The sequence below is a fragment of the Cupriavidus sp. FW305-26 genome (genome assembly GCF_058787975.1).
Genome location: NZ_JBYTAH010000060.1, coordinates 1 through 49,825 on the forward strand (window position 1 = coordinate 1; position 49,825 = coordinate 49,825).

At 65.6% G+C, this 49,825-nt stretch carries 41 protein-coding genes; 14 read left to right on the forward strand and 27 right to left on the reverse strand.

The features are described from left to right. Window positions 1–531: 531 nt before the first annotated feature. Both AC3WQZ_RS26670 and AC3WQZ_RS26675 read right to left on the reverse strand, forming a co-directional pair. A complete protein-coding gene (locus AC3WQZ_RS26670) occupies window positions 532–1,671 on the reverse strand; it encodes an HPP family protein (protein ID WP_010813069.1) in 1,140 nt (379 codons plus the stop codon). A gap of 179 nt (window positions 1,672–1,850) precedes the next feature. Then, a complete protein-coding gene (locus AC3WQZ_RS26675) occupies window positions 1,851–2,270 on the reverse strand; it encodes an Lrp/AsnC family transcriptional regulator (RefSeq protein WP_010813068.1) in 420 nt (139 codons plus the stop codon). Window positions 2,271–2,433: 163 nt separating this feature from the next. Here AC3WQZ_RS26675 and AC3WQZ_RS26680 point away from each other — a divergent pair, with 163 nt between their 5' ends. After that, window positions 2,434–3,312 carry a dimethylarginine dimethylaminohydrolase family protein gene (locus AC3WQZ_RS26680; protein ID WP_011614653.1) on the forward strand — a complete coding sequence of 293 codons (879 nt, stop codon included), beginning with the start codon at window positions 2,434–2,436 and terminating at the stop codon, window positions 3,310–3,312. Window positions 3,313–3,347: 35 nt separating this feature from the next. Beyond that, window positions 3,348–4,433: an ornithine cyclodeaminase gene (gene ocd / locus AC3WQZ_RS26685; protein WP_492297940.1), complete on the forward strand. Its 1,086-nt coding sequence runs from the start codon at window positions 3,348–3,350 to the stop codon at window positions 4,431–4,433. A 46-nt stretch (window positions 4,434–4,479) separates the two neighbouring features. On the opposite strand, the gene AC3WQZ_RS26690 is transcribed toward ocd, so the two are convergent. From AC3WQZ_RS26690 to AC3WQZ_RS26720, 7 genes are all read right to left on the reverse strand, one after another. Continuing rightward, entirely contained in the window at window positions 4,480–5,076 is a 597-nt protein-coding gene (locus tag AC3WQZ_RS26690; protein WP_010813065.1) for a helix-turn-helix domain-containing protein, read from the reverse strand. A 480-nt stretch (window positions 5,077–5,556) separates the two neighbouring features. Further along, a complete protein-coding gene (locus tag AC3WQZ_RS26695) occupies window positions 5,557–6,876 on the reverse strand; it encodes a sigma-54-dependent transcriptional regulator (protein WP_010813064.1) in 1,320 nt (439 codons plus the stop codon). Continuing rightward, window positions 6,866–8,815, reverse strand: a complete 1,950-nt coding sequence (locus AC3WQZ_RS26700) for a sensor histidine kinase (RefSeq protein WP_011614654.1) — start codon at window positions 8,813–8,815, stop codon at window positions 6,866–6,868. The genes AC3WQZ_RS26695 and AC3WQZ_RS26700 overlap by 11 nt, the downstream gene beginning before the upstream one ends. 166 nt (window positions 8,816–8,981) lie before the next feature. Then, window positions 8,982–10,292 (reverse strand): dicarboxylate/amino acid:cation symporter, encoded by a 1,311-nt coding sequence (locus AC3WQZ_RS26705; protein WP_010813062.1) that lies wholly within the window; start codon window positions 10,290–10,292, stop codon window positions 8,982–8,984. A 606-nt stretch (window positions 10,293–10,898) separates the two neighbouring features. Continuing rightward, entirely contained in the window at window positions 10,899–12,197 is a 1,299-nt protein-coding gene (locus tag AC3WQZ_RS26710; protein ID WP_492301559.1) for an MFS transporter, read from the reverse strand. Between the two features lie 82 nt (window positions 12,198–12,279). Beyond that, entirely contained in the window at window positions 12,280–13,977 is a 1,698-nt protein-coding gene (hutU, locus tag AC3WQZ_RS26715) for a urocanate hydratase (RefSeq protein WP_010813060.1), read from the reverse strand. Between the two features lie 200 nt (window positions 13,978–14,177). Further along, window positions 14,178–17,576 (reverse strand): diguanylate cyclase, encoded by a 3,399-nt coding sequence (locus tag AC3WQZ_RS26720; protein ID WP_492301562.1) that lies wholly within the window; start codon window positions 17,574–17,576, stop codon window positions 14,178–14,180. A 967-nt stretch (window positions 17,577–18,543) separates the two neighbouring features. Between AC3WQZ_RS26720 and AC3WQZ_RS26725 the strand changes: the two genes are divergently transcribed. The 6 genes from AC3WQZ_RS26725 to AC3WQZ_RS26750 all read left to right on the forward strand — a co-directional run bounded on the left by AC3WQZ_RS26725 (window position 18,544) and on the right by AC3WQZ_RS26750 (window position 24,128). Then, on the forward strand, window positions 18,544–20,127 hold the full coding sequence (locus AC3WQZ_RS26725; protein ID WP_161940219.1) for a radical SAM/SPASM domain-containing protein: 1,584 nt from the start codon (window positions 18,544–18,546) through the stop codon (window positions 20,125–20,127). Next, complete coding sequence (locus tag AC3WQZ_RS26730) at window positions 20,127–21,431, forward strand: MFS transporter (protein WP_081050171.1); 1,305 nt, start codon at window positions 20,127–20,129, stop codon at window positions 21,429–21,431. Before AC3WQZ_RS26725 ends, AC3WQZ_RS26730 begins: the two co-directional genes overlap by 1 nt. Before the next feature lie 6 nt (window positions 21,432–21,437). Continuing rightward, window positions 21,438–21,995 carry a class I SAM-dependent methyltransferase gene (locus tag AC3WQZ_RS26735; RefSeq protein WP_010813057.1) on the forward strand — a complete coding sequence of 186 codons (558 nt, stop codon included), beginning with the start codon at window positions 21,438–21,440 and terminating at the stop codon, window positions 21,993–21,995. Next, window positions 21,947–22,588, forward strand: a complete 642-nt coding sequence (locus AC3WQZ_RS26740) for a GNAT family N-acetyltransferase (protein ID WP_234788129.1) — start codon at window positions 21,947–21,949, stop codon at window positions 22,586–22,588. Before AC3WQZ_RS26735 ends, AC3WQZ_RS26740 begins: the two co-directional genes overlap by 49 nt. Before the next feature lie 154 nt (window positions 22,589–22,742). Beyond that, entirely contained in the window at window positions 22,743–23,141 is a 399-nt protein-coding gene (locus AC3WQZ_RS26745; RefSeq protein WP_010813055.1) for a nuclear transport factor 2 family protein, read from the forward strand. Between the two features lie 99 nt (window positions 23,142–23,240). Next, window positions 23,241–24,128, forward strand: a complete 888-nt coding sequence (locus AC3WQZ_RS26750; RefSeq protein ID WP_492301565.1) for a c-type cytochrome — start codon at window positions 23,241–23,243, stop codon at window positions 24,126–24,128. Between the two features lie 9 nt (window positions 24,129–24,137). Here AC3WQZ_RS26750 and AC3WQZ_RS26755 read toward each other — a convergent pair whose 3' ends face one another. Beyond that, window positions 24,138–25,226 (reverse strand): acyltransferase family protein, encoded by a 1,089-nt coding sequence (locus tag AC3WQZ_RS26755; RefSeq protein ID WP_492301588.1) that lies wholly within the window; start codon window positions 25,224–25,226, stop codon window positions 24,138–24,140. Window positions 25,227–25,556: 330 nt separating this feature from the next. Between AC3WQZ_RS26755 and AC3WQZ_RS26760 the strand changes: the two genes are divergently transcribed. The 3 genes from AC3WQZ_RS26760 to AC3WQZ_RS26770 all read left to right on the forward strand — a co-directional run bounded on the left by AC3WQZ_RS26760 (window position 25,557) and on the right by AC3WQZ_RS26770 (window position 28,840). Next, the gene (locus AC3WQZ_RS26760) at window positions 25,557–26,021 is read left to right on the forward strand and encodes a (2Fe-2S)-binding protein (RefSeq protein WP_010813052.1); all 465 of its coding nucleotides are present in this window, start codon (window positions 25,557–25,559) and stop codon (window positions 26,019–26,021) included. 16 nt (window positions 26,022–26,037) lie between these two features. Then, window positions 26,038–28,296: a xanthine dehydrogenase family protein molybdopterin-binding subunit gene (locus AC3WQZ_RS26765; protein ID WP_011614660.1), complete on the forward strand. Its 2,259-nt coding sequence runs from the start codon at window positions 26,038–26,040 to the stop codon at window positions 28,294–28,296. Between the two features lie 256 nt (window positions 28,297–28,552). Then, window positions 28,553–28,840, forward strand: coding sequence for a hypothetical protein (locus tag AC3WQZ_RS26770; RefSeq protein ID WP_037023964.1), 288 nt, complete (start codon window positions 28,553–28,555; stop codon window positions 28,838–28,840). 19 nt (window positions 28,841–28,859) lie between these two features. Here the strand turns inward: AC3WQZ_RS26770 and AC3WQZ_RS26775 are convergent, their stop codons facing one another. Together AC3WQZ_RS26775 and AC3WQZ_RS26780 are read right to left on the reverse strand one after the other, a co-directional pair. Continuing rightward, entirely contained in the window at window positions 28,860–30,401 is a 1,542-nt protein-coding gene (locus tag AC3WQZ_RS26775) for an MltF family protein (protein WP_492301568.1), read from the reverse strand. A gap of 179 nt (window positions 30,402–30,580) precedes the next feature. Next, on the reverse strand, window positions 30,581–31,000 hold the full coding sequence (locus AC3WQZ_RS26780; RefSeq protein WP_492301570.1) for a hypothetical protein: 420 nt from the start codon (window positions 30,998–31,000) through the stop codon (window positions 30,581–30,583). 398 nt (window positions 31,001–31,398) lie between these two features. Here AC3WQZ_RS26780 and groES point away from each other — a divergent pair, with 398 nt between their 5' ends. The 3 genes from groES to AC3WQZ_RS26795 all read left to right on the forward strand — a co-directional run bounded on the left by groES (window position 31,399) and on the right by AC3WQZ_RS26795 (window position 34,720). After that, window positions 31,399–31,689 carry a co-chaperone GroES gene (gene groES / locus AC3WQZ_RS26785; RefSeq protein ID WP_010813047.1) on the forward strand — a complete coding sequence of 97 codons (291 nt, stop codon included), beginning with the start codon at window positions 31,399–31,401 and terminating at the stop codon, window positions 31,687–31,689. A gap of 46 nt (window positions 31,690–31,735) precedes the next feature. Then, the gene (groL, locus tag AC3WQZ_RS26790) at window positions 31,736–33,379 is read left to right on the forward strand and encodes a chaperonin GroEL (RefSeq protein WP_010813046.1); all 1,644 of its coding nucleotides are present in this window, start codon (window positions 31,736–31,738) and stop codon (window positions 33,377–33,379) included. Between the two features lie 381 nt (window positions 33,380–33,760). Continuing rightward, complete coding sequence (locus AC3WQZ_RS26795) at window positions 33,761–34,720, forward strand: fimbrial protein (protein WP_011614663.1); 960 nt, start codon at window positions 33,761–33,763, stop codon at window positions 34,718–34,720. Window positions 34,721–34,761: 41 nt separating this feature from the next. Here the strand turns inward: AC3WQZ_RS26795 and AC3WQZ_RS26800 are convergent, their stop codons facing one another. From AC3WQZ_RS26800 to AC3WQZ_RS26870, 15 genes are all read right to left on the reverse strand, one after another. Then, on the reverse strand, window positions 34,762–35,547 hold the full coding sequence (locus tag AC3WQZ_RS26800; protein ID WP_492301573.1) for a metallophosphoesterase: 786 nt from the start codon (window positions 35,545–35,547) through the stop codon (window positions 34,762–34,764). Window positions 35,548–35,757: 210 nt separating this feature from the next. After that, window positions 35,758–36,732, reverse strand: coding sequence for a type II secretion system F family protein (locus AC3WQZ_RS26805; RefSeq protein WP_492301574.1), 975 nt, complete (start codon window positions 36,730–36,732; stop codon window positions 35,758–35,760). Window positions 36,733–36,812: 80 nt separating this feature from the next. After that, window positions 36,813–37,790, reverse strand: coding sequence for a type II secretion system F family protein (locus AC3WQZ_RS26810; protein ID WP_492301577.1), 978 nt, complete (start codon window positions 37,788–37,790; stop codon window positions 36,813–36,815). Window positions 37,791–37,835: 45 nt separating this feature from the next. Next, the gene (locus AC3WQZ_RS26815; RefSeq protein ID WP_010813041.1) at window positions 37,836–39,206 is read right to left on the reverse strand and encodes a TadA family conjugal transfer-associated ATPase; all 1,371 of its coding nucleotides are present in this window, start codon (window positions 39,204–39,206) and stop codon (window positions 37,836–37,838) included. Window positions 39,207–39,267: 61 nt separating this feature from the next. After that, a complete protein-coding gene (locus AC3WQZ_RS26820) occupies window positions 39,268–40,461 on the reverse strand; it encodes a CpaE/TadZ family protein (protein WP_010813040.1) in 1,194 nt (397 codons plus the stop codon). A gap of 23 nt (window positions 40,462–40,484) precedes the next feature. Further along, window positions 40,485–40,943: a TadE/TadG family type IV pilus assembly protein gene (locus AC3WQZ_RS26825; RefSeq protein ID WP_010813039.1), complete on the reverse strand. Its 459-nt coding sequence runs from the start codon at window positions 40,941–40,943 to the stop codon at window positions 40,485–40,487. Beyond that, window positions 40,940–41,449, reverse strand: coding sequence for a TadE family protein (locus tag AC3WQZ_RS26830; protein ID WP_492301579.1), 510 nt, complete (start codon window positions 41,447–41,449; stop codon window positions 40,940–40,942). Before AC3WQZ_RS26830 ends, AC3WQZ_RS26825 begins: the two co-directional genes overlap by 4 nt. A 9-nt stretch (window positions 41,450–41,458) precedes the next feature. Next, window positions 41,459–42,715, reverse strand: coding sequence for a pilus assembly protein TadG-related protein (locus AC3WQZ_RS26835; protein ID WP_492301580.1), 1,257 nt, complete (start codon window positions 42,713–42,715; stop codon window positions 41,459–41,461). 24 nt (window positions 42,716–42,739) lie between these two features. After that, entirely contained in the window at window positions 42,740–43,081 is a 342-nt protein-coding gene (locus tag AC3WQZ_RS26840) for a hypothetical protein (protein ID WP_492301581.1), read from the reverse strand. 34 nt (window positions 43,082–43,115) lie between these two features. Continuing rightward, on the reverse strand, window positions 43,116–44,984 hold the full coding sequence (locus tag AC3WQZ_RS26845) for a type II and III secretion system protein family protein (RefSeq protein WP_492301584.1): 1,869 nt from the start codon (window positions 44,982–44,984) through the stop codon (window positions 43,116–43,118). Between the two features lie 63 nt (window positions 44,985–45,047). Then, window positions 45,048–45,890: a Flp pilus assembly protein CpaB gene (gene cpaB, locus AC3WQZ_RS26850; RefSeq protein WP_492301585.1), complete on the reverse strand. Its 843-nt coding sequence runs from the start codon at window positions 45,888–45,890 to the stop codon at window positions 45,048–45,050. A 44-nt stretch (window positions 45,891–45,934) separates the two neighbouring features. Further along, the gene (locus tag AC3WQZ_RS26855) at window positions 45,935–47,353 is read right to left on the reverse strand and encodes a DUF8689 domain-containing protein (protein WP_010813033.1); all 1,419 of its coding nucleotides are present in this window, start codon (window positions 47,351–47,353) and stop codon (window positions 45,935–45,937) included. 86 nt (window positions 47,354–47,439) lie between these two features. After that, entirely contained in the window at window positions 47,440–47,973 is a 534-nt protein-coding gene (locus AC3WQZ_RS26860) for an A24 family peptidase (protein ID WP_492301586.1), read from the reverse strand. A 55-nt stretch (window positions 47,974–48,028) separates the two neighbouring features. Next, complete coding sequence (locus tag AC3WQZ_RS26865; protein ID WP_010813031.1) at window positions 48,029–48,202, reverse strand: Flp family type IVb pilin; 174 nt, start codon at window positions 48,200–48,202, stop codon at window positions 48,029–48,031. A gap of 92 nt (window positions 48,203–48,294) precedes the next feature. Then, window positions 48,295–48,483: a Flp family type IVb pilin gene (locus AC3WQZ_RS26870; protein ID WP_010813030.1), complete on the reverse strand. Its 189-nt coding sequence runs from the start codon at window positions 48,481–48,483 to the stop codon at window positions 48,295–48,297. Window positions 48,484–49,825: the final 1,342 nt, after the last annotated feature.

Sequence of the window (49,825 nt, forward strand, 5' to 3'; positions counted from 1 at the left end):
TACGTTGGGGGGGGCGATGCGGAAGGGGGGCGGTGGGTTAGTCGTCACTATGGCGGTGGGCCGCTGCGTGCGGCGTGTTCCCCCTCGTGGGGGCACAGTGCCATAGGTTTGTGACGGTGGATAGCGGGTGGGTGTCTGGGCTTTTTGCTAGCGGTCGGTATGTGGCGCTTGGTCGGCGTGGCTGTTTCGCCGGCGTAGCTGGCGAGTCACTTTTTGTCCGAGCGACAAAAAGTAACCAAAAAACGCGTCGCCTGAGCGGCCGGCAATCAATTCCAGGGTGTTGGTGGTTCGCACGGTGGTGCTTGCCGTTCCGGCGTGGTTGCCCGTTCGACCCTGCTACGCCATGTGAGTCAGGGGCAGTGCCTGCGTTAACCCACTATTGAACGATCCCCATGCAGGGCGCAGGCCGCCTGCTGCGACCGGCATCGCGGGGACGCCTACGGCTGCTGCGCGGGCTCAAAGTGCATCGTCGGTTTTTTCTGCGCTTGCGCGGGGCGCAGCCAAAGGCGTTGATGCGATGTCCGGGTGCCCTCAATCCGGCACCGCCATCACCCCACTCTTGAGCAGTGCAGCCACCAGATCCGACTGCGTCACCATCCCCACCACGCGCCGGTGGTCGTCGATCACCGGCGCGTGGTGCAAGCCGCCGTCCGAGAATGCCTGGGCCAACTCCACCATCGGCTGCTCGGGTCGGGCGGTGACAACGGCGCGTGTCATCAGGTCCCGCACGGTACCAGCCAGCCGCCGCGCACCAGTATCACGCTGCGCCGCAAAAAAATCGCTCTGGGTGATGATGCCTACCAGCCGCCGGGTGGCGTCCACTACCGGCAGGGCCTTGATACGGTGCCGCGACAGCAGGTGCCCGGCCTCATGTGCAGGCTGGTCCGGGGTCACCATGACCACGTCGCGCGACATGATCTCGCCGCACAGCACGTTGCCGAAGTGGCGCCGGTAGGCGCGCAACTGCGCGGCCACCAGGATCTGTTCGAGGTCGTCTTCTTCGATATCCAGGAATTCGCCGCGCACCTTCAGCGCAGCATCGAGGTCGGCGCGGGTGACGCCAACGCGCTGGGATGGCGGCACGTCCTTGGTCCCGTGCTGCATGGCAGGCTCGGGCGGGCGGTGCGGGTAGCGCCGCCGCGACAGGTTGTTGAAGGCCAGCGCCATCATCAGCAGCAGCATCGAATTGAACAGCACGGGCACGGCAACGAAGCCGAAGCCCAGCGCACTGACCGCCGGCCCGCCGAATACGGCGGTGATGGCCACCGCGCCGCTGGGCGGGTGCACGCAGTGGAACTGGAACATCAGGGCGATGGAGACGGCCACTGCGACCGCTGCGGCCAGGCCAGGGTCCGGGATCCAGCGCGCGCACGCCACGCCGACCACCGCGGCAATCAGGTTGCCGCCAATCACTGACCAGGGCTGTGCCAGCGGCGATGATGGCACGGCGAACAGCAGCACCGCGCAGGCCCCCATCGGCGCGACAAACCAGGGGTTGAAGCCGCCCAAGGTCTGGTGGCTGATCCATTCAGTGCAGAGCAGGCCCAGCAGGGCGCCCAGGCAGCTTTTGAGGCGCTCCTTGCGGCTGGCGGCAACGGGTAGCGGAACGAATGTGCGCAGCCATGCACGGGCATTCTGCGCCAGGGCAGCGACAGCGGGGGCGGTTGGCATTCTTGTGACGGGGGGCGCTTTGGAATGGTGCGCGTAATATATCACGGGGTGATATATTTGGCCGCCTTTGGTGCAGCGCATCCCAATCGCGGGGCGTGATGCACCGCACAAGCGCATGGCGGCACTGGGCGTGGCGCGCCTGCCGGTGGTGGGAAGCGCCGGGACCTGGGCGGGTCCCTTTACTTGTAGGTCGACAGCAGGATGCTGGTCTCGGTGGCGCTGATGCCGTCGATCAGCCGGATCCGGTCCAGCGCGCGGTCGAACGCTTCCAGTGTGTCGGCGCGCAGCTCGGCAATGATGTCCCAGCGGCCGTTGGTGGTATGCAGCGCTTGCACATTGGGCTCGCCGCGCAGCGCCTGCAGCACGGTGCGGGCCTTGTTGCCTTCCACGGCAATCGTCATCCAGGCGCGGATGCGGTGCGCTTCGGCCTCGGGCCGCAGGCGCACCGTGTAGCCAACGATTACCCCTTCCTGTTCCAGTTTGTCGATACGGTTCTGCACGGTCGCGCGCGACACGCGCAGCGCCTGCGCCAGCGCCGTGACCGGCATGCGCGCGTTGTCGCGCAGGAGTGAAATCAACTGGTGGTCGGTGGCATCCATGGGGTGGGCAAACAGTCTTTTCAAAGCGCCAGCATAGGCTGGCATATTGATAAATGCCTCGCGCAAATTGCGCAATTTGCTGGCTATTAGTTAACACCAGCTTGCCCGAGAATTCAATCGACCGATTGATTTCCCGAAACCTGCCATCAAAAAAGGAGCCCCCGTGACCCACTCCCCCACGATCCTGCTGGTCGAGCCGACCTTCTACGACGTGTCGTACAGCATCAATCCGTGGATGGACCCGGCTGCCTGGGCACGCGACCCGCGCGGCATGCACCGCAGCGCGATGCAGTCGTTCGACGCGCTGCGCGAGGCGCTGGGCCGGGCCGGCTTTGCGGTCGAGGTGGCCCCCGGCGCGCCGGGGCTGCCCGACATGGTGTTCCCGGCCAACGCCGCGGTGGTGCTCGATGGCCGCGCGTTGCTGGCGCGCTTTCGCTACCCGCAACGCCGTGGTGAAGAAGCGCCGTTCGCCGACATCTTCGGCAAGCTGCGCGAACGCGGCCTGCTCGACGAAGTCGCGCTGCTGCCCGAGGGCTGCTTCCAGGAAGGCGCGGGCGACTGCATCTGGGATGCCGGCCGCGGCCACTTCTGGGCCGGGTTCGGTCCGCGCTCGTCGCATGAGGCAGCCGTGGCGGTGTCGAACTACTTCGGCAAGGACGTGGTGGCGCTGGAACTGGCCACCGAGCAGAGCTACCACCTGGACGTCTGCTTCTGCCCGCTTTCCGGGGGCGAGGTGCTGTACTACCCGCCGGCCTTCAGCGAAGCGGCGTTGCGCGAACTGCGCGCGCGCGTGCCGGCGCGGCTGCGCATCGAGGCCAGCGCCGACGACCTGCGCCACTTCAGCGTCAATGCCGTCAATCTCGACGACCAGGTGGTGATGACCCGCACCACGCCGCACCTGCGCACCGAGCTGGGCCGGCGCGGCTACCAGCTGCATGAGGTCGACCTGTCGCCCTTCATGCTGTCCGGCGGCGGCGCCTATTGCATGACGCTGCGCCTGGATCGCCGCAGCGGGCCGGGCATCGCCGCGGTGGCGGCCTGAGTGCAGGCATCGCACAGACAGCCAAGGAGACGGTCATGAAAAGCACCGCCCGATCCCTGTTCCTGGACGCCAGTGACGTGGCCCGGCTGGTGGCCACCATCGGCCCGCAGGCCGCCATCGTGGACCTGGCCGGGCAGGTCCGGCAGGCCTTTCTGCGCTGGCACGACTTCGACAAGTCCGCGCGGCTGGCGAGCCATTCCGCGCGTGGCGTGATCGAGCTGATGCCGGTCAGCGACGGCATCCAGTATGCGTTCAAGTATGTGAACGGCCATCCGCGCAATGCGCAGCATGGCATGCCGACGGTGATGGCCTGCGGCCTGCTGGCCGAGGTGGAAACCGGCTTCCCGCTGATGCTGGCCGACCTGACGCTGGCCACTGCGCTGCGCACCGCGGCCACCTCGGCGCTGGCGGCGCGCGCCATGGCGCGGCCCGGTGCGGCGACGATGGCGCTGATCGGCAACGGCGCGCAGGCCGAGTTCCAGGTGCTGGCCTTCCAGGCGATGCTGGGCGTGCGCGAGATCGCCGCCTATGACATCGATCCCGCCGCCACCACACGGCTGATGCGCAACCTTGGTGGCGTACCCGGACTTTCGATCCGGCGTGCCGAATCGATCGAGGCCGCGCTGGCCGGGGCGGACATTGTCTCCACGGTCACCGCCGACAAGACTCGCGCCACCATCCTCACGCCGGAAATGGTGCGGGCCGGCATGCACCTTAATGCGGTTGGCGGCGACTGCCCCGGCAAGACTGAACTGCACCCCGATATCCTGCGCCGCGCGCGCATCGTGGTGGAATACGAAGACCAGACGCGCATCGAAGGCGAGATCCAGCAGTTGCCGGCCGACGCGCCGGTGACCGAGCTGTGGCAGGTGCTGGCCGGCCACGCGCCCGGCCGCGCGGCGGCGGACGAGGTGACCGTGTTCGATTCGGTTGGGTTTGCGCTGGAAGACTACGCCGCGCTGCGCTGGCTCTACACCGCAGCGCAGGCGCACCGGGCGGGCAGGGCGGTTGAGCTGGTGGCGATGCCGCCGGATCCGCGCAACCTGTACGGCTGGATGATGGCGCAGGCCGACGGCGACGAAGCCGGGCTGGCAACGCCGCGGCAGGCGGCAGTGGCCTGAGGCTGCAAGCGATGCCGGGGCCGGCATGGCCCCGGCGCAGCCGTGCTCAGGCGGTGCGGCCCATCATCAGCTGGGCGCGCAGGAAGCCCTTGACCTCTTCCAGCGACGGCGTCTTCAGGAACACCATGATGCCCCAGTGCTGCAGGGCATCGGCCACGCCTTCATAGGCCTGGCGGTTGGTGATCACGGCGAAGATCACGTGCTGGCTGGCAAAGAAATTCTGTAGCTTCTCGATGGTGGCCGACTCGGCGTCGTTCAGTTCGTCGACGTAGTACAGCACCACGCGCGGATGCTCGCTGACCGAGGTGATGACGGTGTCCAGCACATCGTCGACCACCACGCTCTTGAGCGGCAGCCCCCACTTGGCAAGCTGGCCGTGGATGCGCTGCGCTTCCTGGTGGTTGGGGTGGAATACCACCAGGTCCAGGCCGTGCGGCGACGCCGATTCCGGCCCGATGCGCGTCGCCAGCAGGCGGTGCACGGTCTCCTTGTGGATGCGCCGATGGCCGCCGTTGGTCTTCCAGGCGCCAAGTTCGCCGCGCTCGACCATCTTCTGGACGGTGCCCAGAGAGACGTTAAGCAGTTTTGCCGCTGTACGCGTGCTGTAATAAGGCTTTTCAGCCAGTGCCGGATCCAGTTTCATCCCATCACCCGTGGTCCTGAAGGCAGTCGCGCCGGGACGGCGCCCGCGGCGCCAGGCACATGCGCCGCGCGGTTGTCACTGCCAATGGTTGACTGACCCTGTGTCCTGACCCGCTCCCCCGCCGGCCGGACGGCTTTCTTTATAAATTTGTTGTTTCTTTCATTTCCAGCCGATCAGCGACTTTCTGGACGTATTGAAGATCTCAGACTCGGATCTGCTGGAAGCCAATAATATGCCGCAAACGCCAATCCATCTGTAAGAAAAAACATAAATCCATCGCGTATTGGTTGTTTAACGCACATTGGTGCTTGCAGGCAGGCACGACAGTAACGCAGACATTGTCCTGCCCCGGTGGTTCCCCGGGGTTCGACGCAGCTCTGAAGCATCCGCTGAATACAGCGGGCGCTTCAGAGTTCTGTCGTGACATGACAGATTGCGCGGCATGGCCGGCGCGACTGTTCCCGATTCCCCGGCCACGCTTCAAAGCCCGTACTTGCGCACCTTGTCGAACAGCGTGGTCTTCGCCACGCCCAGGGCTTCGCTGGCGCGGCTCAGGTTGCCGTCGTGGCGGCGCATGGCATCGGCAATCAGTGCGCGCTCGAATTGCTCGACTGCCTGCGCCAGCGGCAGGGCTTCGGGAGCGGTGGTGCCGTGGCCGGGGTTGCAGCCCAGCCCCAGCACATGGCGCTCGGCCAGGTTGCGCAGCTCGCGCACATTGCCGGGCCATGGGTAGGCTACCAGCGCGGCCAGCTCGGCCGGGGTCGCGGGCACAGCCTCGCGGTTGAAGCGCAACGCGGCCTGCGCGACGAAATGCTCGAACAAAGCTGGCACATCTTCGCGCCGCTCGCGCAGCGGCGGCAATTCCAGCGTGATCACGTTCAGGCGGTAATACAGGTCGGCGCGGAACTGGCCGGCATCGGAGAGCGCGCGCAGGTCGGCCTTGGTGGCGGCCACCACGCGCGTGTTGACCGGCACCGGCTGGTTGGAGCCAAGCCGTTCCACCACGCGTTCCTGCAGCACCCGCAGCAGCTTGATCTGCAGCGGCATCGGCATGCTCTCGATCTCGTCGAGAAACAGCGTGCCGCCTTCGGCGTGTTCGATCTTGCCGATGCGGCGGCGCGCGGCACCGGTGAACGAGCCGGCTTCATGGCCGAAGATCTCGCTCTCGAACAGCTGTTCTGGCAGGCCGCCGCAGTTGATGGCAACAAAGTTGCGCGCGTGGCGCTGGCTGGCCTCATGCAGGCAGCGCGCCACCAGTTCCTTGCCGGTGCCGGTCTCGCCGTGGATCAGCACATTGGCGTCGGTGCCGGCCAGGTCGGCGATCAGGCGGCGCAGCCGCTCGACCGTGGGCGAATGGCCGATCAGGTGGGCTTCCAGCTTCTGGCGGCCCGCCAGCCGTTCTCGCAGTTCTGACACTTCCAGCGCGAGCCGGCGTTGCTCCAGCGCGCGGCGCGTGGCGTCCACCAGCTGCTCGGGCGAGAACGGCTTTTCCAGGAAGTCGTAGGCGCCTTGCTTCATCGCCTGCACCGCCAGCCCCACGTCGCCATGGCCGGTGATCATGATCACCGGCAGCGCGGGGTCGCGCTCGCGCAGTTGCGCGAGCAGCGCCATGCCGTCCTGGCCCGGCAGGCGAATGTCGCTGACGACCACGCCGGCATAGCCCGGCCCGGCCTCGCGCAACGCGGCCTCGGCGCTGCCCACGCCACGCGTGGCAATGCCCTCCAGGCGCAGCGCCTGCTCGCAGCCCAGGCGTACGTCGGCATCGTCCTCGACGATCAGTACAGTCAGGTCAGCCGGCATGCTTTGCGTCCTGTGGGTTGGCGTCGTGCGGCGCCAGCGGCAGCACCAGCGTGAAGCAGGCGCCGCCGTCCGGGTGGTTGGCGGCGGACAGGCTGCCGCCGTTTTCATTGAGGATGCCGGCCGACAGCGTGAGGCCGAGCCCCAGCCCTTGCCCGGCGGGCTTGGTGGTGAAGAAGGGCTCGAACAGTCGTGCGAAGGCTTCCTCGGACAAGCCGGCGCCATTGTCGCGCACGGTCAGGTGGACCATGGCGCCCGCCACGTGCGCGTGCAGCGCAATGCGCGGCGCGGGCTGGCCGGCGAGGGCATCGAGCGCGTTGCCGAGCAGGTTCACCAGTACCTGTTCCAGGCGGTTGGGATCGCACACCACCGCCAGCGTCGGATCGACATCGCGCTGCAGCGCGGGTTGGACCGCGTCCACGCGCGTCTGCAGCAGGAACAATGCGTTGTCCACCGCTTCGGCCAGCCTGGCCTGGCGGCGGCCGTTGCCGGACTTGCGTGCAAACGACTTGAGCGCGCCGGTGATGCGGCCCATGCGTTCGACCAGCCCGATGATGGTGTCGAGGTTGGCGCGCACGGTGGCGTAGTCGCCGCGCTCGAGGAACTTGCCGGTATTGCCTGAGATGGTGCGCAGCGCCGCCAGCGGCTGGTTCAGCTCATGCGCGATGCCGGTCGACATCTGCCCCACGGCGGCCAGCTTGCCGGCCTGCAGCAGCCCGTCCTGGGCCTGGCGCAGCACGGTCTCGGCACGGATGCGTTCGGCCACCTCGGCCTGCAGGCGCTGGTTGGAGGTGGACAGGTCGGCGGTGCGATCGGCCACCTTGCGCTCCAGCTCGCTGTTGGCCGCCTCCAGCGCGGCGCGCGCCGCCAGGCGCTCGTTGACGATGCGCCGGCGCACGTTCCACGCCGCCCCCAGCAGCAGCACGAAGGCGCTCAGCACGCCGGCCAGTGCCGCCGTGTTGAGCGCGGCCACGCGTGCCTGCGAGGTATTGGTCAGCAGCGTCAGCTGCCAGTCGGTGCCGGGCAGCGCGGCATGCTGCGCCAGCATCGGCGGGCCGCGGCGCAGGCGCACCAGTTCGTCGCTGCTGCTGCCGTTGCCGTTGTTCAGCTTGCGCACCAGGGTCAGCGGCAGTTGCGGCAGCGGGGCGCGGTTGTACTGGAGGCTGCGCATCAGGCGCTCGCGCGCCTCGGGTGACAGGGGGCGCAGCGCGGCCAGCTTCCATGACGGGTCCGAGGCCAGGATCACCACGCCGTTCTCGTCGGTCAGCAGCATCTGGCTGTCGGCGCCCTGCCAGCGGTTCTCCAGCGGCTCCAGGCCAATCTTGACCACCGCCACGCCGACCGGGTTGTCGCGCTCGCCCAGCGGCGCCGACAGGTAGTAGCCCGATTCGCTGCGGGTGGTGCCCACGCCGTAGAAGCGCCCCAGCTGGCCGTCCATGGCCGCCTGGAAGTACGGGCGGAAACTCAGCGCTTCGCCCAGGTAGCTGTCCGGGCGCTGCCAGTTGCTGCTGGCCAGCACCTTGCCGTGCGCATCCAGCACATAGATCACGCGCGTGCCGGCGCGCGTATTGAGGGCGCTCAGGTAGTCATTGGCGCGTGCCGCGCGGGCGGCGTCGTCCGGGCGCAGCAGCAGCGCGGCGATGCGCTCGTCCAGCGACAGCAGGCCGGGCACGTAGTCGTAGTGCGCCAGCTCGCTTTCCAGTGCCTGCGTGTACAGCCGCAACTGCACCTGGCCGCGTTCGGCCTGGCGCGCCAGCGCGGTGTCGTAGCTGTAGCGGTAGCCGAGCGAGCCCGCCAGGCCCACCAGCATGGCCAGCGCCAGCAGCGCGAGCAGCGGCGCAAGGCCGCGCAGGCCGTGGGGCAGGCGCGAGCCGGTGGGTGCGGCGGACGCGGGTGCGGTGGCGCGGGTGGTATCGCCGGGAGGGTGTAGCGGACCGGTCATCAGGTGTTGGGTGAGGCAGGTGGCAAAGCCGCCGCGCGGACCAGAGGGGCAGGGGCCGGCGCGGGTGCCTACTTTTACCACACCAGGGGGGCGGTGCCGCGCCAGAATGCAAAAAGGCCCGGTTGCCGTATCGGCAACCGGGCCCTGGCACGCCTGGCGGACGGTATTACTTGCCCGCGAGGACCTGGGCAGGTGCCAGGCCGGTGGTGGTATCCGCGGCGGGTTCATCCTCCTCGGACGGTACCGGCGCGCCGATGGCGTCTTCGCTTTTGGCGACGACGGCGGTGGCAATCGCATTGCCGAGCACATTGGTCACGGTGCGACCCATGTCGAGTACGTGGTCGATGCCCAGCACCAGCAGGATGCCGGCCTCCGGCAGGCCGAACATCGGCAGCACGGCGGCGACCACCACCAGCGAGGCGCGCGGCACGCCGGCGATGCCCTTGCTGGTGACAAGCAGGACCAGCAGCATGGTGATCTGCTGGGTCAGCGACAGCTCGATGCCATACACCTGCGCCACGAACAGCGCGGCAAACGAGGTGTACATGATCGAGCCGTCCAGGTTGAACGAGTAGCCCAGCGGCAGCACGAAGTTGGTGATGCGCTCCTTGACGCCGAAACGGGTCAGCTGGTCGATCACTTTCGGGTAGGCCGATTCGCTGCTGGCGGTGGCGAAGCCGATCATCAGCGGCGCGCGCATCTGCTTGAGCAGGCGGAACACGTCACGGCCCAGGAAGAAGTAGCCGCCGGCGATCAGCGCCACCCACAGCAGCGCCAGCGCCAGGTACAGGCTGCCAATCAGCTTGGCGTACACGACCAGCACGCCCAGGCCCTGCGCGGTGATCACCGCCGCGATGGCGCCGAACACGCCAACCGGGGCAAACGCCATCACGTAGTTGGTGACCTTCAGCATCACCGTGGCGAGGCCTTCGATGCCTTGCAGCACGGGCTTGCCCACGCCGTCCTTGACCGTGCCCAGCGCAAAGCCGAAGAACAGCGAGAACACCACGATCTGCAGGATCTCGTTGTGCGCCATGGCCTCGACAAAGCTCTTGGGGAACATGTGGGCGATGAAGTCGCGCAGGTTCAGCGCGCCGGTCTTCAGGTTCGAGGCCGCGTCAGCCGGCGGCAGCGGCAGGTTCATGCCGTGGCCGGGTTCCAGCAGGTTGGCCATCACCAGGCCCAGCAGCAGCGAGGTGATCGAGGCGCCAATGAACCACATCATTGCCTTCAGGCCGATGCGGCCCACGGCGCGGCCATCGCCCATGCTGGCGATGCCGGCCACCAGCGTGGCGAACACCAGCGGGCCGATGATCATCTTGATCATCCGCAGGAATACATCGGTCAGGATGGACAGGTGGTCCGCAATCGATTTGGCGGTGGCGGCGTCCGGCGCCATGTTGTGCGCGGCGGTGCCGACCAGCACGCCGAGCAGCATCGCAATGAAGATCAGGGTGGGCAGTCGATTCAGTTTCATCGTGGATCAGGCCTGTGCGTCCGTCTCCTGTGGCAGGGACGGGCGTCTGTGTATTGCGGGAAGGCTGGGCGGCGATGTCGGGGCGCCGGGCCGGCCTTGTCGTGGTTCAGCGCGGCAACAGGTGCCGTGGGTTCGCCGGAGTGGCGAAGGGGGTGGGCAAGGCGGGGTCGGTCATGTGTGTCCTCCTTTGTTTTTGGCATCGGCCGGGACGCCGGGCGGCATGCCGGCATACCCGTCTGGCGCTGTAAGCGGCGGCCTATATTGCACGCGCCGTGCCAGCCCGAAAGGGCTACAGGAGTTGTGCAACTTGTTGAATACAAAGGAGAAAAAGATGTGATTCCGGCGCCGGATTCGGGAATCCGGACCGGCATGCGAAAACGCCGTTCGGGAATCCGAACGGCGTTCTAGGTGTTAACCCGGGGTTTTGAGGTGCTGGCAGCGGGGGAAGGTGGGGCGTTTGCCGGCGTCACAGGGCTGGAAAAAACGAGGGTCTTGCTTGATGTGTTTCCTGGCCAAACCACCCTCTCCCCATGAGGGGAGAGGGAGAACACCTTGCTTAGGCTAGCTCGGGCGGCTTTGGAGCACCCTTTGCAGGCGCCGGGGAACTCATTTCAGCCGCCGTCCCAGCGTTTCCGGCACCATTGCCAGGCCGATCAGCGATACCAGGCCACAGCCGATCACATACAGCGCGGGCGCATTGGCGTCACCGGTGACCTGGATCAGCCGGGTCGAAAAATACTGCGCAAAGCCGCCGAAGATCGCGATCGCCACGCAATACGCGATCGACAGCCCGGTGGCGCGCAGCCGCTGCGGCAGCACCTCGCTGACCAGGACCATCGAGGCCGGCGCGGTCATCGACATCGGCACCGACAGGCAGCCCACCACCACCAGCAGGCGCGCGAGCGACGGCTCGGCGTTGATCAGCACGAAGGCCGGGTAGACCATTGCCAGCAGCGCCACGCGCGACCACAGCACTACGGTCTTGCGGCCGATGCGGTCAGCCAGCCAGCCCGCGAACGGCGACAGCGCCACCTGCACCAGCGCCGCCACGCACGCGGCCCAGATGCCCAGCGACAGCGGCATCTTCAGCACGCTGACCGCGTAGTTGCTGAGGTAGTACACGACGATATAGGTCGAAGAGGCCAGGCCGATCATCAGCAGGATGCTGGCGATGATCTCGCGGCCATGGCGGCGCAGCAGCGGCCATTGCGCGGCGTGCTCGCCGTGGCGCACGGGCGCGGCGGTTTCTTCCAGCCGGCGGCGGATCACCAGGCCGACCGGGATCACCAGGATGCCGATCAGGAAGGCGAGGCGCCAGCCCCAGGCTTCCAGCTCGGCCGGCTCCAGCACGTTGCTCAGCACCAGGCCGGTGATCGCGCCCAGCAGCGCCGCCAGGCCCTGGCTGAACGGCTGCCATGCGGTATAGAAGCCGCGCGTGCGGTCATCGGCGTATTCCAGCAGCAGCGCGGTCGATGCGCCCATCTCGCCGCCGATGGCAAAGCCCTGCACCAGCCGCGCCACCACCACCAGCACCGGCGCGAGGATGCCGATCTGCGCGTACGGCGGCGTCACCACGAAGATCAGCGAGCTCAGCCCCATCAGCCACAAGGTCAGCGCCACCGCCGGCTTGCGCCCGGCGCGGTCGGCATACATGCCGATCAGCAGGCCGCCCAGCGGGCGCATCAGGAAGCCGACGCCAAAGGTGGCGAACGACATCAGCAGTTGCCCGGTAGGGTTGTCGACCGGAAAGTAGAGCCGGCCGATCAGCGTGGCAAAGAAGCTGTAGACGACGAAATCATAGAACTCCAGGCCATTGCCGATGGTAATCGCGGCAATGGCGCGCGTGCGTGACAGTTGCGCCGGGGGCGCAGCGACCGCCACGCCGGCGGTGGTGTCGATGGACATGGGTGTCTCCGTAAAACGATAAGGCGCCGGCCGGGGCGCACGCGGCGGCCCGGCGGCAGAACGGCTCTTGCTGGCCGCGGGATCAGTCGCGCGATGCGTGGTTCAGCATCGGCAGGTCCAGGCCCTGCTCGCGCGCGCAGTCGACGGCGATCTGGTAGCCGGCGTCGGCATGGCGCATCACGCCGGTGGCGGGGTCGTTGTGCAGCACGCGGGCGATGCGGGCGGCGGCTTCATCGGTGCCGTCGCACACGATCACTACGCCGGAATGCTGCGAGAAGCCCATGCCCACGCCGCCGCCATGGTGCAGCGAAACCCAGGTGGCGCCGCTGGCGGTGTTGAGCAGCGCGTTCAGCAGCGGCCAGTCGGACACGGCGTCGGAGCCGTCCTGCATGGCCTCGGTCTCGCGGTTGGGGCTGGCGACCGAGCCCGAATCCAGGTGGTCGCGCCCGATCACGACCGGCGCCGACAGCTCGCCGCTGCGCACCATCTCGTTGAAGGCCAGGCCCAGCTTGGCGCGCAGGCCCAGGCCCACCCAGCAGATCCGCGCCGGCAGGCCCTGGAAGCTGATGCGCTCGCGCGCCATGTCGAGCCAGCGGTGCAGGTGCTCGTCATCGGGGATCAGTTCCTTGACCTTGGCGTCGGTCTTGTAGATGTCCTGCGGGTCGCCCGACAGCGCGGCCCAGCGGAACGGGCCGATGCCGCGGCAGAACAGCGGGCGGATGTACGCGGGCACGAAGCCGGGGAAGTCGAAGGCATTGGCCACGCCTTCTTCCTTGGCCATCTGGCGGATATTGTTGCCGTAGTCGAAGGTCGGCACGCCCATCTGCTGGAACGCCAGCATGGCGCGCACATGCGCGGCCATCGATGCCTTGGCGGCCTTGACCACCGCCGCCGGCTCGCGCTGCGCGCGCTCGCGGTATTCGTCCCAGCTCCAGCCGGCCGGCAGGTAGCCGTTGAGCGGGTCATGCGCGCTGGTCTGGTCGGTGACCATGTCCGGGCGCACGCCGCGGCGCACCAGCTCGGGCAGCACCTCGGCGGCGTTGGCGCACAGCGCGATCGAGATCGCCTTGCCCTGCGAGGTATAGCGGTCGATGCGGGCCAGCGCGTCGTCCAGGTCGGTGGCCTGCTCGTCGACATAGCGGGTCTTCAGGCGGAAGTCGATGCGGCTCTGCTGGCATTCGATATTGAGCGAACAAGCGCCGGCCAGCGTGGCGGCCAGCGGCTGCGCGCCGCCCATGCCGCCCAGGCCGGCGGTCAGCACCCAGCGGCCCTTCAGGTTGCCGCCGAAATGCTGGCGGCCGGCTTCGACGAAGGTCTCATAGGTGCCCTGCACGATGCCCTGGCTGCCGATATATATCCAGCTGCCGGCGGTCATCTGGCCATACATGGCCAGGCCCTTGGCATCGAGTTCGTTGAAGTGTTCCCAGTTGGCCCAGTGCGGCACCAGGTTGGAGTTGGCGATCAGCACGCGCGGCGCGTCACGATGGGTGCGGAACACGCCCACAGGCTTGCCCGACTGCACCAGCAGGGTCTGGTCGTCTTCCAGGCGGGTCAGCGCTTCGACGATGCGGTCATAGCATTCCCAGTTGCGGGCGGCGCGGCCGATGCCGCCATAGACCACCAATTCCTTCGGGTTCTCCGCCACCTCGGGGTCGAGGTTGTTCATCAGCATGCGCAGCGGGGCTTCCGTGAGCCAGCTCCTGGCCGTCAGCGTGGTGCCGCGGGGGGCGCGGATTTCGGTGTCGCGGAAACGCGTGGGGTTGGTGGTGGTCTTGGTCACGGGAACTCCTTCGGTCGTGCAGTCGGGAACGCTCGCTTTTTTTGGCGATGCATAGGCATGTATAGTCCTGTATATACAGGCATGTATGAATCGGTGTAATCCCGTAGGACGGATAAGCCTCAATATGGCGTTTTAGTCACAATGGAAGCGGAGCACCGGGGAGGGCGGACATCTGGCCTCGTGACTGGCGCCGGATCTAATCACGACCCGGCGGCCTGGGAGGCCTGCGCGTCGCGCTGCCGGCATCCGGCCAGGAACACGTCCAGCGGCACCGGTCGCCCGATCACATACCCCTGCGCATAGTCCACCCCGATCGCGCGCAGCGCATCGAGGGTGCGCTCATCCTCCACCCACTCCGCCACCGTGCGCACCCCCAGCCGGTGCCCGATGTCGTTGATCGAGCTGACGATCTCGCGGTCGACCGCGTTGTCGGCCAGTTGCCGGATGAAGCTGCCGTCAATCTTCAGGAAGTCCACCGGGAACTGCTTCAGGTAGGCAAACGACGACAGGCCCGAGCCGAAGTCGTCCAGCGACACGGTGCAGCCGGCGCGCCGCATCTCCGTCACCAGCCGGTTGGCCGCGGCCATATTGTTGATCAGCGCGGTTTCCGTGATCTCCAGCCGGATGCGGCTGGCGGGCAGCGCACTGGCCTCCAGCTCTGCATGCAGGAAGGGCAGCAGGAAGGGCTCGCCGAGCGAGTTGGCGGACAGGTTGATCGATACCGACAGCCCGGGCACGGCGCCCAGGCGTTCGCCGTAGCCGCGCAGCACGTTGCGGATGACCCAGCGGTCGACGTGGCCCATCAGGTCGTAGCGCTCGGCGGCGGGAATGAAGGCACCGGGCATGATCAGATCGCCGTGCTCGTCGACCATGCGCACCAGGATCTCGATATGGCAGTGTTCGGCGCCGTCTTCGTTCTCCTCCGGCTGCAGTGCGCGGATCTCCTGCGCGAACAGGCGGAAGCGGTTCGCTTCCAGCGCCGAATGGATGCCGGCGGCGACTTCCAGCTCGCGGTGGTGGCGGCGCGCATCGCTCTCGTCGCGGCGGTAGACCGAGACGCGGCTGCGGCCGGCGGCCTTGGCGGCGTAGCAGGCCACGTCGGCGCGGCTCATCAGTTCGCTGACCGGGGGCACGTCCAGGTCGATCGCGGCGATGCCGATGCTGGCGCCCATGTCGTACACGCGTCCTTCCCACGGGAAGCGGCGGCCGCGGATGGCGTCGATCACGCCCTGGCAGACCTGTTCGGCCTGGTCGACGGTGCAGTCCTTGAGCAGCAGCGCGAACTCGTCGCCGCCCAGGCGCGCCAGCACGTCGTCGGGACGCACGTGGTTGCGGATCATGTAGCCCAGTTCGCGCAGCAGCACGTCGCCGGCGCCGTGGCCGGCGGTGTCGTTGACGATCTTGAAGCGGTCCAGGTCGATGAAGCACAGCGCGGCGCGGTGGCCGTGCAGCCGCGCCGCGTCGCAGGCTTCGCGCAGGCGCTTCTCGAACCAGGTGCGGTTGGGCAGGCCAGTGAGCGCATCGTGCATGGCCGAACGCGCCAGCTCGCGCTGCAGCGCGCGCGCGGTGGTGATGTCCTGGAACACCAGCACCGCGCCCAGCACCTCGCCGCGCGCGGTCAGCACGGGAGCGGCCGAGTCCTGCACGTCGTGGCGCTCGCCGGTCAGGCTCTGCAGCACGGCGCCGTCCTGCAGGTAAGCCGGCGCGAGCGTGCGCAGGCAGGCTTCGACCGGGCTGGGGATGGGGTCGCCGGTGGCTTCGTCGACGATGCGGAAGACCTGCTCCAGCGGCAGGCCGGTGGCGCTGGCCATGGTCCAGCCGGTCAGCTGTTCGGCGATCGGGTTCATGAAGGTCACGTGCATGGCCGCATCGGTGCAGATCACCGCATCGCCGATCGAGCGCAGCGTGATGTGCAGGCGTTCCTTCTCTTCGAACAGCGCCTCGGTCAGGCGCCGCTGCTCGGTGATGTCCCAGTTGGTGCCGACCAGGGCCTGCGCGGTGCCATCGTCGGTGCGCGTGACCATGGCCATCGCGCGCACGTGGCGCACGTTGCCGCCGGGGCGTGCGATGCGGTATTCGGTATCGAACGGCGCCTCGCCACGGATGGCTTGGCGCATCTCGCCGCTGACGCGGCTGACGTCGTCCGGATGCAGCATCGCGATCCATTGCTCCACCACTGGCGTGCCGCCCGCGGGGTCGGTGCCGTGCAGCGCATGCATGCGCGCATCCCAGGTGACGCCGGCGCTGGTGAAGTCCCACTCCCAGATGCCCACGCCGCCGGCTTCAGCCGCCAGCTGGATGCGGCGTGACAGCCGTTCCAGCTCTTGCTGCGCCAGCTTGCGCGCGTGGATGTCTTCCACCTGGGTGATGAAGTGCTGCGGCTCGCCGGTCTGTTCGTCGCGCACCAGCGACACCGCCAGCAGAACCCAGCGGTAATGGCCGTCCTTATGGCGGTAGCGCTTTTCCAGGCGGTAGGACTCGATCTTGCCGGACAGCAGGTTGTCGACCTGGCGCAGGTCGCCGGTCAGGTCGTCGGGGTGGGTCAGCTGCTGGTAGCTCAGCTCGTGCAGCTCGGCCGCGCTGTAGCCCAGCAGCTCGGTCATGGCGCGGTTCACCGTCTGGCAGCGGCCGTCCATGCCGACCAGCGCCATGCCGATGGCTGAATGCTCCATGGCCTGGCGAAAGCGCTTGTCGCTGCTGCGCAGGCTGGCGCGGCCGTGCCGGTTCTGCTCGGTCAGGTAGGCGATGCAGACCGGGAACACCATGATCACCGCCGCCGACAGCGGCACTGCTTCATGGCGGTGCGCGAGCAGCATCAGCGCCTGCAGGCAGAGTGTGGCCACCAGCGTCAGCAGCGCGGTCGCAAACGGATTGCCGGCCAGCGCCACCAGCACCAGCGGCAGCGACATCGCGGCAAACGGGTCATGGCTCTGCCACTGCGCAAAGGCGCCGATGGCCAGGCACAGCGCCAGCGCGCCCGCCTGCGGCGCCAGCACCGGCCGCGCGACGGCGGCGCGCACGCGCACCTTCCTCATCGACAACATCATCGGCAGCAACAGCGCCATGCCGAGCGCGTCGGCCTGCCACCACGTCCACCAGACCGAGGCGAAGCTGGTGCCATGGGTCGCGGCGATGGCCATGGCGCCGGCGGTGGCCCCCAGTGCCGGCGCCAGGATGCCGCCCACCGCCAGCATCACCGCGAAGGCGGCCAGCGGACCGTGGCGCCCCAGGGCGGCATGCCGGTCCAGCAGGCGCAGCAGCCCGAGCGCGAACAGCATCTCGGCCAGGTTGGCGCCGGTCAGCATCAGCGCGGTGGCGACGCTGTCGCCGGCCGCATGGTTGGCCAGCACGCTGGCGCCCAGCATGCCGGCCAGCAGCCACGGCCCCTCCGCGCGCGGCCGGTGCAGCAGCAGGCCCAGCCCGAAGGCGTTGGGCAGCCACACCGCCGCCACGGTGCCGGGCAGCCGCGCCAGCCAAAGCGCAGCCGCCGCCAGCACGAAATAGCCGGCGCCGGCCAGCAGCAAGGGCAGCCAGCGGCGCTGCGGGGCAGGATGGTCGTTGGCGGCCTGGTGGCTCGGCGGGGCCGTGTCTGGCGTCATGGACGAGAACGATGCGAAGGCGGTGCGTCTGGGTAGGAAGGAGGCGGCTTGGCCGGCGCGCCCGGGCGGCACGGCCCCGGATGCGCGGACGGACTGCCGCCCAGCGTAGGGGCAATGTAGCGAGGATATGGACGCGGCCATCGGCAGGACAGCGGGCAGGTTGGGGGCCTTCTTGCCACTGGTGCTGGGGGCGATTTTTTGGTAGGGGCGGCATGAGAGCTCTCCGCGACCCAGCCGGGCCAGCGCGCCTCCCAATATCAGTTTCCTTGTAGGGAATTAGGCCGCTCATCGGGGGCGGTCAGCACCAGGGACGCGCCATTGGCGCCAACGGCTTAGTCCCTTCCCCTAGTTGTCCACTTGCGGCAACACGGTTTCAAAGGCGGAACCCCGCGGGGCGCCCGAATGTTCGTCGTAATCTTCCGAGTTTTCCGCAGGGATGATGGGAAAGATCCTACTTACTAACGCGGAATGACGAACCACTCTGAAAGCAGATCTACTTGGACGACGGCGATCTTCTAGTGATTGATTGAGTCGGCATAAAGTCGATCCAGCTGCCGAAAAATCTTTTTGGCATCAGCGTTCGTAGCTCCGCGTGCACGTGGAGGAAATGGGGCGTCGCTCCTAAGGCGCTCCGCAACGCCAACGCAAACGTTGGCATTTTCAAAAAGGAGTATGAAATGTCAAAGGTCTATATTTTTCTCTCGAAAGCCATCAAGCGCTGCACTGGGCACCGCAAGCACTTTGGCTATCACTCCACCTATGCAGGTCATCTTGTGGACTCCTGTAATAGCAATACGTGATCGGCAAATAACTAGGTTCTAGTTATTAGGCGTGCTTCTTCGGTCAGAACTTCCGCGGGGAGAATCCTATGTCTCTGAGATCAAATCTGACGACGTCAACGACTTGGCGTGACTTCGATCTTTCGGTGGTCACTGAGCGATTTCGCCTCAAGAGTCCATTCGGTTCCATGGCAGACGAACTCGAGCGAGAGGCACGCCGTTTCCTTTGGATCAGCGCAAAGACTCAAGAACCGCTTGTGCCATCCGCGCTCGTGGACGAGTACTGGCATGCGCTGATTTTGAGTACCAGCCTGTATCGAGACTACTGCGACAACGCCTTTGGCTTCTTCATTGAGCATACCAACGGCATACCAGGGACATCGCAGCAAGCGCTCCAGGCTCACACCGAAGCGTACCAAAGAACGCTGCAAATCTACGAGGCAGAATTTCAGTCGCCAGCCCCGTTTACCAGCTGGCCAGACTCTCGCAATCGAGTTGATAAGCGACTGGATCGCTACAAGAAGCCATACCGTCTTCACCTGGAGACAACCAACCATTGCAACCTTCGGTGCGAACACTGTTACCCCGAGTCTTCAAGTGCCGAGCCGCATCACCCCAGAGAGAAAATTGACCGAACTCTTGACGAGGCGGCGCGGCTCGGAGTGAGGAAGATTACGCTAACGGGTGGCGAAATATTGACTCGGCCAGATTGGAAGAGGATTTTTTCAAAATCTCTCGATGTTTGCGACAACGTGTATTTCATCACAAACGGGCTGCTCCTCACGAGAAGGAAGCTGGAGTGGCTTGCCAAGCAGCGCGCTATCCGATCCGTGAGGGGATGGCGGCGATCCATCTTTGAAAGTGCTCCTGTTGAGATAGGGGTGGCCATTAGTCTGGACGGTCTGGCTGGTAATGCTTTGGTACGCAAGAATGATGCGGGTGCAGGTGTTAAGGCCGCGCAGATCATCGACCGTATCGCACTGGCGGTACAATATGGCCTGCATGTTACGGTAAACACGACAATAACAAACGAGGTATCGGCAAAAGAGCTTCCGGAAATGTACGATCTTCTCAGCCGGATTGGGATTGATCGTTGGCAGATCGATCAAGCCTACCTTGCGGGCAGGTTTAGGAGCAGCGATCTCTCAAGCAGCGAACTTGCATGGCTCGAAGATGCAAAGGCTGGTTATAAGTACATCATTAGGAACTATCTTAAAGAATATCCAAAAATCCCTGATTGGCGACTCGAAATAGTTCAAGTGTTTCGATATGACAATCTGTTTTACGGATTTTCCCCAGCTGCGAGCCTGGACGAGCATCCTTGCTCATATCACTTCGGTTCGATGATCGTCGAACAGGGCGACAGAATCCGATTTTGTCCTTCGCTTCGTGACCCTGGCATCGAATCCATCTCCACGGCCGGTTCAGTGGAAGCTGTCTATGGCAGCGAAGATTTCAGAGCTTTCCTTTCCAGGTCAATCAACGACCTTCCATGCAAGGAGTGCCGGTATGGAAAGCTGTTCCATGGTGGATGCAGGGCCAACAGCTATGCCTACCTGGGGCGCATGTGGGATGCAGATCCCATCTGTTGCAGCTTGGCGCCGTTCGTCGAAGACGAGGTTCTTCCGTTGCTCCCAACGAAGCTTCAGGACAGCTTTCGGGCTTCGCTACAGGGAGGCCCGCGTCCCGGTGATCCTGGGCACATTCCGACCGAGCAGAAGCGACGCCGCGTTGTTCATATCCAGGCAATGCCTGTGAATGGGAATGAGTGATGTCGGAAGTCAGACAAGGGGAACGCTTCACTGAGACCAAATTTCCGTTGGCGTACAACAACTTCCGACTGGTTTGGGCGGGTCAGTTTGTCAGTTTGGTCGGGAGCTCTGCGCATACGGTTGCAATTTCATTCTTCCTCAAAGAGGCGACCCAATCAGGATCCTTTGTTGGCATCGCACTGTTTTGCTGTGGCGTCGCTGCGTTGCTTTGTTTGCCTCTGTCTGGTGTCGTTGCAGATCGTATAAACAGAAAATCGATCGTAATGTTCTGTGACACAGTGAACGCTTGCGTGACTCTCGCTTTGGCCTTTGCATTCCATTGGGCGCCGCGAAGCTTGGGGTCGTGGCTCCCGGTTCTAGCGGTGCTTTGCAGCCTAACGATTGCAGTTTCGTCGGCATTCTTCCGACCTGCTTTCGGCGCGATGTTGCCGGACCTCGTTCCGAGGGCAGCGTTGGCGCCGGCGAATGCCCTCTACAAGACTGGGGCGCGTTCTGGCGACCTGCTTGGCAACATGCTCGGAGGGTGGATTTATGGGTTGGTTGGTCCCGGTGCATTATTTCTTGCAAATTCTCTGTCCTATTTTCTGGCTGTGCGTTGCGTGTCATGCGCCAGGCCGAACGAACTGTTCGCGCCACAACGTCGATCGAGTCGATCAACGGTTGGCATCGCTGGTCTGGTGACAGAGTTCCTTCAGGGAGTTGGAACCCTTGCCAGCATCCCAGGTGGCCGACAGTTCCTGAGCATGGCGTTGGTGATCAACTTCTTCGCCACGCCAATCCTTGTCTTGATGCCCTTCCATGCTTCTGGAGTGTTACGTGTGAGTGTGCCGATGTACGGTCTTCTCATGGCAGCACTCTCGATGGGAGTGTTGATTGGGTATCTCATGGCGGCGAAGATTCCTGTGCCGCGCCTGAATCAGACACGGGTTGTAGTTTCCATCATTTCTTTCATGTGTGGCTGTTTTCTGTTGTTCAGCCGAACCGGAAATTTCACGCTCGCCTCTCTTCTGTTGTTTGCCGCCGGCGTCGCAAATGGATACTGGAGCATATTCTTTGAAACGACGCTGCAGCGAGTGATTCCGCGAGGCGCATTGGGGCGCGTCTACGCATGCTATGGATTGCTATCGGGTGGACTGATACCTTTGGCTTCGTTGGTTGGTGGTGTGGCCCTGGATGTACTGGTTGGGGACACCAGAGTATTGTTCACAGTTTGTGCGCTGGTGATGACTATGTACCCCATGTTTTTGTCGACGCGTAAGGGATTCTCGTCTTTTTTTGAATCCTTAGAGAGTGAGTCCAACTGAACGCCAATGGAAGATCCTGCAGGTGTTCGGGAATACGTTGTCACGGCTGCCGATGTTGCCGGGCGCCCTGGAAGTTCGAACATCGCGATAGACCTGGGATGCGGAAGTGACGTAGTTCCGCTTTATCTAATTAGGCGGGGTTGGCGTGTCCTTGCCATCGACAAGGACCCCACCGTTGTGGCTCACCTCAGAACTCGTGCGGGTGGAGGGAGGTTATCAGCCGTGTGCGCAGACTTTCAGGAGGTCCCGCTGCCAAGAGTTTCGTTGATCCACGCTGGCTACGCGTTGCAGTATGTTCACCCAGCCAGCTTCGCTGATCTATGGAGGCGTATCGCGGCGGCTCTGTATCCCGACGGGGTTTTTGCCGGACATTTCTTCGGGGAGAAAGATCAGTTTGCCAAGCATGACCAATTCTCGGTGTTTCGGTCCGAAGCGCTTCAGGAGCTTTTTGCAGAATGGAGGACTGAACACTGGGAAGAATTCTACGGCCCCGGCCATCGCGATCCGTCACGGTGGTGGCATTTCTTTACAGTCGTGGCGAAACTTCCTGGAATCTCGACCTAGGCTTTCCCTTCTTCGGTGCAAATATCATGTCTTCAAGTGCAAATGAGCCGGTATCTGGCGAGGATGTCGATCTGCTTTGGGAGCGCGCTTGCTCCGGGTTGGCCCCCGGTTCTTGCAGTCATGCGGTTCGGAATCTCAAGGATGGTGACCTTGAGCGCCTTGTCCCGCTGGTTTACTCCGCCTTTGCAGGCACGGTCGATAGCGCGCCGTTGGAGACATGGGGACGCAAACTCCTGGCTATCTTAAGCAATCAATACGGCCCCTTTCTGTCGACGGCATCATTCGCTGCGGAAACGCCGTCAGGTCAATTGGCCGGGACGATCCTCGCCACGGACTTTGCCCTTTACAAGGCTCCGGTTATCGCGTTGATAGCTGTGGCTCCCGGCACGCAGCATCAGGGTTTGGGTTCGTACCTTCTGCGCCGGTCCATCCAGGCGCTGGCGCTTGATGGCTTTTCCAGTTGTCGGGCCAGGATTTCCCCTGGGAACGACGCCTCGCTGCTGTTATTCCGAAAGACCGGCTTCGAGCTCCGCCGCGTCGATCTGAACGGATCTCCGCATTCGGGCGGTCGGCAAGCGGTGCCTCCGGCTTAAGGCGGCATTTGCCGTCACCATTCCCGAGCACTTCGCCAGTAACCCCGCCGATAACCTCCCCGGTAATCGCGCCGCGGCCCCGCCGCGTCCATCATGCAGCCATGGCCTGAACCCAGGCCCTGTACGGATTCCCAACCAACACTAGGAGTACGCCATGTCTGCCGCCATCCAAGCCCAAGTCACTGCCGATCCCGCCACCCTTGCCGACCGCTACCTCGCCGCCTGGAACGAGACCGATGCCGCGCGCCGGCGCGAGCTGATCGCGCTGGCGTGGACGGAATCGGCAAGCTATGTCGATCCGCTGATGCGCGGGGACGGCCATGCTGGCATCGACGCGATGATCGCCGCGGTGCAGACGAAGTTCCCCGGGTTTCGCTTTACCCGCGTGAGCCCGGTCGATGCGCACGGCGAGCACCTGCGCTTTACGTGGGAACTGGCCCCGGCGGGAGAGCCGGCGCTGGTGGTCGGCACCGACTTCGCCACGATTTCCGCCGATGGCCGGCTGGCGCGCATGACCGGCTTCATCGACCGGGCCCCGGCCGGGCTGGCCTGACCGAGGCGCGCGCCGCCGCTATGTGGCCTGCCCCACCGACAGCCCCCCGCCCACTGGCGGCAAGCTGCTGCATCCAGTGCGGCAGACAGGGGAAGGCAAATGGCGCGATTTCTGCGGGTGGCGGCATGGGGGCTGGCCGGCACGGCTGTCGCCGTGGCCGTGGGGGCCTATGCCGCGGTATGGGTCGGCGAGCGCAAGGCGTCGCGCATTGTCGAGGTCAAGGTTTCACCCATCGCCATCCGTGAAGATGCCGCCGGCATCGCGCTCGGCAGGTACTTGTTTGAATCGCGCGGCTGCATGGAATGCCACGGTGCCGGCGGCGGCGGCAAGCAGGTGATCGACGACCCCGGCGGCCTGCGCGTGCGCGCGCCGGACCTGACGCGCGCCAATCCGGACATTGCCGCCTACCAGCCGGTTGACTGGGTACGGAGCATCCGCCATGGCGTGGCGCCCTCGCACCGGCCGCTGCTGATCATGCCCAGCGAGGACTACAACCGCCTGAGCGACGAGGACCTGGGCGCGCTGGTGGGCTACCTGCGCAGCCTGCCGCCGGCGATGGGGGCGCCCGCGGAAATCCGCATGCCATGGCTGGTGCGGGCGCTGTACGGCGTGGGCATCGTGCAGGACGCGGCCGCCAAGATCGACCACAGCTTGCCGGTGCAGCCTGCAATGGTGCCGGCGCCCACGGCCAGGTACGGCGGCTACGTCGCCAATGCGTGCCTGGGATGTCACGGGCCGGACTTCCGCGGCGGCAAGATCCCGGGCGCGCCGCCCGACTGGCCGCCCGCGGCGGACCTGCGCCCCGTGCCGGGCGGCGCCATGTCGCGCTACGGCCAGGCTTCGGCCTTTATCGCGATGATGCGCAGCGGCAAGCGCCCAGATGGCACCGAAGTAAGCCGCGTGATGCCGTTCGATTCGTTCGGACGCATGAACGATACCGACCTGACCGCGCTCTATCTGTTCCTGGCCGGCATGCCGCAGCGCTGAGCGCGCGCGTCAGCGCCGCGCCAGCCGCCGGCCGGCGGCGATGCCGGGCAGCTCCACCCAGCGGTGCAGCAGTAGCGCCAGCGCCAGCGCCAGGCCGGCATCGATGGCAAAGCGCAGCAGTTGCAGCGCGGTCTGGTAGGGCGCCAGTTCGGGCATCAGGTGCTTGACGCCCTCGATCACGGTGGGGTGCGTCAGGTACAGCGCATACGACAGTTCGCCCAGCCAGACCAGTACGCGCGGCACGCGCAGCACGCCGGCGTGCTCGGCCGCCACGGCGCCGGCCAGCAGCGCCGCCGCGGGCAGCCCGCGTCCGGCCAGGCTGAAGTCGGGCCCGACCAGCGGCAGCGACAGCGCGAACGCCGCGCAACCGGTTGCCAGCATGCCCACCGCGATGGCCGGCGTCAGCAGGTGGCGCCAGCGCGCGTAGGCCCACGCCAGTCCGCAGCCCAGCAGGAATTCCAGCACCAGCGGATTGCTGGCCATGGCCAGCCACGGCGTGGCGAACGGGTAGCCCTGCGCCGGATCTGCCGCCAGCGCGCCGAAGCGCCACCACGGCAGCACCAGCGTGGTCAACGCGAAGACCCCCAGCACCACCAGCAGCGCGCGCCGCCCGGCCAGCAGCAGGCCGAGCGCGAAGGCGGCATAGAACGCCAGCTCATAGTTGAGCGACCAGCCCACGTACAGCGCCGGGTAGCCATAGTACGGCGCGTGGCCGGTGGCAGTCGGCAGGAAGGCCAGCGACGCCGCGAACACCGCCGGCGTGACCGGATTGAGCAGCAGCGCATGGATGGCCGACATGGTCCAGTACGGCGGCGCCAGCCGGCAGCAGCGCCGGATCATGAAGCTGAGCGGGCGCTCAGGCTGGGGCCGCGCCAGCACCGCGACCCAGGCGATGATGAAGCCGCTGATGACAAAGAAGACGTCCACGCCGACATGGCCGCGCTTGATCACGTTGTCGGTCAGCCAGTTGAGCGCCGGCGCATCGGCGCCGCCCAGCGCCAGGCCGGAGTGGTAGACCACCACGAACGCGGCGGCCAGCCCGCGCAGGGCCTGGATGCTGTCGAGCCGCGCCACTGACGGGGACTGGGCCGCCGGCACGCGCGTGGCAGCGGTGGCGTGCGGGACCGGTGCCGCGGAGGCGCCGGAATAAGTGTGTTCTGGAACAGTCGATGGCACTGTTGCGGCGGCAGAAATCGGAAAGCGAAGGGATTCATGAGGGACAGCCGCCACATGCCCAAAGTTCGTGCAAAACGGCTTCGGGGGCAGGGTAGTGCGCATGGTGTCCGGCAAGGTGACCGAAATTGCACTATCCTCATTTGTCCTTTGCGCCAGGCTGCGGCGCATGGGCAGTGCCCGCGCGCCGCACGATTGCGCCCGGCGGGGCACTGGAAAGAACCAGCGGGCAACGTACCCAAGGAGTGTCCCCCCATGACCACCCTCAATATCAACGTCAACGGCAAGACCCGTGAAGTCGACGTGGACCCGTCCACGCCGCTGCTGTGGGCGCTGCGTGACAACCTTGAAATGACCGGCACCAAGTTCGGCTGCGGCATGGCCGCATGCGGTGCCTGCACCGTGCACGTCAACGGCCAGGCTACGCGCAGCTGCGTGACGCCGGTATCCGCGGCTGCCGGCGCGCGCATCACCACCATCGAAGGCATCGGCACTGACAAGGTCGGGCGCGCCGTGATGGACGCCTGGCTCAAGCACGACGTGGCGCAATGCGGCTACTGCCAGAACGGCCAGGTGATGAGCGCCATCGGCCTGCTGCGCACCAAGCCGCGGCCCACCGACGCCGACATCGACCAGGCCATGGCCGGCAACCTGTGCCGCTGCGGCACGTACCAGCGCATCCGCGCGGCGATCAAAGACGCCGCCCGTGCGCTGGCCTGAGCGGGAGGAAACCAATATGCGTATCCGAGGCATCGAAGCCCTGGCAGGCGGCCAGGCCGGCAATAGCGGCGAAGCGCGTCCGAACACCGGCGTGGCCACGCTGGACCGCCGCAGTTTCCTGAAGCTGACCGGCCTCGCCGGCGGCGGCCTGGCGCTGGGCGTGGCCCCGCTGGTGCAGGCACAGGAGGGCGCCAAGCCCAAGGCGCCGCCGCCGGCGCCGCAGGCATTCCTGATCATCGCGCCGGACAACACCGTGACTGTGGCCGTGAACCGGCTCGAATTCGGCCAGGGCGTGCACACCGCGTTGCCGATGGCGCTGGCCGAAGAGCTGGACGCCGACTGGCGCAACGTGCGCGCCACGCTGGCGCCGGCCGGCGATCCGTACAAGGACCCTGGCTTCGGCATGCAGATGACCGGCGGCTCCACCGCGCTGAACCACTCGTTCCAGCAGTACCGCGAACTGGGCGCGCGCGCCCGCGCCATGCTGGTGGCGGCTGCCGCGCAGCAATGGAAGGTCGATCCGGCCAGCTGCAAGGTGGAGCAGGGCGTGGTCACGTCCGGCAGCCACCGGGCCACCTTCGGCGAACTGGCGCCGGCGGCGATGGAGCTGCCCGTGCCGCAGCGGGTTACGCTGAAAGACCCGTCGCAGTTCCGTATCGTCGGCAAGCCCACGCCGCGGCTGGATGCGCGCGGCAAGATGGACGCGACCACGCCGTTCGGCATCGACACGCACCTGAAGGGCATGGTGGTGGCCGTGGTGGCGCGCCCGCCGCGCTTTGGCGGCAAGGTCAAGAGCTTCAGCGCCGACAAGGCGCGCGCGGTGCAGGGCGTGCGCGGCGTGCTGCAGGTGCCGGTCGACCGCGGCGGCAGTGGCGTGGCGGTGATTGCCAGCGGCTACTGGCCGGCCAAGATGGGCCGCGATGCGCTCGAGATCCAGTGGGAAGACGCGGGCTCGAAGGTGTCGTCGCAGGCGCTCTTCGACGAATACGCAAGGCTGGCCGGCCAGCCCGGCACGGTGGCGCGCGCGGGGAGCGGGGATATCGGCTCGGCCATCAACGGTGCCGCGCGCAAGATCGAGGCCGACTTCCGCTTCCCGTACCTGGCGCACGCGCCGATGGAGCCGCTGAACTGCACGCTGCAGCCGGAAGTGGCCGGCGGCAAGGTGCAGTCGGTCAAGGTCTGGGTGGGCTCGCAGTTCCAGACCGTCGACCAGGCCGCGGTGGCGCGCACGCTGGGGCTGGCGCCGGACAAGGTGGTGCTCAACACCATGATGGCCGGCGGTGGCTTCGGCCGGCGCGCGGTGCCGACCTCGGACTACATCGTGGAAGCGGCCAACGTGCTCAAGGCCTGGGTAGCCGCCGGCCACACCGAGCCGCTCAAGGTGGTGTGGAGCCGCGAGGACGATATCCGCGGCGGCTACTACCGACCGCTGCATCTGCACCGCGCCCGCATCGGGCTGGATGCGCAGGGCAAGGTGGTGGGCTGGCAGCACACCATCGTCGGTCAGTCGATCCTGAAGGGCACGCCGTTCGAGCCCTTCATGGTCAAGAACGGCGTCGACGCCACCATGACCGAAGGCATCGTCGAGAATGACTATGACCTGCCGCTGCAGATGTCGGTGCACCATCCGCAGGTGGACGTGCCGGTGCTGTGGTGGCGCTCGGTGGGCAATACGCATACCGCCTTCGTCAAGGAAACGCTGGCCGATGAAATGGCCGCAGCCTCGAAGCAGGACCCCGTGGCATTCCGCCTGGCCCGGCTCGACGAGAAGAAGCACGCGCGCCACCGCGCCGCGCTGCAGCTGGCGGTGGACAAGTCCGGCTATGGCAAGCGCAAGCTGTCCAAGGGCCATGCCTGGGGCGTGGCCGTGCACGAGTCGTTCAACACCGTGGTGGCCTACGTGGTCGACGTCTCGGTGGTGAAGGGCGAGCCGCGCGTGCACCGCGTCACCGCCGGCGTGCATGCCAACCGCGTGGTCAACCCGATGTCCGCCGAGGCCCAGATCCAGGGTGCCTGCATCTTTGGGCTGGCCATGACCAAGCCGGGGTTTGCCATCGAGATCGAGAACGGCGCCGTGAAGAACAGCAACTTCCCGGACTATCCGCCGCCGCGCATCACCGATGCGCCGGTGGTGGACGTGTTCTTCGTGCCCTCGCAGGAGAACCCCACCGGCCTGGGCGAGCCGGGCGTGCCGCCGATCGCGCCGGCAGTGGCGAACGCGCTGTTCACGCTGACGGGCAAGCGCCAGCGGCAATTGCCGTTTGTGATGGCTTGATGGTCTGACCGCAGCCGGCCGCCGAAGGGGAGGTGCAGCCGCATCGCGCATCCCCCGAATGCGGCTGGCACGCGCTATTTGTTGTAATCGCACCAGTCTTTGCCGGGCCGTGGCTCCACCCTATTGCGTTTGCGCGGCGAGCCGCGTAGAACGGGAAAAACTGCGCGCAAGGAACAGCGCGGAAAAAAATACGCCAGCACCGCCCTGCCGCCGCGTTTCGCGGACCGGGGGCGTGCCCGGAGACCGAGGTGTGATCATGGAGACCCAGGAAAGTACGCTGACCCTTGCGCTGATGACCGAGCCCGCGCGGATCCGGATCTGCCGGGCGCTGCTGGAGGCCGGCGAGGCGGGCCTGCCGGCCACCGACCTGGCGCAGGTCGCACGGCTGAGCCTGGCGCGCGCCGGCCACGTGTTCCTGGAACTGGTGCAGGCCGATGTGCTGGCGCTGTCGATCCAGGAGCGCCGCGTTTGCTACGTGCTCAAGGCGCGCCGCGCCGTGACCGAGGCACTGGGCTATATCGACGCCAGCGGACTGGCCGACTGATCCTTGCGGCGTGGCCGGGCTACTTCCGGACTTCCTTCAGTGCCCGCTCACGCGCGGCCTCCCGGTCCTGCGTGAGCCGGTAGGCCGCGTAGTACTTGTAGATATTGCGCACATAGGTGGTGGTTTCGATGCCGATCTTCTCCGCCACCACGATCTCGACATTGTTGAACCACTTGTCGGGATCCAGCCCGCGCGCCGCAGCCTCCTTGCGCATCTTGGCGATATTGCCGGGCCCGGCGTTGTAACTGGCAAAGGCGAACAGCGGCCGGTTGGATTCCGAGAAATGCGCGTCGGGGAAGTACTTCGTCATTAGCCGGTCCATGTACTTGGCGCCGGCGTGGATGTTGGACTCGACCATCTGGATATTGCCCACGTTCAGTTCCTTGCCGGTGGCGGGCATGATCTGCATGATGCCGACGGCGCCCACGCGGCTGCGCGCCTGCTGGTTGAGCTGTGACTCCTGGAAGCCCTGTGCCGCCAGCATCAGCGGGTCGAAGCCATAGTCCTTGCCATACTTCTCGAAGAAGGCAACGGTCTGCTGGAAGCGCTTGTATTCGGCGTCCTCGGTGTTGTTCTTGATCTGCTTGACCCGGCGCATGGATTGCTTGATCAGGTATTCCGCCATGCCCTGCTTCTTGACGTAATTGACATAGAAATCGTCAATGACCTGCCGCAACTGCGGGCTGTCCTTGCGGAAGGCCCAGCCGACATAGCCGCCTTCACGCACCGCCAGGTCCTGGCGCACCTTGATGTCAGGCAGGATCTGCGCCCACATTGCGGCCTTCCAGTCGTCGACCACGACGATCTCCAGCAGGCCCGCGTTCAGCATCTCGAGCACGTCCTCGTCTTCAAGGGCATCGGGCAGCAGCACCAGCTTCATCGGCGCCTTGCCGGACTGGCGCAGGCGGTTGTTCAGTGCAGTCAGGCTGTCGTAGTAGCTGCTCGCGCGGCGCACGTGGACGGTCTTGCCCGCCAGGTCGTCCAGGCTCTTCAGCGCCGGCGACTTGGGGCCGGTCACGATCAGCTCGCGCACCGGCTTGCGGTCGCGCGGCGCGGCAAAGTCGACCAGCTTCAGCCGGGCCTCGGTCTCGGTCAGGTTGCCGGCGGCGATATCGCCCAGGCCCGCCGCCAGGTCGGGCAGCAGCCGGTCGCGCGTGGTGGGGATGATGATGACGGTGAGCGGGCGCTTGCCAAGTCGATTGGTGTAGGTCTTGTTCAGGTAGCGCTCGAATTCCCGCACCAGTTCTGCGGTAATTCCGCGCTCGTGGCCTTTGTCGCTGAAGTAGAGGGTGCGGCTGTAAGGCACCAGCACGCGGATGACGCGACTGTTGACCATCACATCGAAGTCGCCCATGCGCGGCTTGTTGGCCAGGTTGAGGCCGCGCGGCCTGGCGACATCTGCCTTGCCGGTTGCGGCTTTCGCCGCGGGGGCCGCAACGGGCGCGGACGCCGGCGCCGGCTTCTGCTGCGCTACGGCAAACGTGCTGCACAGGCTGAGTGCGCCCACCAGGCCGGACAGGAGAAGGCCTGCGAACCAGTGGCGTGGGTGGGCAGCGGACATGGCGCAGATGGCAAGCCGGGCAGAAAGGCGCACGACTCGCTCGTATCGAGTCTAGGCGCGATCCTGCCTCTTGCAAGCCGCCAGGGTCCGGATGCTGCCGAAGGGCAAACGGGAGGGGTATGTCTGGCACGAAGAAGGTGGCCGGCTGATCCCGGCCACCCGTCTCGCAAAGGCTGGCGCTATTGCTTTGGTGCGGCCATTTCCTGCTTGGCCGTTGCATCGGCTGCCTTGTTCTCTACTTTGCGCTCCTGCTTGGCAGCGCCGACTTCTTCCTTGTACTCACCCTTGGCCGCCTTCTTCTTGGCCTTGTACTCGGCGGCGGCCTTCTGGCGCGCCTCGCGGCGTTCCACCAGCGGGTCCTTCGGCGGTTCGATCTGGGTCATGCCGGGCGGCACGCCCTGGGCGCCTGCCGGCGTGGCAGAGGTTGCCGGCATCGCCGGGGTCGCGGGCATGCCCTGGGCAGCAGGGGTTGCCGGCGTGGCCGGGGTAGCGGGGGTGGCGGTTGTCTGGGCAATGGCCGCAGCGCAGCTGAGGCCAGCCAGGCCTGCGGCAATCACGCTGGCGATTCGGGTAAGGCGAGCAGGCTGTTTCGTATCCATGGAATACCTCCAGAGTCGCTGTCGGAGGCGCCGGCAACGGAAGCGCTCGGCGCGGCGTACGCCGTACATCCGGCCAAGACGGGCGCGCGGCGACAAGCCCAGTCTAGGTAGCGGCACCACGTTGCGCTGTCAGGCACACGCCCGAATGGGTGCCGGGATTATTCCTACAGGCGGGTCGTTGCCGGCCGGGAGCCCATGCCGCGCAAGGCATCAACCGCTCCTCGGGAAAACCCGCATCACACCCGCGTCTTGAAATGCCCCTACCCCGTCCCTATAATTAGCACTCGTCAGGGGTGAGTGCTAACAGCCTCCTGCGACACCTGAACATTTCTGACGGCCGTCGCCTCGGTAGCCGGCCGATTTGTGATCAAAAACTCACTTTGTATCTAGGAGTCCGTATGAATCTGCGTCCTTTGCACGACCGCGTGATCGTGAAGCGTCTGGACAACGAAACCAAGACCGCGTCCGGTATCGTGATTCCCGACAACGCTGCCGAGAAGCCCGATCAAGGCGAAGTGCTGGCAATCGGTCCTGGCAAGAAGGATGACAAGGGCAACAACATCGCCCTCGACGTCAAGGTCGGTGACCGCGTGCTGTTCGGCAAGTACGCCGGCCAGGCCGTGAAGGTGGAAGGCCAGGAACTGCTGGTCATGCGCGAAGAAGACATCATGGCCGTGGTGAACAAGTAATTCACCAACTGACCGCCACCCCGTACAGATTTCAGGAGATTCAAGAATGGCAGCTAAAGACGTAGTGTTCGGCGACGCCGCACGTGCCAAGATGGTCGAAGGCGTGAACATCCTCGCCAACGCAGTCAAGGTGACCCTGGGCCCGAAGGGCCGCAACGTGGTGCTGGAGCGCAGCTTCGGCGGCCCGACCGTGACCAAGGACGGCGTGTCCGTGGCCAAGGAAATCGAGCTGAAGGACAAGCTGCAGAACATGGGCGCCCAGATGGTCAAGGAAGTGGCTTCCAAGACCAGCGACAACGCCGGTGACGGTACCACCACCGCTACCGTGCTGGCCCAGTCGATCGTGCGCGAAGGCATGAAGTTCGTTGCCGCCGGCATGAACCCGATGGACCTGAAGCGCGGCATCGACAAGGCTGTTGCCGCCGCCGTGGAAGAGCTGAAGAAGGTCAGCAAGCCCACCACCACCAGCAAGGAAATCGCCCAGGTTGGCGCGATCTCGGCCAACAGCGACACCTCCATCGGTGAGCGCATCGCCGAAGCCATGGACAAGGTCGGCAAGGAAGGCGTGATCACGGTTGAAGACGGCAAGTCGCTGGCCGACGAGCTGGAAGTCGTGGAAGGCATGCAGTTCGACCGCGGCTACCTGTCGCCGTACTTCATCAACAACCCGGAAAAGCAGGTTGTCCAGCTGGACAACCCGTTCGTGCTGCTGTTCGACAAGAAGATCAGCAACATCCGCGACCTGCTGCCGGTGCTGGAGCAAGTGGCCAAGGCCGGCCGCCCGCTGCTGATCGTCGCTGAAGACGTCGAGGGCGAAGCCCTGGCGACCCTGGTGGTCAACAACATCCGTGGCATCCTGAAGACCGCCGCCGTCAAGGCCCCGGGCTTCGGCGACCGTCGCAAGGCCATGCTGGAAGACATCGCCATCCTGACCGGCGGCACCGTCATCGCTGAAGAAATCGGCCTGACGCTGGAAAAGGCTGGCCTGAACGACCTGGGCCAGGCCAAGCGCATCGAGATCGGCAAGGAAAACACCATCATCATCGACGGCGCCGGCGACGCAGCTGCGATCGAAGGCCGCGTCAAGCAAATCCGCGCCCAGATCGAAGAAGCGACCTCGGACTACGACCGTGAGAAGCTGCAAGAGCGCGTGGCCAAGCTGGCCGGCGGTGTTGCCGTGATCAAGGTTGGCGCTGCCACCGAAGTCGAAATGAAGGAAAAGAAGGCCCGCGTGGAAGACGCCCTGCACGCCACCCGCGCTGCGGTGGAAGAAGGCATCGTCCCCGGCGGTGGTGTGGCCCTGCTGCGTGCCCGCGCTGCGATCTCGGCACTGACCGGCGAAAACGCCGACCAGAACGCCGGTATCAAGATCGTGCTGCGCGCCATGGAAGAGCCGCTGCGCCAGATCGTGCTGAACGCCGGTGAAGAAGCTTCGGTGGTCGTTGCCAAGGTTATCGAAGGCAAGGGCAACTACGGCTACAACGCCGCTTCGGGCGAGTACGGCGACCTGGTGGAAATGGGCGTGCTGGACCCGACCAAGGTCACCCGCACCGCACTGCAGAACGCCGCTTCGGTGGCTTCGCTGATGCTGACCACCGACTGCGCAGTTGCCGAATCGCCGAAGGAAGAATCGGCTCCGGCAATGCCGGGCGGCATGGGCGGCATGGGCGGCATGGAAGGCATGATGTAATTCATCGCCGACCGACTGCCCTCACGGGCAGGCTGTCTTGGAAAACCCCCGCGGGTGCGAGCCCGCGGGGGTTTTTTCGTTCCGGGCAGCGCGACGCTCGCGCCTTGCCATGCACGAGCGCAGAAAACTCTCACCCTGATCTAAGGCTTGCCCTATTTGTGGAGCGGAAGGCGCCGGCTACATTTCTAATCGCCGCCTATTGAACCCGCGGGCAAATCCCGGATCAACCCACCTCCTAGCATGGCTGCCATGGAAAACGAAATCACTACATCGCCACGACGCTGGCTGGTTCATGCCACCGCGTGCATCAGGCGCGTGCCTTCGGTGCTTGCCTGCGCGGCACTCATGTGCCTGGCATACGCCCAGGCGCATGCTGCCTGCATGGGAACCACCGTGACCTCGCCGTTCCTGCCGGCCACGGTGAGCATCAGCAAGACCACCGGCATCGGCCAGGTGATCTCCAGCGCCACCATTACCGTAACGGTGACGTGCGACGACACCGGACTGCGGCATCCATCTACCAATGGCTGGGCCCTGAACTACACGCCGCAGACGCCGCTGGTGGCGACTTCGATCTCGCAGCAGACCTTTGCCACCGCCATGCCGGGACTGGGCTATCGCATGTACATGCCCGACGGCAACCTGATTGCACCGACCAGCTACGGCACCAACGGCGGCGACAACTTCGGCGCCAACTGCATGGGGGCGGCTTCGGGCGGGGTGCCTTGCACGATGCCGCTGGGCACCTCGACCCAGACCTTCCGGTTCCGGCTGGACCTGGTGCGGACCAGCACGGTGCTGACCAGCGGCACGTTCAGTGACAGCCTGATGCGCTTCGGCTACCAGGACAGCTGGACGGGGGGCTCGGGACCGGGGCCGTGGACGGCCCAGTTCGGCGAGCAAATGACTTCGCCAGTGACCTTCCGCTTCATTCCGCCAAGCTGCAACCTCAGCGCCGGCACGGCGAACCAGGTCATTACCTTGCCCAAGATCAGCGCCTCGTCCCTGCCCACCATCGGCTCGACCGCGGGCGCGACGAGATTCGGGCTCACTCTCGAGAATTGCGTCACCCAGTCGATCGTCACGATGAACATCAGCGGCGATGCCACCGCCGTGGGCAGCGTCCTGCGGAACAACGGCTCGGCGCAAGGCGTTGGCCTGCAGATGCTGAATGGCGGCCCGGCGGGCACCCCGCTGCCGCTCAACGCCGATGTCGGCATGGGCAATGTCGGCGCGGCAATGACCATGGCCATTCCGTTGGGGGTGAGGTACTACCGGGTAGGCCCGGTCACGCCAGGCACGGTCGACAGCGTGGCAACGGTCAATTTCAACTACAACTGAGGGATGCGCGCGGCAAGGGCTGAGGCCGGCTCCGGCGCGCGTCAGACCACAACCACGCAGCACCAGTCGAAGCGCTTGTTTTCCAGCTCGCCGGTGCGGCGGCTGACGTAGCCGCGGGGGTTGCAGACCACGCGCGAATCGTCGATGCAGTAGTCGAAGCTGGTGTGGGTATGGCCGTGGATCCACAGGTCCGCCTTTGCTACCAGGTCGGGCCGGCGCGACAGGAAGCCGCCCGAGACCAGGTCGTGCGAGTAGCGCGGGTCCAGGCTGCCCAGGTCGGGGCCGTGATGCGTGACCACCACGGTCTTGCCATCGTAGGGCTGCGCCAGTTGCGCCGCCAGCCAGGCCGACGCGGCCTGGTGGCGCGCCAGCGCGTCCTGGGGCGTGAAATGCCGCGGACGGCCGTCGTCGCCGTGGAGTTCGATCAGGCGGTGATCCAGCATCACAGCCGCGCAAGCCTGCATCGCGTCATCGCGCCGGTCGGTGCCGAACAGGGTGTAGTCAGTCCACCAGGTGGTGCCGATGATGCGTACCCGTCCGTGCGCGCCATTGAATTCGGCCACGGTGCCATTGAGCACCTGTATGCCTGGGTGCGCCTCGGTGGCTTCGGCCATCAGGTGGTCCACGGTATCGAAGTTGCTTTCGTAGTATTCGTGATTGCCGGGCACATAGACCACCGGCTGGCTGAAGGTGCGCGCGGCCCAGTCGATGCCGTCGCGCCCGTTGGCGATGTCGCCGGCCAGCACCACGACGTCGGCATCGCAGGCAGGCACGGACTGCGGCATGTTGTGCTCGATGTGGAGGTCGCTCAGGATGCGTAGCTTCATGGGGACTCCGGAGGCGCATGGGGCTCGCTGCATGGGCCGCTACGGCGGCGGGTAATTGCCTGCATTCTTAATAAGCCAGCCCGTCTGGTCAAGTCCCGCGAATCCCGACGAAAAGCAAAAAAGCCCGGAACCAGGTCCGGGCAAGTGACTGTCTAGCCGGCATTGCACCGGGAGACAGCCGGGGGAAACGATCACGGTTTCCCGGAAGTATTACCCTCCCTGTCCGGCCATGGTCGGCAGTAGGACGCGATAGATCTGGATAAAGGCTGGCCCGAGCAGCACCAGCAACAGCGACGGGAAGATGGTGAAGATCAGCGGGAACAACAGCTTGAGCGCGATCTTGGCGGCTTGCTCCTCGGCCCGCATGCGGCGTTTGGTGCGCAGCATGTCGGACAGCACGCGCAGGGACTCGCCCAGGCTGGTGCCGAAGCGGTCGGCCTGGATCAGCATGGAGGCGAACTTGTCCACGTCCTCCACGCCTGTACGCAGCGACAGGTTCGACAGCGCCTTTTCCTTCGAGAAGCCCGAGCGCAGCTCCAGCAGCATCAGCTGGAGCTCATCGGCCAGCACCGGGCAGCGCAGCGCCAGCTCGTCGGCCACGCGCATCAGCGCTGCATCGAGCCCGAGGCCGGCCTCCACGCAGACGGTCAGCAGGTCGATCACGTCCGGAAACTCTTCAAACACCGTACGCTGGCGCTGCGCGACCTTGCGCGCGAGAACGACGTTGGGCAGGTAGTAGCCGATTGCCCCAAGCACTGCCAGCAACGCGAACATGATATTCCGGTCCTGCAGGCTGGGCTGGCCGGCGGCTGCCAGCAGCCCGATCATCGGCAGGGCGATGGCCAGAACGGTCTTGGCCGCAAAGTACAGCGGTGCGGCACTGGCATTGCGCCAGCCGGCGTTCATGAAGCGCACGCGCAGCTGCGAGCTCTCCCACCCCTCCTTGGGCAGTGACAGCCGCGATACCGGCTGCGCCCATTGCACCAGCTTTTCGTATAGCGGATTCTGCTTGCCAGGATCAGCCCCGAGCTGACCCGCCTGGCCTGCAATCTGCTCCGCCCGCCCCCGCAAGCGGTTGGGCGAGAACACGTAGAGCACCCCGAACACCGTGCCGAACGCCGCCACGAAGATCAGCGCGAGCACGACAAACTGGTCCGCCTGAAACCCCTGGATAATGCCTTGCATGATGGACTCCCGTCAGGATAGCTGTCCAAGCCCTGCTTCTTCGAGCACTGCATGTACTTGTGGAACCGCACGCTGCACATTCATACCCGGATACGGATGATCTTGCGCATCCACAGCACACCGAAGGTCATTGATACCAGCGCGCCGCCGATCATGCGCAAGCCAATCGGGTCCTCCCACAGCACCTTCATGAAGCCTGGATTCACCACCAGAATCAGCCCGGCAGTGCCGAAGGGCAACAGCCCCAGCACCCACGCGGACATCTTGCCTTCCGCCGACAGCACACGGATCTTGTCGAACAGCTTCAGCCGCTCGCGCACCATCGTGCCGATGGTGTCGAGGATCTCCGCCAGGTTGCCGCCGCTTTCACGCTGGATCAGCACCGCGATGACGAAATAGCGCAGGTCGCCCACCGGTACCCGGATGGCAAGGTTGGTCATGGCCTCGTCCAGTGCCACGCCATAATTGATTTCCTCGAAGGTGGTGCGGAACTCCGGCCCGATCGGGGCCTTCATTTCCTGCCCGACCATGCCGAGCGCGCCACTGAATGAGTGCCCGGCGCGCAGGGAACGGCTGATCATGTCGACGGCATCAGCCAGCTGTGCCTCCATCCGCTTGATCCGCTTGGCGCGCTGGCGCATCACATGCAGCACTGGCAGCAGGGCGGCCAGCGCCGCGCCGGCGAGCACCAGCGGTACCGGGATCGGCAACAGCGGAATCAGTGCCACCGTGCACAGCGCCACCATCGCGCAGTAGCCCAGCAGTTGCGCCACCGACCAGGTGCTGCCGGATTGCTCCAGCCACCGGTCCAGCGCGCCCACGCGGGGCACGCTCATGAGCCACTTCTGCAAGCGCGGCGAGCCTGCCAGCATGCGCTTCTTCAGGATCGACAACTGCTCTGCGCTGACATGTCCGCCCGCCGACAGCGCCCGCAGCCGCGCCTCGATGCGCTTGGCCGCGGGGCCATGGGCGTTGCTCCACCACAGGTAGATGCCCTCGACGCAGAGCACCACGGCCACGAACAGCAGGATGCCGAAGGCGTAGAAGATCGTGCTCATGTGTAGCTCCCCGGGATTGTTTGCTGTTGTATCGTGCCAGGCGGATCAGACTTCGAAGCGCTTGGCCGGGTCATAGGTCTCATCCGGCAGCCCCACGCCGAACACGCGCAGCCGCTCGGCAAACTTGGGATAGACCCCGGTCGCCCGGAAATTGCCGCGGACCGTGCCATCCTTGTCCACGCCCGTGCGCTGGAAGGTGAAGATCTCTTGCATATTGATGATGTCACCCTCCATGCCGGTGATCTCCTGGATGCTGATGATCTTGCGCCGGCCGTCGGTCATGCGCGCCGCCTGCACGATCACCGTAATGGCCGAGGAGATCTGCTGCCGCATGGCCTTGGCCGGCATGGTCAGGCCGGCCATGCTGACCATGTTCTCCAGGCGCGTCAGCGCGTCGCGCGGGGTGTTGGCGTGGATCGTGGTGAGCGAGCCCTCGTGGCCGGTGTTCATTGCGTTGAGCATGTCCAGCGCCTCGCCGCCGCGCACTTCGCCCAGGATGATGCGGTCGGGGCGCATGCGCAGTGCGTTGCGCACCAGTGCGCGCTGGGTGATCTCGCCCTTGCCTTCAATATTGGGTGGTCGCGTTTCCAGCCGCAGCACATGGGGCTGGCGCAGCTGCAGTTCGGCCGCATCCTCGATGGTGACCACGCGCTCGTCTTCCGGGATAAAGCCCGACAGGATGTTCAGCAGCGTGGTCTTGCCGCTGCCGGTGCCGCCCGACACCAGCACGTTGACCTTGGCCTGCGAGAGCGCCTGCAACAGCTGCGCCATCGGCGGCGTCAGGCTGCGCAGGTTCACCAGGTCGGACACCTGCAGCGGATTCACGGAAAAGCGGCGGATCGACAGCAGCGGCCCGTCGATGGCAGAGGGCGGGATAATGGCGTTGACGCGCGAGCCGTCGGGCAGGCGTGCGTCGACCATCGGGCTGGTCTCGTCGATGCGGCGCCCCACGCGCGACACGATCTTCTCGATCACCTTCATCAGGTGCGCGTCATCGTAGAACACCACGTCGGTCAGTTCCAGCTTGCCGCGCCGCTCCACATAGGTCTGGCGTGCGGTGTTGACCAGGATGTCCGACACGGTGGGGTCATGAAGCAGGGGCTCGAGCGGGCCGAAGCCGAACATCTCGTCGTAGATCTCAACCGTCAGTTGGCGCCGCTCGTTTTCGTTGAGCAGCACTTTCTGTTCGTCGATGATCAGGTTGACCAGTGCAGCGATCTCCTGTCGCACCTGCTCCTGCGGATAGCGCGCCAGCCGCTCCAGCTCCACGCGGTCCAGCACGGTCTCGTGCACGTCGCGCTTGAGTTGGTGGTAGCCGCCCGACACGGAGGCTGCCGACGTCGCAAACTGGATTGCGGCGTGGCCGTTGGCAGTGAAGGCAGGCCCGGCATTGGCCAGCTGCTCGCGAATGGACATGATGAACTCCTCGTTATCGGCTTCGGTTGGCCGCCGCCCAGGCTGGCCGTTGTCAGGGTATTCAGGTGCTCCGCGCGCGCAGCATCAGCCTGCGCAGCGGCGATACCGATTCGGGCCTGCTGCGCCGCTCGGCTTCCGGCGTGGCGCACAGCTGCGTGGCCATGGCCTGCAGCGCGCGCGCCATGGCGCTGCGCCGGCTCAGCTTGGCGACAGGCTCGCCGTGGCTGACGGCCTCATCCACGGCAGCGGGGTCGTCGGGCAGGGTAAAGGCGGCCTTCATGCCGAAGATCTCCTCCATCGTTGCGCGCGGCATCTCGTTCTTGCGGCCGGTGCGGTTCAGCACCAGGCGGACCTTGTCGGTGGGGTAGTGCAGCGCACGCAGGATATCGAGCAGGCGACGGCCCGGTCGGCCGAAAGAGAGGGCTGGCTCGGCCACCACGCAGATGCGGTCGCTGTGATCCAGCATGCCGATCGACAACGGGTCGATGCTCTGGCCCAGGTCGAAGATCACGAAGTCATAGGCCGGCTGCACCACCGAGAGGATCCACTCCAGCTTGTCCTTCTGGATCTGGCTGGCCTTGATTGGATCGGCCGCACCCGCCAGCACGTCGAAGCCGTTGTCCACATGCACCAGGCAGGCTTCCAGGAAGGCGGCATCCATACGGTCGATCTGGCTGCAGATATCGGGCAGTGTGGAGGGCGGGGTCTTGTCGCTGACGATATAGGTCAGGTCGCCGAAGTGCCGGTTTAGGTCCACCACCAGCACGCGCTTGTCAAGGTGCCGGGCCAGCGCGTCGCCCAGATTGGCCGCCACGAAGCTGGTACCCGCGCCGCCCTTGCACGAGATTACCGAAATCACCTGTCCGGTTTCTTGCGCACGCGGCACGTGGCCGACTTCCACGCGCTTGAGCGCCTCGGCCAGTTGCCCCTTGTCCAGCGGCCACGACAGCACATCGCGGATGCCGGCACGCATGGCCTTGATCAGCACCTCGGAGCTGGGTGCCTGCGTGATCAGGATGCAGGGCAGTTCAGGGTGTTGCTGGCGCAGGGTCTCGATGGCGTGCATCTGCGAGGCATTGATGGCCGGCAGTTCCAGGATGAGCAGGTCGGCCATGCGCAGCCGGCTGGCATGGAACGGGAAACGAGACAGGCCTTCCTGCAGCGTCATGGCCTGGAAGTTGCCAACTACGGTGCTGAGCCGGTTGATCTCGGCCAGCCGGTCGGCGTCTTCGGAAACGATCAGAATTCTGAGCATGGTGTGCTCCTGGTTCATGCGCGCTAGTTGCAGATCTTGCCGCTGGTGGCAGAGTCAAGGCTCTCCCGCGGCAGCGTGGTGGAGAACGGAGGCATCGATACCGTGATCGGAACGACCGGAATGAAGGTCTTGACCGAGACGTCAGCCACACTGACGGTGACGGAGCGGCAAGAATTGCGCGCGGTGTCGGCGTCGGCGTCGCAGCCACTTGGCTCGTAGGCGACCTGGATATTGGTGTCCTTCAGCAAGGGCATCAGATACGTCATCCTGTCCTTGATGGCTGTGTCTGTGACGTCGCACACCACCGCGATGCGTGCACCCAGTCGGGTGGCTTCGCCGGCGGTGTTCCAGTAAAACAGCACGCGAGAAAATTCTGCAATGCCGATCAGCAGCATGAAGAAGATGCTGGCAACCAGGGCGAACTCGATGGCGGTTGCGCCGGCCTGGCGTGAACGCTGGTGCATGGCACGGATTGGAGTCATAGCACCTGCCTCATTACCGTTGCGATATCGGAGAACGCCAGGGCTCCCACATTGAGGTAGGACTGGATTGGCGAGTAGGTAAAGCCCGAGATCTTCACTTCAACCAGGTTGATGGTGCCCGCCGGCGTGCCTGAACTGCCTCCGCCTTCATAGATGGGGACGTTGGCAAACTGCTTGCCGCCGCAGCCGGTCGATTCAACGCGGTCGCAGACGACTACCATCGACGGGCTGAGGCCTTTCACAAGTACCGTGCCGCTGCAGGTGGTCTTGCCATAGACGGCAATGCATTTCGCCTGGTCCAGCGGGTAATTCGGCTCGCTGGGCGCGTACTGCGACAGGAAGCGTGCCGCATCACGCGTGGCCTTGGCCAGGGCGTTGTACTGGTAGATGGCGCGCCCGAACTCCGCCACCCCGGTCACCAGCATAAGCAAGGGCACCAGGATCAGCGCGAACTCCACGGCGACCGCTCCGCGTCGATTGCACCTGCGTTGCCTGCATCGCTTCATGATCGGCTCCTATTGCACCAGCACCGGCACGCGGGGACCAGCACCCGTGCTGGATCCGGGCACGCCCTGAGTCGCGCACGGGCTGGTTGGATCCTTCGAATCGCCAAGGTACTCGATGTAAGTCACATCCTTTACGCTGGGCTCCTGCATGGGTTGCACCATCAGCATGCAAGCCCAGGAGTCCACCGTGGCTTGCTTGGTAGCGGCAAGGTCATTGCAGTTCACCACTGGTACCTGTACCAGCCTGCGGTCGGCGCCAGCCTGGTGGACCAGCTTGGTCGACGGCGTGCCCTTGGTCTTCAGCCCGCTGTTCGCATCGGTCTGGTACGGTTCGTTGGCGCCCCGCTTCTGGATGAAATCCGCGTAGGCGTTGCCGCCGTTGGGCGGATTCCATGTCGTGACGCTGTACGCATAGCCCGCAAAGTCCGGCGCGCCATTCTCCGGCCCCTTGTAAGAGCCGGTATAGATACCGAAGCGGGTATTCCACGCCGGTATCAGCGCTGAGATGCCGCCTGGCTGGCCAACCTTGGAGCCCACTACCGACAGGTCGCACTGTCCGCTGCCGGCAAGGAGGTCTGCCAGTTCGGAGGCGCCGCCTCCCGGGGGCGAAAGGTCAGCCCAGCCAAAGCTGCCGGGACCGTACGGATCCGACTCGTCCTTGGACTTGATCCAGTCGCCCCGGTTGTAAGCGGTTCTCACCGGATTCGCCGTTTGCGGCGTGCAGATATAGACCGGGATGGCACAGGCGGTTTGGGCGCTGGTAGTGGTCGCGACAGCCATGGCATTGACGGTGCTGGGCTTGATATCCATGCCTGGCAGCGCGTTGAGGACCTGGATGAACCAGTGGGCAATACCTGTGCGCTCGGCCGTGCATTTCACGTATTTGACCTTGTCGAGCGAGTACGGCACCTTGTCCTTGGTGTAGAAGGTATTGTCAGGTGTGTCGCTGTATGAGACGTTGAGGTTCTCAAACATTTCCACTGCCTTGCCCTGGAACAGGGCGGCGTTGCTTGTGCCCGTTGTGAGGCCGGCCGCCTCGGACACGAGCAGCGGCGTGGCCCCCGTTACGTCGCGCGCAGCAGCCAGCGCGCAAGCATCGACGCTGTTCTGCAGCTCGCTCTTGGTTACATAGAGCTTGCCCAGATCAAGTGCCAGCCCGACAAAGCCGATCAGCACTGCCAGCGACAGCCCGACGATGATGGCAACTGCGCCACGCTGGCGCGCGCGCCGTATCAGCCTGGGTCGTGCGAAGCCCGATGTAGACATGATCGCCTCCCGCGGTTCCGGTGCTCAGCGGCTGCCGCCGCCACCACCCACGCCCACGCCGCCATAGCCGCCTGCGCCGAAATCGATGGTCATGGAGGGGGCGCCGCCTTGCTGGCTCTTTGACAGCGAGCGGTCGAAGTTCTTCATCGCCGCCACGGCGGTCTTGCCGTCGGTGCCGGTGACGGTCGGAAGGCCGGCAGGCGCGTCGGGATTGATGATCTGCATCTGCGTGACGGTGGCCAGCGCGACGCCGCGCTGGCCGTCCCATACCGGCGTTGAGGTCATGCAGGCCGACAGGCCCAGGCAGGCCAGGCTACCCAGCACCACGACGGTGGCGCTGCGCGAAAGCTTCGGTGTCTTGTTCATGGTCGTTCTCCGGTTCTGCTGGTGGCGCGGCGGATCAGTTGCCGCCCGATGCGGTGCGGCCGGCCATAGCGGCGGCCCTGGCCTGGGCCAGGCGGGCGGCGGTGGCTTCGATGCGGGCGATGCGCGCGGTGGTGTCCTCGGCCGGCGGCGCGGCCACCGTGTTGCGGGCGAGCGCCGGGGCTGGCAGGGCAGGAAGCTTGCTGGCGCCGGCAACTGGTTCCCGCGTAGCCGGCGCAGGCTCATCCAGAGGCTTGCCATTCGGCACGGCAGAGACCGAGGTGTTGGGCGTGCCTTCGCTGCGCGGTGCCGTAGGCGGCGTGGCGGGCGCTGCGGCCGGCGCGGCGGGCTGCGACGGCGCCGGCGCGGGTTGCGGCGCGCGCTTGCCGTCGCCTTCCATATTGCCCATGAAGTACAGCGACAGCGGGTTGGGCGTGGAGAAGCTGTCGGTCGGCAGCGGGTAGTTGCTGGTCTGCATCGGCTTGACCAGGCGCGGCGTGATGATGAACACCAGCTCGGACAGGTCCTGCTGGTACTGCGTGCTGCGGAACAGCGTGCCCAGCACCGGCACTTCGCCAGCACCCGGCAGCGCCTTGAGCGAGCCGCGCGCGCTGTCGGTCAGCAGACCGCCGATGGCGAAGCTCTCGCCGTCGCGCATCTGCACGGTGGTGGAGGCGCGGCGGGTGGTGATCACCGGCAGAATGGTCTGGCCTGCCAGGGTGCCGCCACGGATGGTGGCGCCCGTGGGCGACAGTTCGGACACTTCCGGCGCGACCTTCAGGTGGATGCGGCCGTTGGCCAGCACGGTGGGCGTGAACTTCAGGCCCACACCGAACTCTTCCTCCTGCAGCGTGACGGTGCCGGCCCCGTTCAGCACGTTGGACTGCGCCACCGGGATATAGATCTTGCCGCCCGCCAGGAAGCTAGCTTCCTGGCCGCTGATGGTGACCAGGTTCGGCTCGGCCAGGATCTTGACCAGGCTGTCGTTCTTCTGCGCATCGATGGCGAACTCGAATGGCCTGTTGTTGGCCTTGCTGCCGAAAAAGGCCGCCGACGCGCCGGTCAGCAACGACGTTACCAGACCGCCGCTCCAGGACCCGAAGCCGCCCTGAAGATTCACCGCGGAACCGAGCTGGTTCAGCAGCGTCTTGGACACCTCCGCCACCTTCACTTCCAGCATCACCTGCTGCGGTGTGTCGACCGACAGCATGTTCAGCACGCTGCCCTTCTTGTTGCCGTTGCCGTTGCCGTCGCCGCTGTGCGCAGCGTTGGCGTAGGCCTGGGCGATCTCCATTGCCTGCTGTGCGGCCTGCGCGTTGGTGACGCTGCCGGTCAGCACCAGGTTATCGGCCGCGGTCATGACGCGGATGCCGGGCTCGCCGGGCAACAGCTGGCCGAGCGAGGTCTGCAGGCCGCCCGCATCGGCATTGACCACCACGTTGATGATGGTGCAGCTGCCGCTGCGGCCCTGCACAATCATGTTGGTGGTGCCCACCGTGCGGCCCAGCACGTAGAGCGTCTGCGGCGACACCATGGTGGCCTGCACGACGGCGGGATTGCCCAGCGTGCGGTTGCGAACCGGCTCCGGCAGCGTGATCAGCTGTGACTTGCCGACCGCCACCATCACGCTGGATTCGCTGCGGATCGCGCCGGTGCAGTTGGGCCCGCGCGCCTCGCCTGAAGTCACGGGCGGAGCCGACGCGGCCGGTGCGGCGGCTCCGGGCGTCATGCTGATGGTCATCTGCATCGGGCCCTGGGGGGCCTTGGCGGCAGCCGGTGCGGTTGCCTTGGTCAGGTTGCCAGCCTCAATGGCGGCCTGCGCCGCAGCAGCCAGCGGCGTGCAGAGGATGGCGGCCAGCACCAGGATGCGGGTGCCGCCTGCAGCTTCGGATCGTTTCTGGTTCATTTTGAATCTCCCCCCGGAGAGGCTGTTGCAGCTCAGAATTTGTTGGATGGCTGGCGTAGGTGCTCAGAAGCACTCGACGCCACCCTGCATGCCTGCCAGCACGCCGATGCAATTGCCCGAGCGTGCGGGCGCCGCCGCTACCGTACGAGTCTTGACTACGGTGCGCGTCTCGGTCTTGGTCACCACCTTGGCCGGTGCCTCCGGTGTCTTGCCAAGCAGCGTTCCCTTGGTGGCGCCGCCGGTGCTGATGTCGGCCACATCCAGCTGGTTGCGCAGCACCAGCGACAGCGTGCCGACGCTACGCGCCACGTCGAGCTTCTCGGCCTGTTCGGGCGTGACTTCCAGCGTCACCGCATTGACCACCTTGGGCTGGGTGTCGTCGCGGCTGACCTGTTGCGCTACCGCCAGCACCAGGATTTTCTCGAGCACGATCTTCGAGATGCTGCCGCTCTGCGTGGTCTTGGCTTCTTCGTTGGTATTGACGATCACGTCGACGTAGTTGCCCGGCAGCGCGAAGCCGGCCACGCCCACCACGTCGTTGACGCGGACCGTGATGGCACGCTTGCCGTCATTGATCACGGCGGACAATCCACCCTTGGTGCCCACCGGCGCCAGCTTGGCGTCGAGGACGGGCTCGCCGCGCTGCAGGCTGGTGCGGACCACGCGGCCCTCCAGCGCCTTCATGTCCTCAAACGCGCCGGGCGGCACGCTGCCTGTCGGCCAGCTGACAATGCGCAGCTGGCTGCCGTTGAGCGGCTGGCCGAGGTTGAGGTCGTTGGCGGCGACGACCACCTGCCTGACCGAGCTGGACGACTGCTGGACCAGCCATCGCGACGCGGATACCACTGCCGCCACGCCGGCGACGAGGGCAATCAGCAGCATCAGGATTGCGCGTGTGTTTTTCATGATGATTCTCCCCCTACAGTTGTCCGATGGTTCGGTGGTGCAGTTCAGCTTGCGGCGCGATGGTCATCCGACCATCGATGGCCAGCGCCTAGCGATGGCATGGCATCGGCCGAAGCGCGCAGCCCGTAGTAGCCTTGCCATGCAGACACCAGGCCTGCCTCGGTAACCTGTGCGGCATGGCCGTGGTAGCGCACGCCCGAGTCCACCAGGCGCAGCAGGTCGCGCGGGATGCAGGCCAGCAGCGGCGTATCGCTGGCGTAGTGCAGGCTGTCGACCAGGAAATCGAACATCGCATCCGTGCTGGTCAGTCCGAAGCCAGCGGCGGTGCGTTGATAGACTTCGCGGTAGTCGTCGACCGACAGCGGGCCCACGTAGAGCTTGCTGCCGAGCCGGCGCAGGAAGGCGTCGTCGCCCAGCTCCGACGGTTCGAGGTTGGTCGAGAACACTGGCCAGACATCGAACGGCACCGAGAAGCGCACGCCGGTTTGCAGCGTGAACATGTCAATGCTGCGATCCAGCGGCACGATCCAGCGGTTCAGCAGGTCGCTGACGCCAACCAGCTGGCGGCCCAGGTCATCGATGATGTAGATGCCATTGTTGGCCTTCATGTGAGGAGGCGCCTGGTAGAAGCCGGAGACGCGGTCATAGCGCAGGTCCAGCATGGATAGCGTCAGCTCGCCGCCGGACAGCACCACCGGGCGATGGCACAGGACCCAGCGGCGGTCCAGCGAGCGGCGCGCCAGCGAGGCTTCGCTGTCGTCGAACGGCACATGGACCAGCGGATCGAACACCTGGATGATTTCGCCGGCGACGGTGATGGCATGCGGCACTGGTACCGCGCCAGGCAGCAGCGTGCCCAGGCGCTGCGCCAGGTAAGTCTTGCCACTTCCGGGCGGGCCGTAGATCATCAGCGCGCGGCAGGTGTTCAGCGCCATGCCGATTGCGTCGAGCAGATGGACCGGGATCACCAGGTCATGGAAGGCGGCAGTAACGTCCGCCTTGGTCACGGAAGCTTGGTTGACCGAGTGGCGCTTGATGGCATCGAGGTACGCATCCAGCGTGACCGGCGCAGTGCCGACATAGCTGCAGCGCGCCGAGGCTTCCGCCGCGCGGGTATAGCCGGCGTCAGTGAGCCGGAAGCGCACATCCAGGTCGCTGGCGCCGCGGTGCGCGATCTCCAGCAGGCGCTCGCGCACGGCGACGGCCGCGATTTCATTGACCACCAGTGCCGGCAGCTTGAGCGTGTCGGTCAGTACTGCCAGCGTGACGGTGCGGTGCTGGTAGGCGGCCTTCATCAGCAGCCCGAGCAACTGTGCGATCTCCAGGCCGGTATCGGCAATCGTGCGCGGCAGCACGTGCCAGGGCGGCACCGGCAGCGTGCCATGCTCGGCATGGACATTCCTGCCGGTCGCGACGGGCTCAAGGAGCCGTGGTGCGTGACCTGAGTCGTGATGCTCGTTCATTGCCATCCCCTGTTCGCTGGTCAGTGTGTTCTCGTTCCTGCAGGCGCCCGTGACTGGTCGGCGCGTTGTGTCGCTTGTGGCTTGTGTCATGTGCCGGCAAAGAGCATCGTCAGCGTCCCGGCGGCAATCGCTACGCCGTAAGGCATGGAGCCGGCTGACGCCTCGGCTTGCGGTTGCACCGGCCGGGAACCCGGCACCAGGGCGGCGATCAGCATGTGGCCCACTCGGGCGAGGGTCGAGCGTCCCTGTCCTGTGGCAAGCACCTGTACCAACGCCCAGGCCCCACCAATCACGCAGGTTGCCAGTGCGATCTTCAGCGCCATGCTGCCGCCGAGCCAGGCACCCACGGCTGCCATCAGCTTGACGTCGCCGGCCGCCATGCCGCGCATCAGATAGAACGGCAGAAACAGCACCAGGCCCACCGTCCAGCCATAGAGCCACGCCAGCGAACCGGCGGCAGGGCCATGAATTGTTGCCATCAAGGGCAGCGCAGCGATCCAGGCGCCGAAGGTCAGCCAGTTGGGAATGCGGCGGCGGTCCAGGTCGATGGCCGCGGCTGTGAGCACGATGCCGATCGTGGCGGGGCCAACGAGGGGGGCGAGGGCAGTGGCGGCTTGCATGGCGATAGTGGAAGGTAGCTTGGGTTGTGTCCGGGGCGTGCGCTGGTCGGATAGATCAGGGCATCCTGGAGGCGATCAACTCGTACATGGCTTTCACGGCATTGCTGAGCGTGGCGACGGAAACGACAATTGCCATTGCGATCAGACTGCCGAGCAATGCGTATTCGATAGAGGAGACACCCCAGTCGTCGCGCAAAAAATCTTTTGACCTGGCGAGGAGCTTCGGCATTTGGCGTCTCCGGTGTCTGTGTTGGCGTGTCGAGCGGGAGTCCGTGCCGCATGGCCGTCCGGAACAGGGCGGCCATGCGTGCGGATCGGCTATCAGGCCGGTACGGCGTTGGTGAGGGTATCGCCGATGTATTTGAAGATGAGGTTCAGGTTCGTGCCAATAAGCGTCACCGAAACGATGATGACAACTGCGATGAGTGCGGCGATGAGGCCATATTCAATGGCGGTCACACCGTCTTCATCACGGATGAACTGCTTGATCATGGTGGTCAGGTTTTGCATGACAAACTCCTTTGGTTGGGAACAAGCACTGCAGAACTTTGGAACTGCAGATAGGGCAACAACGGCATCTGATATCAATGCTTGGAAATCCGGCAGCAGGGCGGCGCGCAGATTGCGCAGGCGTGAAATGGCCACTGGCCGGGACCGCCGTGCACACCGCGTGGGTTGCGTGACTGCAGCCGGCGTTGTGCCGACGCATGCATGCACCGCGCGGCGTGCTGCACATGGCCTGCACGCGCCATGCAACGGAACTGCGCGCTGCTGGTGCCCCTGGCAGCAGCAGCGTGGCCGATATTCCGGTGTGGCATCGCAGGTTGGCGTGCGACTGGCATGGTGAAACTCCCCTTATCTTTCTGGAACTGATGCCGGCGAACGTTGCGCCGGCATCGCGGCAGTCAGGACTGCGGTGCCGCGTGCCTGACATAGGCAAACGCCAGGCCAGGCCAGTGGAAACCGTTGTGCCACAAGGGTTTGCGGGTAGCGATGCGCGGTGGCCGCAGGCTCGGCGGGCCTGCAAGCGGCTTTTCGGCCACGCTTCGTTGCTGGGTGGAAACGCGGGTCTTGCAAGCCATTCCGGACCCCGCTACAGATGTCCTAGATCGCGGGAAGTGCTCAAGTGGGCCGCGCTGACGAAAGAGGGCGGCAATTTCATCCAAAAGCATGAGGCAACGTTCGCGCCGAAGATCGGCATTCGTCGCAGTCGGTAGTCCTCCTGGCTGCTTCGCTCCCTTTTTTCCGGTGACGGCCAGACTGACGGATGAGAACGCCTTCTGCCGAGGCAACGTTTCCGGATCGAAACATTGCAAAGTACGCCAGGGCCGCGAGAGTGCCTGCAGGTTTCACAGACACTCCCTGCAAACCCTTGTGTGCAGGGGGCTGCAGGCTCGCGCGGGCGCGTGATTCACGTTGGAAACATGGCATGTGAGATGGCTGTTCTTCGCTGCAATCGCAGGCGTGCGCAGGGGTGGGCGCGCAATCGACTTGCGAAGGGGGAGCCGCGCGACAAGGCATGCGGTTCACGCAGGCTTCGCGTCTTGTCGACGGCCTGCCGGGGGGGGCGGCGCTGCGGGGTATTGGGTGTGTATCGCGATTGGAGTTCGCGCGTGGGCGAGAGCCGTGGCAGGTGCGGGGGGCAAGGCAGCCACCTCGCATTGCCGATGGCCGCAGGGGCTGCGCTATAAGCTGTGATCCGATGCGCCCTGCGGAGCGGGGCATCGCATGAGCGCGGAAGCTCAGCCCAACGCTGCCTGCAGCCATGCAGTGCCATGGCGTGGCCCGCCACGGCCACGCAGGTGGGCCGGGACGCCCGCCATGCCGCAATGTGCGACGCGCGCTGCAGGCT

What these genes read in the sequence shown, in the direction of transcription:
- AC3WQZ_RS26820 (WP_010813040.1), bottom strand. Translation starts at nt 40,461, where the DNA reads ATGCTCAGAATTCTGATCGTTTCCGAAGACGCCGACCGGCTGGCCGAG.
- AC3WQZ_RS26730 (WP_081050171.1), top strand. Translation starts at nt 20,127, where the DNA reads ATGTCGGAAGTCAGACAAGGGGAACGCTTCACTGAGACCAAATTTCCG.
- AC3WQZ_RS26835 (WP_492301580.1), bottom strand. Translation starts at nt 42,715, where the DNA reads ATGTCTACATCGGGCTTCGCACGACCCAGGCTGATACGGCGCGCGCGC.
- AC3WQZ_RS26865 (WP_010813031.1), bottom strand. Translation starts at nt 48,202, where the DNA reads ATGCCGAAGCTCCTCGCCAGGTCAAAAGATTTTTTGCGCGACGACTGG.
- AC3WQZ_RS26815 (WP_010813041.1), bottom strand. Translation starts at nt 39,206, where the DNA reads ATGTCCATTCGCGAGCAGCTGGCCAATGCCGGGCCTGCCTTCACTGCC.
- AC3WQZ_RS26670 (WP_010813069.1), bottom strand. Translation starts at nt 1,671, where the DNA reads ATGCCAACCGCCCCCGCTGTCGCTGCCCTGGCGCAGAATGCCCGTGCA.
- AC3WQZ_RS26860 (WP_492301586.1), bottom strand. Translation starts at nt 47,973, where the DNA reads ATGCAAGCCGCCACTGCCCTCGCCCCCCTCGTTGGCCCCGCCACGATC.
- AC3WQZ_RS26780 (WP_492301570.1), bottom strand. Translation starts at nt 31,000, where the DNA reads ATGGATACGAAACAGCCTGCTCGCCTTACCCGAATCGCCAGCGTGATT.
- AC3WQZ_RS26775 (WP_492301568.1), bottom strand. Translation starts at nt 30,401, where the DNA reads ATGTCCGCTGCCCACCCACGCCACTGGTTCGCAGGCCTTCTCCTGTCC.
- cpaB (WP_492301585.1), bottom strand. Translation starts at nt 45,890, where the DNA reads ATGAAAAACACACGCGCAATCCTGATGCTGCTGATTGCCCTCGTCGCC.
- AC3WQZ_RS26700 (WP_011614654.1), bottom strand. Translation starts at nt 8,815, where the DNA reads ATGACCGGTCCGCTACACCCTCCCGGCGATACCACCCGCGCCACCGCA.
- AC3WQZ_RS26805 (WP_492301574.1), bottom strand. Translation starts at nt 36,732, where the DNA reads ATGCAAGGCATTATCCAGGGGTTTCAGGCGGACCAGTTTGTCGTGCTC.
- AC3WQZ_RS26845 (WP_492301584.1), bottom strand. Translation starts at nt 44,984, where the DNA reads ATGAACCAGAAACGATCCGAAGCTGCAGGCGGCACCCGCATCCTGGTG.
- AC3WQZ_RS26675 (WP_010813068.1), bottom strand. Translation starts at nt 2,270, where the DNA reads ATGGATGCCACCGACCACCAGTTGATTTCACTCCTGCGCGACAACGCG.
- AC3WQZ_RS26810 (WP_492301577.1), bottom strand. Translation starts at nt 37,790, where the DNA reads ATGAGCACGATCTTCTACGCCTTCGGCATCCTGCTGTTCGTGGCCGTG.
- AC3WQZ_RS26760 (WP_010813052.1), top strand. Translation starts at nt 25,557, where the DNA reads ATGACCACCCTCAATATCAACGTCAACGGCAAGACCCGTGAAGTCGAC.
- AC3WQZ_RS26735 (WP_010813057.1), top strand. Translation starts at nt 21,438, where the DNA reads ATGGAAGATCCTGCAGGTGTTCGGGAATACGTTGTCACGGCTGCCGAT.
- ocd (WP_492297940.1), top strand. Translation starts at nt 3,348, where the DNA reads ATGAAAAGCACCGCCCGATCCCTGTTCCTGGACGCCAGTGACGTGGCC.
- groL (WP_010813046.1), top strand. Translation starts at nt 31,736, where the DNA reads ATGGCAGCTAAAGACGTAGTGTTCGGCGACGCCGCACGTGCCAAGATG.
- AC3WQZ_RS26710 (WP_492301559.1), bottom strand. Translation starts at nt 12,197, where the DNA reads ATGTCCATCGACACCACCGCCGGCGTGGCGGTCGCTGCGCCCCCGGCG.
- AC3WQZ_RS26795 (WP_011614663.1), top strand. Translation starts at nt 33,761, where the DNA reads ATGGGAACCACCGTGACCTCGCCGTTCCTGCCGGCCACGGTGAGCATC.
- AC3WQZ_RS26870 (WP_010813030.1), bottom strand. Translation starts at nt 48,483, where the DNA reads ATGCAAAACCTGACCACCATGATCAAGCAGTTCATCCGTGATGAAGAC.
- groES (WP_010813047.1), top strand. Translation starts at nt 31,399, where the DNA reads ATGAATCTGCGTCCTTTGCACGACCGCGTGATCGTGAAGCGTCTGGAC.
- AC3WQZ_RS26830 (WP_492301579.1), bottom strand. Translation starts at nt 41,449, where the DNA reads ATGAAGCGATGCAGGCAACGCAGGTGCAATCGACGCGGAGCGGTCGCC.
- AC3WQZ_RS26705 (WP_010813062.1), bottom strand. Translation starts at nt 10,292, where the DNA reads ATGAAACTGAATCGACTGCCCACCCTGATCTTCATTGCGATGCTGCTC.
- AC3WQZ_RS26840 (WP_492301581.1), bottom strand. Translation starts at nt 43,081, where the DNA reads ATGAACAAGACACCGAAGCTTTCGCGCAGCGCCACCGTCGTGGTGCTG.
- AC3WQZ_RS26720 (WP_492301562.1), bottom strand. Translation starts at nt 17,576, where the DNA reads ATGACGCCAGACACGGCCCCGCCGAGCCACCAGGCCGCCAACGACCAT.
- AC3WQZ_RS26765 (WP_011614660.1), top strand. Translation starts at nt 26,038, where the DNA reads ATGCGTATCCGAGGCATCGAAGCCCTGGCAGGCGGCCAGGCCGGCAAT.
- AC3WQZ_RS26725 (WP_161940219.1), top strand. Translation starts at nt 18,544, where the DNA reads ATGGCAGACGAACTCGAGCGAGAGGCACGCCGTTTCCTTTGGATCAGC.
- AC3WQZ_RS26770 (WP_037023964.1), top strand. Translation starts at nt 28,553, where the DNA reads ATGGAGACCCAGGAAAGTACGCTGACCCTTGCGCTGATGACCGAGCCC.
- AC3WQZ_RS26855 (WP_010813033.1), bottom strand. Translation starts at nt 47,353, where the DNA reads ATGAACGAGCATCACGACTCAGGTCACGCACCACGGCTCCTTGAGCCC.
- AC3WQZ_RS26695 (WP_010813064.1), bottom strand. Translation starts at nt 6,876, where the DNA reads ATGCCGGCTGACCTGACTGTACTGATCGTCGAGGACGATGCCGACGTA.
- AC3WQZ_RS26690 (WP_010813065.1), bottom strand. Translation starts at nt 5,076, where the DNA reads ATGAAACTGGATCCGGCACTGGCTGAAAAGCCTTATTACAGCACGCGT.
- AC3WQZ_RS26825 (WP_010813039.1), bottom strand. Translation starts at nt 40,943, where the DNA reads ATGACTCCAATCCGTGCCATGCACCAGCGTTCACGCCAGGCCGGCGCA.
- AC3WQZ_RS26750 (WP_492301565.1), top strand. Translation starts at nt 23,241, where the DNA reads ATGGCGCGATTTCTGCGGGTGGCGGCATGGGGGCTGGCCGGCACGGCT.
- AC3WQZ_RS26745 (WP_010813055.1), top strand. Translation starts at nt 22,743, where the DNA reads ATGTCTGCCGCCATCCAAGCCCAAGTCACTGCCGATCCCGCCACCCTT.
- AC3WQZ_RS26800 (WP_492301573.1), bottom strand. Translation starts at nt 35,547, where the DNA reads ATGAAGCTACGCATCCTGAGCGACCTCCACATCGAGCACAACATGCCG.